Source organism: Gordonia sp. ALPHA1B1 (genome assembly GCF_005502615.1).
Classification (GTDB): domain Bacteria; phylum Actinomycetota; class Actinomycetes; order Mycobacteriales; family Mycobacteriaceae; genus Gordonia; species Gordonia hongkongensis.
Genome location: NZ_SCOC01000023.1, coordinates 1 through 57,671, shown reverse-complemented (window position 1 = coordinate 57,671; position 57,671 = coordinate 1). Strand labels below are relative to the sequence as shown.

Genomic DNA, 57,671 nt, shown 5'->3' with positions numbered 1-57,671 from the left:
TTCTCCACCTCGAGCGGGTAGACGTTCTCGCCGCCGGAGACGATCATGTCGTCGTCGCGGCCGTCGATGTGGAGGAGTCCGTGCTCGTCGAATCGGGCCATGTCTCCGGTGGACATGTAGCCGTCGATGATCTCCTTGTTGCGTCCGTCGGTGTAGCCCTCGAACGGGGCCCCGTTGCGCACGAAAAGCCTGCCGCGCATGTTGGTCCCGGAGATCCGGTTGCCCTTGTCGTCGAAGAGCGCGAGTCGGCTGGTGACCGGTGCGCGGCCCACCGTCCCCGGCGCCAGACGCAGCTCCTTTGGTTGCGCGACCGTTGCGATCGCGACCTCGGTGGAGCCGTAGAGGTTGTAGAGTACGTCACCGAACGTGTCCTGAATGGCTTCCGAAAGGGTCGGTGACAGAGCCGAACCCGCGAGCACGACGATCTTCAGCGACGACAAGTCGTACTTGCCGATGACGTCGGGGCCCAGTGCGACCATGCGGTGCAGCATGGTCGGGACCGCGACCAGCACCTCGGCCTTGTGGTCGGCGATCGCGGCGAGGGTCTTCTCGGCGTCGAACCGGCGCATCACCACGGTCTTGTTGCCCAGCGCCGTCCCCACCCCCCACAGCGCGAAACCGGTGGAGTGGAAGATCGGTGAGACGATCACCATGGCGCTGCGCTGCGGCAACGGGATCCGGTCCAGCAGAAGCGCACTGGCGAACGGCGACATCTTCGACCGCTGGGCGCCCTTGGGCAGCCCGGTCGTGCCGCTGGTGAGGATGACGAGTCCGCCCCACGCGGCGGGTTCGGGCGGAGTCGACGTATCGCCGGTGGCCGCGATGTCGTCGAGGGTCTGGACGCCGTCACCGACGGGGCGGTTGCCGTCGATCCAGGTGACGATGCGCAAGGTGTCGGCGGGGAGGGAGTCGGCGAGGTCGGTGAACTCCTCGTCGTAGAGCATCGCGACGATCTTCTCGCGCTCGGCGACCTCGGCGAACTGCGTCTTGCCGAAGCCGGTGTTCATCATGGCCAGGCGGAACCCGGCCTTGCCCGCGGCGCTCATGGTGGTCAGCAGCCCTCGGTGGTCCCGCGCGATGACGCCGATGACCGCTCCCGGCTTGATGCCCGACGCGAGCAGGTGGTTGGCGAGTGCGTTGGCGTGCGCATTGAGTTCACCGAAGGTGAGCTCGCCGTGTTCGTCGGCGACGGCTCCGGCCTCGGGGTACTCGTCGGCGCCGTGCGCCACCGCCGCCGCACACGGCCCGATGATCTTGGCACGCTTGACCGTGGTCAGCAGCTCCTTGGGTTCCGTTGGATCCACCAGACCCGACCGCCGCAGCACCTGGAACGCGCCGAACGCGTCCTGTGCCGATTCGACCACCGTGCCGACCGCACCGGTCACCGAGACCATGTCCACCCCACCTTTCGCGGCTGGGCCGCGTCGTCGCTCTCTTCGGATCCGGCTGCACTCCACGAACCGGGCCAGCAGTCGCGTCGCAGATGCAGGATATTGCCGGCCGCGCCGATCAATGCCTGTTTCAGCCAATCCGATTGTTGCGCTTCATTATTCAATCCATCTCTCGCCCGGGACGCCGATCGCGGCCCACGTGGTACCCCGTCGAACGGCGACCTCGTGGCGACAGGCTACCAAGTCTGACAACCCACGTCATCAGATCGGCGGGCCGGGCCCGCCGTGGGCGCCGGTGCATTCTTGGCGTTACCCCCTCGAAGGCCTGGACCGTAGCCACGCCGGCGAGCACCGCACGTGGGTCGAATGAGAACCGCCGACATCGAGATCCCGTAGCGGGAAAGTTCGCATGCGGCACGTGCCACTGAGAGGTCGCGCGTGAAACAGTCGTGTTACGGGCGTTAACTTCGCATTCAGGTCTTGCGTAGGTGAATTTGTTCGCATTATGGTCCTCTTATGGCTACAACAAGTGATGCGCGCCACTTCTCCAGCGTCAGCTCCGAGGCGTTCCGCGCCGCCATGGCGGACCTGCCCGCTGCGGTCTCGATAATCACCACCACGTCCGCGGCGGGTGTTCCGCACGGCGCAACCGTCTCCGCCGTCACCTCGCTCTCCCAAGACCCGCCGATGCTCCTGGTGTGTCTGGACGAGGCTTCGGACACCCTGGCCGCGCTCGGACCCGGCCGGCGATTTGTGGTCCACATCGTGTCGGACGGCCTTCAGGACACCGCCATGGCCTTCGCGACCAAAGGTGCCGCCAAGTTCGACGGCACCGATTGGACGTACTCGGCTTCGGGACAGCCGCTGATCGCCGGCGCCTCGGTGGTATTCGACTGCACCGTCGAATCCTTCTGCGTCGGAGGTGATCACACGATCGTCGTCGGCATGATTCACGCCATCGAACACTCGGCCGATCGCCCGCCGGTGGTCTATCACCGGTGGCGGATGCGCCCGACGATCCCCGCATGACCACCAGGTTCGAATCGCTTGCCCCTCCCGATTGTGACTGTCCCGCTTGTCCCCCATCCGCTCTCCTGAGGAGTCGACCGAATGACCATCAGTCCCCCGTCCACCACTGCCCCGGACAACGTCCTCGCTTTCGCGTCCCGACCGCACGGCTCGTTCATCGACGGGAACGAGCGCGTCGAGTCCGCAGAGGTGTTGTCCACCATCGATCCCTCGACCGGTCAAACGCTGACGACTGTTGCCGAGGCCGACACCGCCACGGTCGACGCAGCGGTCTCGTCGGCTCAGCGCGCCTTCGACTCGTCGTGGTCGACGATGCTGCCCGGCCTGCGCGAACGGATCCTGCATCGATTCGCCGACCTGATCGAGGCGAACGGTCCCGAGCTGTCGGCCTACGATGCGCTCGAGGGCGGTAAGCCAGTCAGCTATGTCGAGGCCGTCGATCTGCCCCTCGCCGTGGAACAGTTCCGCTATTTCGCCGGCTGGCCCACCAAACTGGCAGGTCAGACCGTGCCGGTCTCGACGCCTGGCGCTCACGTCTACACCCGGAAGCTCCCTCTCGGTGTCGTTGCAGCCATCACCCCGTGGAACTTTCCGCTCTGCCAGGCAGCGATCAAGATCGCTCCGGCACTTGCGGCGGGCAATACTGTCGTCCTCAAACCCTCCGAGCTGACCTCACTCTCGACGATTCGACTCGCCGAACTCGCGCTCGAGGCCGGACTGCCCGAGGGCGTGGTCAATGTGGTCACCGGATCGGGTCAGAGCACCGGGCAGTCATTGATCTCGCATCCCGATGTCGCCAAGATCTCGTTCACCGGCTCCGCGCGGGTCGGTCGCCATTTGGGAGCCGAGGCCGGCCGGATGCTGAAGCATGCATCTCTCGAACTCGGCGGCAAGAACCCCCACATCATCTTCGCCGACGCCGACGTCGAGAAGGCCGCTGCGGCGGCCGCCACCACCGCCTTCTTCTACAGCGGCCAGGTGTGCTTCAGCGGGTCACGACTGATGGTGGAGCGCGCCGCGCTCGATCAGGTTCTCGAGATCGTCGCGGCCCATGCCGCAGCGCTCGAGATCGGACCGGGCCTGGACCGCGCGACGACCATGGGTCCCCTCGTCTCAGGTCAGCACCGCGACAAGGTCGAGGGTTACCTCGCGTCGGTCCAGCAGACCGGCGCAACCATCGCTTTCGGGGGTAACCGGTTGTCGGACAGCGGTTTCTATCTGGAGCCGACTGCCATCGTCGGACCCGCCGACTCCGACGCTGTTGTCGCCGAGGAGATCTTCGGTCCGGTGCTGGTCATTCAGCCGTTCGACTCGATCGACGAGGTGACCACCCGCGCAAACGCCGGCGAGTACGGCCTCACGGCGGGCGTGTGGACCAACGACGTCCGCAAAGCGCACAACGTGGCCCAGAGTCTGCGAGCCGGCACCGTGTGGGTCAACACGTACGCCGACTACAACGCGGCAGCACCGTTCGGTGGGTTCAAGAGTTCCGGCATCGGTCGCGATTGCGGCCCCGAAGCTCTCGACAAGTACGTCGACACTCAGACAGTCTGGATGTCGCTGTCATGATCGTCGGCGGCGTCCTCGGGTCGGGGCAGCAGCGTTTTGTAGTGCAGCTGTTCGTAAACCAGGACTTCCACCGCGCCGACGCCGGGGATCACGCGGACGCCGTCGTCGAGAACGGCGAGCAACTCCTCACCGGAGGCCGTGACCAGTTCGGCAAGCACGTCGTACCGTCCAACGGTCAGGGCGACATAAGAGGTCCGGGGCAATTCCGTGAGAGCCTCGGCGACATCCCGCGCGCGGGCCCCGGACGCGAGACGAATACCCGCCCAGCAGGTGTGGGTGAATCCCATACGAAGCGGATTCACGATGGCCATCACGTGTACGGCACCGGATTCGGTGAGTTTCGCGTAGCGCTGCCGGATGGCGGCCTCCGAGACCTGGAGACCACGCGCCAGTTCACGAAACGACACACGTCCGTCGACGGCGAGACCGGCAACGATCTGTTGATCGAGCGAATCCAGTTCGCGCGGGCGCACTCCCGACTCCCGGGAGTCATCGCGATGGAACCTGGCCTGCTGGTAGTGGATACGTAGGAACGGCAGTACCTCGGCCGTGGCCACGCCGGCAGTAGGACGAATGGACTGTGCGACAACCCTTCTGAGTTCAACGTTGTCGACACAGATGAGCTCGACCTGGATCATGAAAGGACCGGTGGTCACAGTCACGTAATCCACCTGCGGAAGGCGGGACAGCTCATCGGCGATGCCCGATGGAGGACGTGTCCCGTCGACCGTGAGCAGCACCAGTGCCATTGCCTCGAAACCCAACCTCGTCGGATCGGTGACGGCGCCGATGGTGATGAAGCCCTCGGACAGCAGACGAGCAACGCGCTTGCGGACGGTCTTCTCCGTGACGTCGACGCGACGGGCGAGATCGGAAAAGCGCGCACGTCCGTCCGACTGCAGAGCATCGACGAGTGCGAGGTCGGTGCCGTCCACGACGTAACGCCCGTCCGATCGCTGCGGTTCGTCGTCGGGTCCGGATTCTCGCACCACCTCGATGGCCTTCTCGGCCGGCGACTTCAGGTCGACATCCACCCGTCGAGCCTACCCCCGCACGCTCACCGCGGAATCCGACGACACCGACACCCGCCAAGGGCACGCCCATCAACCACCACTCACCGCAACGCAGTTCGAATTTTCAGCATCACAACGGTTTTCACACGAAGGAGTCTCAACCATGCGCATCGGTCTTCTGCAAGAGGGCGACCTCAACGGGACAACCGTCTCGCAGCGCTATCACGACCTCATCGATGAGGTCGCTCTGGCCGACCAACTCGGCTTCTCGACCTGGGGCACCTCGGAGCAGCACTTCAGCCCGCCGAACTTCTCGGTGGCCGCCCCCGAGGTGTTGTACGCGGCCATCGCGATGCGGACCGAACGCATCAAGCTACGCACGATGGCGTCGGTCATGCTGAAGTGGAATCACCCGATCCTCGTCGCCGAGCGACTGGCGACGCTCGACATTGTGTCGCGCGGACGGGCCGAGGTGTGCACCGCGCGATCCAACAACCTCACCACCCTGGCCGCGTTCGGTGTGGACCCGAAGGACACCCGCGCCCAGTGGGAGGACTCGATGGACGTGCTCATGAAGGCGATGGTCGACGAGAAGTTGGAGCACGACGGCCCGGTCTGGAAGATCCCGTCGGTCGAGGTCGTCCCCAAGCCCGTCACCACTCCGCACCCGCCGGTCTCGGTCGCTGCCTCGAGCGTTCAGAGCCACGGAAACGCCGGGGTCCGGGGAATCGGGGTCATCACCTTCGACAACTACTTCGGCTTCGACTACCTGCAGGAATGCATCGACGACTACAACCGCGCCTTCGCTGAGACCGACCACACCGCGGTCGCCGCACCCAACAACTATCGCGGGCTGTACGTCGCCACCGCCTACTGCGCCGAAGACCGCGAGGAGGCACGGAGTGTGGCCCGTCGCGTCACCATGGACTACTTCAAGTTCATCCTCGATCTGTATGTGCCGCTCGCCAAGCAGCCCGGGTACACCTACCTCGACACCCTGGAGCAACTGATCGAGCACCAGGACGACATGGACTGGTTGTGTGAGTACAGCCCGTCGGTCATGGTGGGCACTCCCTCGGACTTCATCGAACGTATCGAGCGACTGGAGGACATGGGAGTCGACGAAGTGTTGCTACGGCTCGACGGTGTCGGACACGAGAAGATCATGAAATCCCTGGAACTCATCGGCCACGAGGTGATCCCGCAGGTCGCAGACGCACAAAGGGGGCCGGCGTGACCAGTGATCACAACCCGGGGCTGAGTCCCGAGCTGCGCTCGTTGATCGAGCAGATCAACGAGCCCGAGAATCAGGGTGTTCCGTTGGAGATGCGCGACTACGCACTGCTGTGCCTGGTCACGGTCGTGATCCCGGCTGTGCTCATCACTCTCGGAATGGTGCTGTCATGACCAAGGCGATGGGTCCCCGCGGCGGAGCCGCGGGCACGGGTTCGCCGGGCACGGGGTCGTCCGCGAGTGACAACGGCTGGCCGATGCCACGCTCGACCCGAACATGGGGTGGCGGGTCGGTCTTCACCGCGTCCGTCGCCACCGCGGTGGCCACCTGGTGCTTCATCATCGGCGGGTACGTGTCCTATTACCTCCAGGCCGGCCCGGGCACGCTGGCGATGATCGCCGGTTCGCTGATCGGGATCCTGTTCATCGCGCTGGCGTGCGTACCGGTGACGGCGAAGTACGGTTTCGACACCGTCACCTCGACCGTCCCGCAGCTCGGTGTCCGAGGCAAGTATCTCGCCGTCGCGTTGATCTACCTCGCCACCATCGGGTGGAACATCTACCTGATCGTTCTGTTGGGCCGTTCGGTGGTGGCGATCGCGGGAGCGGTCGACATCTCGATCCCGAGCTGGACGGTGGGTCTGATCGGTGTCATCGCCATCGGTCTGGTGGTCTTGATCCTCCGTAAGGGCGCCGATTCGGTGAAGGACTTCACCCGGCTCATCGCAGCAGTCGTGATCCTGCTCGCGGTCGCGGTGATCGTTCTCATCGTCAAGGACACCGGGTGGTCGAACCTGATGTCCTTGCCCGCCACTGCGCCCTACGACGACGAGAAGGCCAACTGGGCCAGCGGCCTCGAGGTTCTCATCTCGGTGAACCTGTCGTGGTGGGCCTACACCGCGGCAATCGCCCGCAACGGCGCACGTGCGCGCTCGTCGCTGTGGCCGGTCGTGTTCGCCCTCGGACTCGGAGTGGGTCTCGGTTCCCTGGCCGGCTTCTATGGCGGGCTCGTGGTCCCCGACTCCGCAGGTGACCCTACGTTGTTCGTGGTCGACCTCGGCGGAACGGCGTTCGGCATCGTGGCGCTGGGCTTCGTGGTGGTCTCCAGTTTCGGTACGACCACCGTCGGGATGTACTCCGCCACCTTGGCTTTGCGACAGCTACCGGGCATCCGGGGTCTGTCGTGGCGCATGTCGACAGTCATAGCTGCCGTACCCGCGATCGTCCTGGTCGGATTCTTCCCGAACCCGGTGTTCGACAACTTCTCGGTGTTTCTCGCCTTCCTCGCGATCGCGTTCGCGCCGATGTGCGGTATCCAGATCGTCGATTGGTACCTGCTCCGTCAGCAGCGGTACGACATCGAGGCGATCTACGACGCGACGCCGCGATCGACCTACTGGTTCTGCGGCGGCGTCAACCCGGTGGCGGCGGTCTCTTTCGCACTCGGCGTGATCACCTACCTGTATCTCCTCGACCCGGTGACCTACGTGTCACGCTCCCCGTTCGAGTACATGACCGCCTCGATACCCACTGTGCTCGTCGCCGCGGTCGCCTACTACCTGGGTACCCGCGTCTTCTATACCCGCGCCGGCCGCTTCGGCTACCGGTCCTCGCTGCACATCTGACCGTTACGTTCTTCGCCTGTTTCCGACATCTGGGAGTTCTCGATGCATGACGTATTTGTTCTGTACAACCATCCCGACGACCCAACGGCATTCGACGCCCATTACGTCGACACCCACTCGACGCTGGTGCAGCGTCTTCCCGACCTGATCGAATTCGTCTGGGGTAAGCCGTCTTCGGCAGATTCGCCGTACTACGTGGTGGCACGGATGACCTACGCGGACGAAGCTGCCGCACACGCATCCTTCGCGAGTGACGCCGGGACGGAGTCGGTGTCAGACCTGGAGAACTTCGCCGGCGCTGGTGTGACCGTGCTGCACGTCCCACGCGCCGCAGCTGACCGCACACCGGGGCAAACGCAGTGACACCCTCGGCGGCGGCAGACACCATCATCCTGGCGGGCCGCGTCCTGACGATGGTCGGCCAGGACGCGGACCCCCACTCACCGACCGCGATAGTGATCAAGGGCGGCCACATCGTCGATCTCATCGACGTCGTTGCCACGAGCGCCTGGATGGGCGAGCACACCGCCGTCCTGGACTGGCTCGATCGAGTGGTGATGCCCGGCTTCGTCGATCCGCACGCGCACAGTGAGGTGGCGTCGAAGGCGACACATCAGATGGTCGATGTCCGAGCTCCGGGCTGCCCTGACATTCCGTCTGTGCTGCACCGGCTTCGCGACGAGATCGGGGCGGCGCGTGACGGTTGGCTCGTCGGGCAGGCCAATCTCTTCTACGATCAGAAGCTCGCCGAGCGGCGCTTTCCCACTCGGGACGAACTGGATTCGGTGAGTACCGATCTCGCGGTGGCGATCCGTGCAGGCGGCCATCTGAGCATCTTGAACACCAGGGCCCTCGAGCTCGCCGGGATCACCGCCGACTACGAAGCCGTGGAGTACAGCGTCACGGGCAAGCCGTCCGTTGCGCGGGACGCCTCGGGCGCGCCCACGGGAGTCGTGACCGAGATGGACAAGCTCATCGGTTTTCCCGAGCTGAGTCACGGAGAGATCACCGAGGCCCTCGAGTCGGGAATCACCCAGTTGTTCACCAGATACGGCGTCACCACGATCGGTGAGATCTCCGACTCCGTAGACGGTCTCCGCATCTTCGACCAGGCGATCGCCGACCGCCGGATCTCGTCTCGGATGGTCGTCTATCTCTGGAGTCCTGGCACCGTGAGTCTCGAAGAGGCCTGTGCGCACCAGGACTGGATGACCCCGCGGGCGGAGCCGGACCGGTTTCGGGTGCGGGGCGTCAAGGTCTTCGCCGACGGCGGATACTCGGCCAAGCGAGCGGCACTGACGAAACCCTATGTGGATGACTGCCATTCGCACGGGGAGCTCGCACTCAGTGCGTCCGAGATAGCCGATATCGCCATGCAGACGCGCCGCGCCGGCCTGCAGCTCGCGATCCATGCCAACGGAGACCGGGCTCAGTACGCGGTGTGCGAAGCACTGGCGGGGGTCATCGACGACCTCCCACCCGGGCCCACCATCCGCATCGAGCACGCCGGCAACTTCGTCCCCGACTACGACGCACTGTCGGCAGCGTGGTCGGCGGCGGGAATCATGCCGGTACCGCAGCCGGTGTTTCTCTACAATTTCGGGGAATTCATACCTGGTTATGTCGGCGAGTACGCGCAGAACCGGCAGTTCCCGTTCCGCCGGATGCTCGACGACGGATGGAACGTGTCGGGCAGCTCGGATGTGTGGGTCGGCTCTGAAATCGGCCAGACCAACCCATTTCTGTCGATCGCGAGCGCCGTCGGCCGCTGGACGTTCCATCACGAGGTGATGTCCCCGGACCAGGCAGTGACGATCTATGAGGCCCTGCAGATGCACACCATCGGAGGCGCCAGGGTACTCGGCGTCGACGACAACCGCGGCACGATCGAAGTCGGCAAACTGGCCGATGTCATAGCCCTGGAACGCAACCCGCTCACCGCGGCCCACGAGGACCTGCGGGACCTCGTGGTGACCGACGTCATGGTCGGCGGCGCACGGGTGTACCAGCTGCCGTGACCGCACCCTATTCGAGGAGCCACCAGATGATCGATACCCCCGAGCAGCCGATCAAGCGCGTCGCGGAACTCTGGATCGGCGGTCGTCGTCGACCGTCAGCGAGCGGGGCAACGTTTCCCGTCCGGGATCCCGCCGACGGATCGCTGATCGCCGAGGTGGCCGACGCCACCCCGGACGACGGCCGATTCGCGATCGACGCCGCCGCTGCCGCCCAGAGCGAATGGTCCGCGACCGCCCCTCGAGATCGTGCCGAGATCCTCCACAGGGCATGGGAACTCATCTCCGAACGTCGCCACGAGATAGCTGCGACGATCACCGCAGAGATGGGAAAACCGCTGAGTGAGTCTCTCGGCGAGGTCGCCTACGGCGGCGAGTTCTTGCGCTGGTTCGCCGAGGAGGCAGTCCGCATCAACGGCCGATTCAGCAGGTCACCATCGGGCAACGGCAACATCTTGGTCACCAAGCAACCCGTCGGCCCCACACTCGCCATCACGCCGTGGAACTTTCCTCTCGCGATGGGCACCCGGAAGATCGCACCCGCACTCGCGGCTGGATGCACCGTCATCGTCAAACCCGCGGAAGAGACCCCGCTGACGATGCTCCTACTCGCCGAGATCATCTCCAGCGCAGGACTTCCTGATGGTGTCCTCTCGGTGTTGCCGACGACTTCACCGGCTGCGGTGACTTCGCCGATCATTGCCGATCCACGGTTGGCCAAGATCACCTTCACCGGGTCCACGACGACCGGGAAGATTCTGTTGCATGCGGCCGCGGACCGAGTGTTGCGCACCTCGATGGAGCTGGGTGGCAACGCGCCGTTCATCGTCTTCGACGATGCCGACCTCGACGCGGCCGTCGACGGGGCCATGGCGGCCAAGATGCGCAATGGCGGTGAGGCGTGCACGGCCGCCAACCGCATCTACGTCGACAACGCGGTACGCGCAGAGTTCCTTGCCGAGTTGACCTCTCGGATGCAGGGTCTCGTACTCGGTCGTGGCACGAGTGAGTCCACCCAGCTTGGGCCACTGATCAGCGAACGGCAGCGAGACGTCGTCGCCGGCCTCGTCGGCGACGCAGTGACAAAGGGGGCGCGGGTGCACACCGGCGGACGGACCGTCGAAGGAGCCGGTTACTTCTTCGAGCCAACCGTGTTGTCCGAGATTCCCTCCGACGCACGACTTCTCACCGAGGAGATCTTCGGACCAGTTGCGGCCGTCATCGGTTTCGACCGCGAGGAGGAGGTCATCGCAGCGGCAAATGCGACGGAGTACGGACTCGCCGCTTACATCTTCACCGACGGCCTGGATCGAGCCCTCCGTGTATCGGGAGCACTCGAAGCCGGGATGGTCGGGGTGAATCGCGGCATCATCTCCGACGTGGCCGCTCCGTTCGGCGGCGTCAAGGAGTCGGGCTTGGGAAGGGAGAGCGGTAGTGAGGGAATCGAGGAATACCTTGAAACGAAATACATCGCTCTGCGATGAGCCCGTGGTCGGAACGCGACCACCAGCCGTGCCGTCGGCCGCCGTGCTCACCGACTCCGACGGAGCGGTCGTGATCCTCCCAGCCGCGATCGCCACGCCGGCCGCTATCCACTTCGTGATCCGGCACTCGTCGGGCCTAGTACACGCGGTCATGCCGTCGACTCTGCTCGACTCTCTGCGGATCCCCGATCAGCCGGTGCTAACGGCGGAGAGCTCGGGTATTTCATTCACCGTGGCGGTCGACGCAGCCTCCGGCATCGGAACGGGCATTTCGGCGAGCGACCGCGCACGCACTCTCCGCGTGCTCGCCGATCCCCGGACGACGTGCGCGGACCTCGTACGGCCCGGGCACGTCCTTCCGATCAGGTGTTCTGGAGATGAGTCCGTCGAAATGCGGCTCTGGGAACGAGCACTCCGGCTCGTCACCGATTCCGGCTACCCCCCGGTGGCGGTGGCCGCTCGGTTGATCGACGACGCCGGGGAACCTCTGGACGCAGCGTCCGCAGCGTCATTCGCGTTGTGGCACGGGCTTCCGGTGGACCCGGTGCTCGGCCCCTGACGGACAGTCGATGACGTTGACCACTTGTGTCTGTCCAGCCTCGAGAAGCACCGTCCGCCACGGCCGGACGCCGACCGGCGTGCGGGGACGTGTTAACGCTACGCAAGGCTCACACCGACGCCGCGCGGACCCGTCCGAGCATGGCGCGCGCGACGGTGTCGACGTGCACGTCATCGTCCTGGAACAACAACTGGTCGGTCTTGGCCCGCCGGAAGTGGTGATGCAGCGGGTGTTCCCACGTGAACCCGATTCCGCCGTGGATTTGGATGGCCTCCTCCGCGGCGTACATGGCGGCCCGCGAGGCCAGCACGCGAGCCGACGCGGCCCGCTCGGCGAGATCCGCGTCGACGAAGCGGTCGACATCCGCGGCGTCGAGGACCGTCGCCTCGGCGAGCTCGGTGGCAACCAGCATGTCGACGAGGCGGTGTTTGAGCGCCTGGAAGGATCCGATCGTGCGACCGAACTGCTGCCGCGTCTTCGCGTAGTCCACCGTCATCTCGAGGCACTGGCGGGCGATACCCACCTGCTCGGCAGCCAGGGCGATCATCAGCAGCGACCGGACCCGGCGCAGCCGCTCCTCGAGATACGGGCCCGTCACCCGGGTCGCCTCGACACCGGTGAACTCGACAGTCGCGAACTCTCTTGTGAGATCCAGGCTTTCACGCTGGTGGCGGCCGACACCGGCAGCGCCGCCGTCCACGACGGCGAGTTCCACACCGGACGCGGTGTGCGCGACGACCACGAGCACGTCGGCCGACGCCGCGTCGAGAACGACGTCCTGCCGTCCGTTCAGGACAAGCGTTCCCTCATTTGTGACCGCCGCACCGATCGACGAGGAGACCACGGCGGGGCCGCAGACGAGTGCGGCGCGCCGCTCCCCGGACGCGATGGCCGGCAGGTGTGCCCGTCGACCCTCGTCGTCGGCGGCATGGAGCAGGGTGAGGCCGGCCATGATCACCGACGAGAGGTACGGCGAGGAAGCGAGACAGCGACCGTGGGCGGTCATCACGACCGACGCGTCCTTCACCCCGTACCCGGCCCCGCCCAGATCCTCCGGAAACGGGATCTCGGTCAGGCCGAGTTCCCGAATCGACGGCCAGACATCCTGCGCTGGAGCGTGTTCAGACCACGCATCGGTGAGGGCGGCCTGCAGATCGCGCTGCTCCACGGTGAGTTCGATGGGCATGTGTACTCCTAGCGGGGTTCGCGCGGCAGTCCGAGGCCGCGTTCGCCGATGATGTTCCGTTGGATCTCGTCCGAGCCGCCCGCGATGCGGTACCCGGGTGCGCCGAGCAGATGCTCCGACCATGCGAACGTGTCGGGCTCGCCGGTGTCGGCGACGATCCGGTCGCCGAGGAACGACGCCGCGGCGTCGCCGACGCGCTTCAGGTTCTGCGTCCACACGAGTTTGCCGATGGAGCCCTCGACACCCGGGACGGCGCCGGCCCGTTCACGTTCGCGCGTAGCGCGCCACCATGAGGGCCGCCGCCCGTTCATAGATCGCGGCGTCGCCGAGGCGCCGGCGGGCCAACGGGTCGTCGGACAGTCCGAGACGGTCGACGAGGCGGGCGAGGTCGACGCTGTTACCGCCGGCACTGACGATCCCGGCGCTGGAGTTCCGCTCGAAACCGAGTGTGGTGAGCGCGACCTTCCATCCGTCGCCCTCGGCACCGACCCGCAGGGAGTCCGGGAGTTCGACGTCGGAGAGGAAGACCTCGTTGAACGTCGACCCGCCGGACATCTGCCGGATCGGCCGCACCTCCACGCCGGGCGTGTCCATCGGGACCATGAATGCGGTCATGCCCTTGTGTTTCGGCGCAGACCGGTCGGAACGGGCGATGAGCAGACCCCACTCGGAGAACTGCGCGCCGGAACTCCACACCTTCTGGCCGTTGATCCGCCAGGTGTCCCCGCTCCGAACGGCTTTCGTCGACAAGCCGGCCAGGTCCGAACCCGCCCCGGGCTCGGAGAACAGTTGGCAGCACAGCTCGTCCGCGCGCAGGAAGGGGCGGACGAACCGCTCCCGCTGCTCGTCGGTCCCGAGTGCGTGCAGGGTCGGCGCCACCAGTTCGACTGTCACCAGGACGTTCTCGTGCCGGTCGGGGGCCTGGTATCCGCGTTCGAGGTTCACGTAGACGCGTTCGTGGCCCGCCGTGAGACCCGGTCCGCCCCAGTCCGGGCCCCAGGTGATCGCGCCGAAGCCCGCGTCCACGCGTCGGGCCTGCCACGCTCGCGCCGCGTCGATCAGCGCACGTTCCTCGTCGTGTGTCCGGTTGTGGAAGATGGCGTAGGTCGGGTCGTGCTCCTGTGCAGCCCGCGCCGGGAGTTCGGCGTCGAGCCAGGCCCGCGCCTGTTCTTCGTAGTCATCGAGCGTGATCGCGCCCGGTGCGGTCGTCGTCATTCTCGTCGTTCCTGTCCTGCTCGGTCGTGCTGTCCTGCTGGATTTCTCACCGTTCGTGCGCCGCCGAGATGGTCACGGCCTGCATCTGCGGCGGTGTGGTCGTGCGGTCGCGGGTCCAGTCGCGGAGGGCGAACTTCTGGATCTTCCCGCTGGCCGTCTTCGGCAGGGAGTCGACGACGAACACGCTCTCCGGGACCTTCTGCATCGCGATTCCTCTCGCGGAGAGGAACTCTCGAACCTCTTCGAGGGTGAGGTCGACGGCGTCCCGGGTGACCACGAACGCGCACCCCCGCTCCCCGGTTCGGGCGTCCGGCCCGGCGACGACCGCGATCTCGGCGACCGCGGGATGCTCACTCAGTTCGTTCTCCACGTCGTGGGTGCTGATCTTCTCGCCGGACCGATTGATGATGTCCTTGATCCGGCCGACGATGTGGATTCCACCGTCGGCATCGAAGTAGGCGAGATCACCGCTGCGGAAGAACCCGTCGGCGGTGAAGGCCTCGTCGTTGAGCGATGCGTCGAGGTACCCGAGGAAGGTGTCGGGCCCGCGCCACAGCACCTCACCGACGACGCCGGTCGCAGCGATACCCCCGGCGCCGTCGGACACGATGACCTCGGTCGGGGCGAGCACGCGGCCATCGGTCCCGGTACGCAGGCGGGGTTCGTCGGAGCGATTGGCGGACGTCACCGACGGCCCCTCGGTGGCGCCGTACATCCGCGTCACGGTGCCCAGCACCTCGGTGGATCTGGTCACCAGCGAGTCCGGGATGTCGGCACCCCCGCAGATGATGTAGCGCACCGACGGTGTGCGTACGCCACGCGCGACGGCCGCGTCCACGAGGCCACGTAGGAACGGGGTCGCGAAGATCATGAAGCTGGCGCGCTCCTCGAGCACCCTCGTCAGTGCGACCTCCGGGTCCCACGCGCCCTGGAGCACCACCGGCGCACCGAGGAGGAAGGGCAGGGTGAGGGCGCAGTTCACGCCCGTCACATGCGTCACCGGCGACGGGTTGAACACGACGTCGCGCTCGTTGAGTCCGAACGTGTCGATCATCGACATGTTCTCGAACACGAGGGTGTTGTGACTGTGCAACGCGCCCTTCGGATCCGCGGTGGTCCCCGATGTGTACAGCAGCAGGCATACGTCGTCGGGATCGGCGGGCGGCAGCGCGCGCACCGCCTCGATCATCTCCGGCGTCGCGGACGCGATCAGATCGGCGAGTCCGACGGTCTGGTCGTCGGCTGCTGGACCGCCGGTCGTGACGACCAGGTCCAGTTCCGGAAGTCGTTGTCGGAGAGTTGCATACATCTCGACGTGATCGAATCCTCGGTGTGTTCCGGGAACGAAGGCGACCTTGGTGCCTGCCTGGCCGAGAATGAACCCGACCTCGCGTTCCCGGTAGATCGGCACGATCGGGTTGGCGACACCACGGACCCGATGGATCGCATGGAAGACGACGACCGCCTCGGCCGAGTTGGGGAGCTGGAACGACACCACGTCGCCCGGCTGCACACCGCGGTCGTGGAGCGCCGCGGCCAAGCGCAGGGATTGCTGTTCCACATCGGCGAAGGTCAGCCGCCGGTCGCCGTCGATGACCGCGACCGTGTCGGGATACCGCGCGGCGGCCCGCTCGAGGAAGTGGTCGACCGTCTGGTCGCGCCAATGCCCCGCCGCCCGGTAGCGCACGGCGAGATCAGGACGTGGAGAGTGCTTGGGACGCATGGTGATTCCTCCGGATGCTCTTGCCGATTGCTCGTGACGCGTTCTACAGTAACCCACGTCTCACTAAATATGTACATATTAGTGCCCCCAGAGTCCATTCCCAGAAAGAGACCTCATGGCATCCCAGGATCGACGGAGCCGGCGAGCGGTCGTCGCGGCCGGCATCGGAACGGTGGTCGAGTACTACGACCTGACGGTGTACGCGTACCTCGCGGTCGTGGTCAGCCCGCTGTTCTTCCCCAGCGATGACCCGACCGCCTCGCTGTTGTCCAGCCTCGCCGTCTTCGCGTCGGCATATCTGATGCGGCCGATCGGCGGCATCTTCTTCGGACGTCTCGGCGACCGCTTCGGCCGCAAACGAGCGCTCCTGGTGTCGGTGATCCTGATGGGTGTGGGCACCACGCTCATGGCCCTGCTGCCCACTTACGCCGCGGTCGGGGTCCTCGCGCCGATCCTGCTGGTCATCGCCCGGTTGCTCCAGGGCTTCTCGGCGGGCGGTGAGCTCGGCGGCGCGCTGACCTACGTCTACGAGATCGTCGGACCGAAGCGTCGCGGTCTGGGCGGATCGATCGTTGCACTGGGCTCGAACAGTGGCTTCGCCCTGGCTGCGATCGTCGTCGCGACCACCTCGGCACTGACCTCCGAGGCCCAGATGGACAGTTGGGGCTGGCGCATCCCGTTCGTCGCCGGCCTGCCGCTGCTGGTGCTCTGCCTGTGGCTGCGAACCCGCATCGAGGACTCGCCCGAGTTCACCAAGACCGCCGAGCGGCGCGAACTGCCGAAGGCGCCGCTCCGAGAGCTGTTGCGCAGCCAACCCGCCCAGGTCCTGCAGGTCCTCGGGTTGGGTATCGCTCAGAACGCGACCGGGTACATGGTGCTCACCTACATCGGCATCCACCTCGTCCGCGAGGGTGGATGCAGTCAGACCGCGGTCACCTGGACCGCCGCCGGCGTGATCGTCTTCATCGCATCGTGTATGCCATTGGCGGGAATCCTGGTGGACCGCTTCGGAAGTCGCCCCGTCCTCATCGCCGGACTGCTCACCGCCGCCACCCTCGCCTACCCCGCGATGGCTCTGATGACCGGTCACGGCCTGGCGGTGGCCGCCATCGCCTTCGCGGTGTTCGCATTGTGCACCCCGCTGATCCAGGTCGCCACCGCGCCGCTGTTCCCGTCGCTGTTCGACACGAAGGTTCGTCTGACCGGCGTCGCGCTCGGCTTCAACCTCTCGACGGTCTTGGCCGGCGGGACCGCCGCCTACATCGCCACGTGGCTCATCGACCGCACCGGCAACTCGCTCTCCCCCGCCTACTTCCTCATCGGTTCGAGCGCGATCGGTCTGCTCACGCTGATGACGATCCGGCGGAAGCGCGGCGGACTCGGCGACGCCGGCGGCGCTGCCGACGACACCCCGGCCGTTCCCGCGCGTACCTGACCCGACCCGGCGTCATCCGGCGCCCGACAACCGAATCCGACGAAACGGACGCGGACTGCCTCTGCACGGTGTGGTCCGCGTCCGTTTCGGCATACTGTTCGAGAACTCAGTTCCTCGAACCCCGGAGGTTCACGTGGCCAGTGGTCTCGTCGCCCTGCTCGATGACATCGTGACCCTCACCCGGGCGGCCGCCGCATCTCTCGACGACATCGGCGCGGCGGCCGGCAAGGCCAGCGTCAAGGCGGCGGGAGTCGTGGTCGACGACACCGCGGTCACACCTCGCTATGTCCACGGGTTCACGCCCGACCGCGAGTTGCCGATCGTGCGCAAGATCGCCCTGGGCTCGATCCGCAACAAGTTGCTGATCATCCTGCCGGTGGCGATGATCCTCAGCCAGTTCCTTCCGCAGGCGCTTCCCTACCTGCTGATCGCCGGCGGCCTGTTCCTCTGCTTCGAGGGCGCCGAGAAGGTCTGGGAGGCGGTCGGCGGCGGCCACCACGCCGAGGAGCAGACCGCCGGCCAAGCCGGTCCGGAGTTCGAGAAGACGATGGTCAGCGGCGCGATCCGCACCGACCTGATCCTGTCCGCCGAGATCATGGTCATCTCGTTGTCCTCCGTCGAGTCCGAACCGTTCTGGACCCGTCTCGCGGTCCTCGTGGTCGTCGCCTTCCTGATCACCGCGCTCGTCTACGGCGTCGTCGCCGTCATCGTGAAGATGGACGACGTCGGGCTGGCACTGGCGCAGCGCGAGTCGCCGACGGTCCAGAAGATCGGCCGCGGTCTGGTCCGCGCCATGCCCAAGATCATGTCGACGCTGACGGTCGTCGGTATCGCGGCCATGCTCTGGGTGGGCGGCCACATCCTGATCGTCAACGTCGGCGAGGCCGGCTTCCATTGGCCCGCCGATCGGCTCCACGACGTCGAGCACTGGTTCGAAGAGCTTGTCCACGGCGGCTTCGGCGCCGTGCTGCCCTGGACGGCGGGCACCGTGCTCTCCGCCGTCGTCGGCCTCGTGGTCGGTGCCATCATCGTGGCGATCCTGCACGTCATCCCGCGGCGCAAGAAGGACACCGCCGCCGCGCACTGACCCGAGGCCCGTCGACTGGGCGTCGATTCACGTCGACCGTGCACCCCGGGATCACGCAAGCAGTCGCCAGAGGCCGATGAGCCCGACGACGACGATCACCCCGCGAAGCGCGCGGGGGGAGAGGCGCCGCCCGTACCTGGCGCCGAGGAAACCGCCGATGAGCGAGCCGACGGCGATGGCCGCCGCGGCCCACCAATCGATCCGGTCGACCGCGACCAGCGTGTACGTGACGGCGGCGACGACGTTGACCACCAGGGACAGCAGGTTCTTGGCCGCGTTCAGCCGTTGCAGGTGGTCCGGTACGACCACCCCCAGGATGCCCATCAAGAGGATGCCCTGCGCGGCGGTGAAGTAGCCGCCGTAGACACCGACGGCGAATGTCCCGATGGTCATCGCCACGACCCGCAGGGGACCGAGATGCGATGGCGTGAGGTCTCCGCCGAGGGACGTGCGAGTGCCCACCCATCTCTGGATGTAGGGCTGCGCGACGACGAGGATCAGCGCGGCGACGAGCAGAATCGGGACCACGGTCTCGAACACCGTCTCCGGCAGATGGAGCAGAAGCCAGCAGCCGGCGATCGCGCCGGTGAACGACGCCGGAATCTGCCACCGGAGGCGCGGCCACTGGCCCTCGAGTTCACGCCGGTATCCCCACGTTCCGGACACCCCGCCGGCGACGAGGCCGATCGCGTTGGACATCGTCGCGGTGACCGGCGGGACGCCGAACGCGACCAGCGTCGGGAACGTGATGAGGGTTCCGCTGCCCACGAGGGCGTTGATCGCGCCCGCCCCGACGCCGGCGACGAGTACGACGACTAGTTCCCAGATGGTCACAGTCTCCGAGGGTGCCCTCCGAGATCTACAGCGGCTGCACCGGGGTGGTTTCGACAGGGCTCAACCAGCGGAGAAGACGGCTCAACCAGCGGAGAACGGAGCTCAACCAGCGGAGAACAGGGCTCGACCAGCGGAGAATCTCGCGTCGCGAGACGACGCCCAGTCGACGGGTCGATCAGTTGATGCGGTCTCCGGTGGACGGGTCGAAGAGGTGCACCGCACTGTCGGACTGGCGCAGGCGGATACCCTCACCGCGCTTGGCCGGGGCCCGGTCGGCAGACCGCGCGACCATCACCATCGGATCGCCGTCGAGATTGCGGACCGAGTCGTCGGCGAGGTTGGCGTAGATGTAGGTCTCGCTGCCGAGTTCCTCCAGGAGGGCGACGTCAGCGTTGAGTCCGGTGCCACCGTCGGACAACGCGAGGTGCTCCGGACGGATGCCCACGACCACGGACTCCAGACCGGAACGACGCAGCGCGGCCTGCGCTTCGGCGTCGATGTCCACGGCGGCACCTGACACGGTGATCACACCGTCGACGACCGGCGCCACGAAGAGGTTCATCCCCGGCGAGCCGATGAACCCGGCGACGAATGCGTTGACCGGACGGTCGTACAGTTCCGTCGGCGTGGAGAACTGCTGCAGCACACCGTTCTTGAGGACAGCGACACGATCCCCCATCGTCATCGCCTCGACCTGGTCGTGGGTGACATAGACGGTCGTGGTGCCCAGACGCCGCTGCAGGGCCGCGATCTGGGTACGGGTCTGAACGCGGAGTTTGGCGTCGAGATTCGACAGCGGCTCGTCCATGCAGAAGACCTGCGGTTCGCGAACGATGGCCCGCCCCATGGCGACACGCTGCCGCTGGCCACCCGACAGCTTCGCCGGCTTGCGGTCGAGGAAGTCGGTCAGGTCGAGCAACCGCGCGGCCTCGGCGACCTTGCGCTTGCGCTCGTCGGCGGGCACGCCGCGCATCTTCAACGCGAAACCCATGTTCTCCCCGACGGTCTTGTTGGGGTACAGCGCGTAGTTCTGGAAGACCATCGCGATGTCGCGGTCCTTGGGCGCGACGCCGACCATGTTGTCGCCACCGATCCGGATCTGACCCGAGTCGATCTCTTCGAGCCCGGCGAGCATGCGCAGGGCGGTGGACTTGCCCGAGCCCGACGGTCCGACGAGGACCACGAACTCACCGTCGTCGATGTCCAGGTTCAGTGAGTCGACGGCGAGTTTGTCCGCGCCGGGGTAGACGCAGCAGGCCTTGTCGTAGGTGATGGAAGCCATGATGTTCTCCGGTTTCTACAAAAGTGTTGTGCGAGTGCGTGTCAGACGGAATGGATCACTTGATCGCGCCGAACGAGAGTCCACGGACGAGCTTGTTCTGGGCGATCCAGCCGCAGATGACGACCGGCAGCGCGGCGAGCACGGATGCGGCGGACAGCTGCGCCCAGTACAGGCCCTGGCCGGACATGAAACCGGTCAGGAACACCGGCATCGTCTGCGCGTTGACCGCGGTCATGTTGACGGCGAAGAAGAATTCGTTCCACGAGAAGATCACGCAGATCAGTGCTGTCGCTGCGATTCCCGGCGAGATGAGCGGGAGGATCACTTCACGCACCGAGGTCCACAGGCTAGCGCCGTCGATGCTGGCGGCCTCGAGGAGTTCACCGGGGACCTCGAGGAAGAACGACCGCATCATCCACACCGCGATCGGTAGGTTCATCGCGGTGTAGAGGATGACCAGCGTCCAGATGTTGTCGAGCATCCCGATCTCACCGACGATCACGTACAGCGGGATGATTGCGGCGACGATCGGCAGCATCTTGGTGCTGATGAAGAAGAACAGCGCATCCTTGGTCTTGCGTACGGGGCGCAGCGACAGCGCGAACGCAGCCGGCACGCCGAGCAACAGCACCAGGATCGTCGACACGATCGTCGCGAACAAGGAATTCAACAGGGGTGTGGCGATTCCCGCGTCGAAGACGTCGCGGAACTGCTGCAGCGTCGGCTCGAAGATGAAGGTCGGCGGGTTCGTCGCGGCGTCGCTCTCCTGCTTGAACGCCGTCAGCACCATCCAGAGCACCGGGAAGAAGAACCCGATGGCCAGGATCCAGGTGACGGCGGTGAGGGCTGCCTGGCGTGGTTGTCGCCGACGGCGGATCTCGGTGCCGGACTTGTCTTCTGTATTGCCGGCCGACGCATGGTCGGAGCGAATGTCGGTGGTCATCAGGCCGGCTCCTCTGTTCCGGAGAATGATTTGAAGATCAGTCGCAGGGCGAGCGTGGCGACGACGATCGTGCCGATCACCGTCACGACACCCATCGCGGCGGCCTGGCCGATGTCGAAGCCGAGGAACGCGCGCTGGTAGATGTAGTACGACAGATTCGAACTGGAGACGCCCGGACCACCGGAGGTCATCATGTACACCGCGTCGAAGGTGTTCACCAGGTAGATGGCCCCGAGCACCGCACCGAGTTCGATGAACCGGCGCAGATGCGGGAGGGTGAGTTCCCGGAAGAGCCGGAAGCTCGTGGCGCCGTCGACGCGTGCCGCTTCCTGGATGTCACGGGGCATCGATTGCAGGCCCGCGAGGATCAGCAGCATCATGAACGGCGTCCACTGCCAGACCAATTCGGCCATCACGCTCATCAGCGGGAACTCCGACAGCCAGTCGGTCTCGACACCGAACGGACTCAGCGCCCAGTTGACGAGTCCGTTGGTCGGCGAGAGCAAGCTCGTCTTCCACAGCAGCGCGGCCGCCACCGGGGTCACCAGGAACGGCGTGATGAGCAGTGTCCGAACCACGCCTCGGCCCAGGAACTTCCGGTCGAGCAGAAGGGCGAACATCAGACCGAGGAGCACCGAGATGAGCACCGTGCCCACGATCAGCAGGATTGTGTTGACCGTCACCCGCCAGAACTGACTGTCGCCGAAGACCGCGACATAGTTGTCGAGGCCGACGAACGCACGGGAATCCGGACGCACCAGGTTCCATGACTGGGTGGAGTAGTACAGCGTGAACACGAACGGGATCTGCGTGACCACGATCAAGAAGATCAGGGCCGGCAGGAGCGGGCCGCGACGCCGCCAGCCCTCGGCGCGCGTGACGTGATCACGCGAGGACGTCAGCGGTGCCTTCGGGGTCGTGTCGGGTGGTGGAGTGGAGACTGCGGTGGCCATGATCACTGCTCCCTCTGGTAGGACTTGCCGACGACCTGGGCGTACTCTTGTGCCTGGGCGAGCGCGTCGTCGACACTGATCTGACCGGCGATGGCTGCCGAGATCTGTTGACTCACCCGGGTTCCGAGGTCCTGGAACTCCGGGATCGCGAGGAACTGGACGCCGGTGTAGGGCACCGGCTCGAGGGTCGGCTTCAACTGGTTCGCTGCGCGCATCGCGCTCAGTGTCTGCTCGGCGAACGGAGCGGCGAGTTCCTTGTACGCCGGCAGTTCATACGTGGACAGTCGGCTGCCCGGTGGAACGTGACTGGGCCCCAGCGTCTCCGAGACGTACTCGATGTAGCTCTTGCTGGTCATCCACCGGATGAACTTCCACGCCTCGTCCTGGTGCTCGCTGCTGGTGGGGATGCCCAGCGACCAGGTGTAGAGCCAGCCGTTGTCTCCCTTGGCCATACTGGGCGCCGGCAGGTAGCCGACGTCCCCGGCGATCGACGAGGTGTCCGGGCTCTCGAGCACCGACACCGCCGAGGTCGCGTCGTACCACATCGCGACCTGGCCCTGCGACAACAGGTTTCCGCACTCCTGGAAGCCCGACGACGCGGCGCCGGCCTCGCCGTGGTTCCGGACGGTGTCGACGTAGAACTTCACCGCCGCGGCGACCTCCGGACTGTTGAGCTGCGCGTTCCAGTCCTCGTCGTACCAGCGGCCGCCGAAGGCGTTGATCACCGTGTTGAGCGGGGCGAGCACCTCACCCCAGCCGGGCTTGCCGCGCAGGCAGATGCCCGCGGTGCGCTCGTTGTCGAGCTTGGCTGCCGCCTCCGCGACCTGGGGCCACGTCGGCTGGGCCGGCAACGACACCCCCGCCTCGGCGAAGAGCTTCTTGTTGTACATCAGGAACGACGACTCGCCGTAGAAGGGCGCCGAGTACATCGAACCGTCGTGAGAGAGAGCCGTTTTCAGCGTCGGGATGAAGTCGTCGACGTCGTACTCGGGATCGGCATCCATGTACGGGGTCAGATTCACGAGCCAGCCGTACTCGCCCCACATCGGGGTCTCGTAGTTGCTGATCATCACGACGTCGAACTCACCGCCGCCGGTGGCCACCGATGCGGTGATCTTGGCCCGCGCCTCGTTCTCGGAGAGGGTCACGAATCGCACCGTGACGCCGGGATTCTGTTCCTCGAACTGCCTGGACAGCTTCACCGCGTCCTGCATCTGCGAGTTGGAGACCATCGCGACGGTGATCTCGCGACCACCGCCGCCGGTGAGTGAACCGGCGCCGGAGCAGCCGGTCAGCACCAGCGTCACGGTCGCGATGATCGCACCCAGCGCCCATCGCACTCGGTGTCGGGAGAACATCATTGTCCGCCTTTCTCTTGCACCACAAGCCATTCGGCGGTGGCGAGGTCGGTGACGAGAATGGTGGCGTAGCCACCGCGCAGTGCACCGAGGATGGATTCGCGACGGTGTGTGCCACCGGACACGAGGATCGATGTCGGGCAGGCCCGTACCGCGTCGAGGGACACCGAGACGGTCCGATCGACGAGACTGGAGGGCACCGCGACGCCGTGCGCGTCATAGAAGCGTCCGCCGATCTCTCCGACCGCGCCGAGTTCCAGGAGCTCGTCGAGGACGACGGCATCGATGAACGATCCCTCGAACAATGTGGTCGACGTCGACACCGACCCGACGCCGAAGAGCATCACCTGCGCACCACGTGCCGCCGCGAGCGCTTGCGACAGAATCGAATCACGGTTCACGGCGGTGACCGTCTCCGGGTCGACATACAGCGGTGCGACCAGCCGCAGCGGACGGGCATGAAGACGTTCGGAGAACCGGGACAGTGCATGGTCGACGCCGGTGTGGTACTCCACCGAGGTCATCGAGCCGTCCATCTGCACGACCCGCTGACATGACGCCGATGCGGCCATGGCGTCGGCGACAGCCACCTGCTCCGGCCCCCAGGTGAATCCGAAGGTGTCGGTCGCCTGGATGCGGCGGGTGAGCACCGAGGCCCCGGCGCGGCCGAGCGCGGCGTTGCCGGTGGTGGTGCCGTCGGCCACCTCGTCGATGATGAGCACCTCGTCGAGACCGAGGGTCTCCTCCACCGCGCGTTCGAGATCGGTGTGGATCGAGGCCGAGAGGTGCGCCGGCGCAGCCACGGACACGCGGACGAGGCCCTGCGCCCGGGCCCGCGCCACCAGCCGACCGGCGGTCGGCCGCGAGACGCCCAGGCGTGATGCGATCTCGGCCTGGGTGAGCCCCTCGAGGTGGTACATGGTCGCGGCGCGGACGAGAAGACGCAGGTCCTGGCCGGAGTCGGGGGTTCCGCGCGAGGCCGCGCGGACTGTCGAGACGGACGGCTCGCCGTCGTCGCTCGTCGACTTCCGAGGTGCCATGGTCGCGTGCCCCGTCCCTGTCGTCGCCGTCGCTCGTTGAGCCAACGACGGTGAGCATCTGCTCACTGGCGGTCAATGTGCTCAATAAGCTAGCATCCGGGTGTGACCCACGCAACAGCCGATCGCCCCATAGCGGACGTTCCCGACGCGATGCGCGCCGCCGTCCTGCATCCCGATCTCTCGGTGACCACCGAAAGTCGCAGGTCGCCGGACCCGGAGCCCGGTGACGTCACGGTGGCCGTGCGCGCGGTTGGGGTCTGCGGGTCCGACACCCACTACTTTCGTCACGGACGGATCGGCGAGTTCGTGGTCCGCGAACCGCTCGTCCTCGGTCACGAGGCGGCCGGGGTCGTCGTCGCCGTCGGGGAAGGGGTTGACCCGGGCCGGGTCGGCGAGCGGGTGTCCATCGAACCGCAGCGTCCCGACCCGACCACAGCGGAGAGCAGACGCGGTGACTACCACCTGTGCCCACACATGCGGTTCTACGCGACGCCTCCGGTGGACGGCGCCTTCGCCGAATTCGTGACCATCGGAGCCGATTTCGCGCATCCCGTACCACCCGAGGTCTCCGACGAGGCCGCCGCCTTGTTCGAGCCGCTCTCCGTGGGCATCGCCGCGATGCGCAAAGCCGAGGCGTCGGTGGGCGGCTCGGTCCTGATCGCCGGCGCGGGTCCGATCGGCCTGATGGTGGCGCAGGTCGCCCGGGCGTCCGGTCTCGCGCGCATCGTCGTCAGTGAGCCCGATGCGCAGCGACGTTCTCGCGCACTCGAATTCGGTGCCACCACGGTGATCGAGCCCGGAACCGGGAGCGAACCCGTCGACGCCTTCGTCGATGCGAGCGGTGTCGCGGGTGCGGTTCGGGATGGACTGGCCCGGGTGCGTCCCGGCGGGCGCGTCGTCCTCGTCGGGATGGGCGCCGACTCGATGGAACTGCCGGTGTCGCTCATCCAGAACCGCGAACTGGTGCTGACCGGGGTGTTCCGCTATGCCAACACCTGGCCGACGGCCCTCGCACTGGTCCGGACCGGCGCCGTCGACCTCGACGCCATGGTCACCGCCCGGTTCGGACTCGACCAGCTCGCCGACGCGCTCGACTCCGATCGCACACCCGGCACCATCAAAGCCGTGGTATACCCGTCTCTTTCGAGATACCAGCCCGGGCCCGGCGCCGACACCGCCCCGAACGAGACGGAAGGAACTCTTCGATGAACACACCCCTGAACAACGAGACGGTGTCGGACCTCGCCGGCGTGGAGGTCCCCACTTACGACCGTTCGGGCGTCACCCCCGGGATCGTGCACTTCGGTGTGGGTGCGTTCCACCGTGCACACCAGGCGATGTACCTCGACCGTCTCCTCGCGACCGACGCGTCGGCGCGCGAGTGGGGCATCTGCGGGGTCGGCGTCCGCACGGCCGACGCCGCGATGCGCGACGCCCTGGGGCCGCAGGACGGACTGTTCACGCTCACCCTCAAACACCCCGACGGTGCCGTCGAGACCTCGGTGATCGGATCGATCGTCGAATACCTCTACGCTCCTGATGATCCCGAGAAGGTCATCGAGCGGCTCAGCGACCCGGCGACACGCATCGTCTCGCTGACGGTGACCGAGGGCGGCTACAACTTCTCACCGTCGACCGGTGAGTTCGACGCCACGAGCCCGGACATCGTCGCCGACCTCGAGGCCAGTGCGCCGCCACGCACCGTCTTCGGGCTGGTGACCGAGGCACTCGCGCGGCGCCGGGACCGCGGTGTCCCGTCGTTCACGGTCATGTCGTGCGACAACATCCAGGGCAACGGGCACATGGCACGATCGACCTTCCTCGCCTATGCGCAGCTGCGCGATCCGGAACTGGCCGCGTGGATCGAATCCAACACCCGGTTCCCGAACTCGATGGTGGACCGCATCACCCCGGCCACACCGCCCGAGTTGGCCGCCGAGGTCGCCGATCGCACCGGTGTCGACGACAACTGGCCGGTGGTCGCCGAGCCCTTCACGCAGTGGGTGCTCGAGGACGAGTTCTCGATGGGACGCCCCGCACTGGAGCAGGTGGGAGTCCAGGTCGTCGACGACGTCACCCCGTACGAGCTGATGAAGTTGCGACTGCTCAACGCCGGTCACCAGGCGCTGTGCTACTTCGGATATCTGCTCGGGTACCGCTACGTCCACGACGCGTCGTCCGACCCGGACATCCGGAACCTGCTGCACCGCTACATGACCGAAGAAGGCGCAACCACCCTCCGTCCGCTTCCCGGCGTCGACGTCGAGGAGTACATCGACACCCTCCTCGAACGTTTCGCCAACCCGGCGATCGGTGACACCATCGCGCGACTGTGCCAGGACTCCTCCGACCGCATCCCGAAGTGGCTGGTCCCGGTGATCCGCGAGCGCCTCGAACAGGGCCGGCGAAGCGACCTCGCCGCTGCGGTCGTGGCGAGCTGGACCCGCTACGCCGAGGGCACCGACGAGGCGGGGGAACCGATCGACGTCGTCGACCCCCTTGCGGCCGAACTCGTTCCGCGAGCGCAACGGTCCCGCACCGACCCGCTGGCCTTCGTCGCCGACCCCGAGCTGTTCGGTACCCTCGCCCAGGATCCGCTGTTCACCACTCCGTATCTGTCGGCGCTTGAGTCGTTGCGCAGCAAGGGAACCCGCGCGACACTGATCGACCTGCTCGCATGACGACGCTGGTCGCCGGGATCGATTCGTCGACCCAGTCATGCAAGGTGGTCGTCTGTGACGCCGACACCGGGCAGGTGGTGCGCACCGGGCACGCTGCGCACCCCGCCGGTACCGAGGTACACCCGGATCACTGGTGGGACGCACTGTGCACTGCGGTCGCCGCCGCGGGCGGCTTCGACGACGTCTCCGCGGTGTCCGTGGCGGGCCAGCAGCACGGCATGGTCTGTCTGGACGGGAACGGCCGGGTGGTCCGGGAAGCATTGCTGTGGAACGACACCCGATCCGCACCGAGCGCTGCTGCTCTCGTCGACGAGTTCGGCGGATCCGAGCAGTGGGCACGCTCTGTCGGGGTGGTGCCGGTGGCTTCCATCACCGCGACCAAACTCCGCTGGCTGGCCGACCACGAACCGGCGCACGCCGACGCCACGGCTGCGATCTGCCTTCCGCACGATTGGCTGACCTGGCGACTGCGCGACAGTCACGACCTCGCCGAGCTGACGACCGACCGCAGCGACGCCTCCGGCACCGGCTATTTCAGCGCGGCGACCGGCGAGTACCGAACCGATCTGCTCGAAGCCGCGTTCCGCGGCCGTCGACCACTTCTGCCCCGGGTCCTCGGCCCCGCGGAACGGGCCGGCGGCACGCCGACCGGCGTCGTCGTGGGCGCCGGCGCGGGCGACAACGCCGCAGCCGCACTGGGACTGCACGCCGGCCCCGGGGATGCCGTTGTCTCCCTGGGCACGTCGGGCGTGGTCAGCGCCGTCGGCGACGTGGCGCCGAATGATCCGTCGGGTCTGGTGGCCGGGTTCGCGGACGCGACCGGGCGTCACCTGCCTCTGGTCTGCACCCTGAACGGCGCCCCGGTGCTGGCGTCGACCGCGTCGATGCTCGGCGTGGACCTGGCCGAGTTCGCCCGGTTGGCCATGTCGGCTGAGCCCGGCGCGGGTGGCGTCACGATGGTGCCCTACTTCGCCGGCGAGCGCTCGCCGAACCTCCCCGACGCGACCGGCACGCTGACGGGGCTGACCGCGGCCAACTTCACCCCGGCCGCGATCGCCCGCGCGGCCGTCGAGGGCCTGGTCTCGTCGCTGGTGTTCTGCCGCGAACGGATCGAGCAGCAGGGCATCGACGTCGAGCGTGTGCTGCTCACCGGGGGTGGCGCGAAGTCGGCTGCGGTGCGCCACATCGCACCGGCTCTGTTCGGCGGCGAGGTCGTCGTCCCCGCCGACGGCGAACACGTGGCGCTCGGTGCGGCGCGACAGGCCGCGTGGGCCCTGACCGGTGAACTGCCCGCGTGGGAGACATCGACCCAGACGCTCACCGGGACGCCCACGCCCGAGGTGTACGCGCACTACCGGGAGGCCTCGCTCATGGTGGAACGCGCGGCGGGGCGGTAGGACTGCGGCGGCCCGGATACGCCGAACGTCGGGCGGCCGTGCGCACTTGCCGGGACAATCGCCCGGGGTCGGTACACAACCGAGGAGTGAGCGATGGTCGATTGGGACGGTGACCGGTACGCGGACGTGAGCGCCTTGCAGCGCATGGTCGCCGAGGAGTCGATCTGCGACCTCGAACTCACCGGGACCGAACGCCTGCTGGACATCGGGTGCGGCGACGGCTTCATCACGATGCTGCTCGCCGACCGGCTGCCGTCGGGCTCGGTCGTCGGCGTCGACGCCTCGCGTCGGATGATCGAACGCGCGCTGCTCCGGGTCCCGGCGGACCTGCTGCGCATCCAGTTCCACGTCGACGACGTGCTTGCCCTGCCCTTCGACGACGACTTCGACATCGTGGTGTCGTTCAACGCGCTGCACTGGGTGCACGACCAGGGGGCGGCGCTGCAAGGAATCGCTCGCAGTCTCGTCGACGGCGGTCGGGCGGTGCTGCAGATGGTGTGCGCCACCGAAAGACCGAGTATCGAAGACGTGGCGATGGAGGTCGCGGCGCAACCGGAGCGGAAGCGCTACTTCGACGGCTTCGACGCGCCCTACGTCCACGTGGAACCGTCGCGGTTCGGGGAACTCGCCACCGACGCCGGGTTCATCGTGGACGACCTGACGGTGAAGGATCTGAACTGGCAGTTCGATTCGGTCGACGACTTCCGAGCCTGGTTCGCCGTCGGGGCGTCGGATTGGACGAGCCGCCTACCGGACAGTGCAGTCGACGACTTCGTCGACACGGTCATCGACCGCTACACCGACGTGGTCGGCGAACCCGCACTGTTCCGGTTCAGTCAGTTGCGCGCCTCGTTGTCGAAACCTGCTCGCCCCGAGAACCTCTCCTGACCTCCGGTCACCCCCGTCCCATAACTCGAGAGAACGACATAACCATTGCTCCCTGAGGTGCGAGGAGCGATAGCGCCGCCACCCCCTGCTCCCTGAGGTGCGAGGAGCGATAGCGCCGCCACCCCCTGCTCCCTGAGGTGCGAGGAGCGATAGCGCCGCCACCCCCTGCTCCCTGAGGTGCGAGGAGCGATAGCGACGAGCCACGAAGGGCCTGGTGAGGCACCTTGTGAGGCCCTTCGAGGCTCGCTTCGCTCGCACCTCAGGGAACAGAAGGGTCACCGCTCGCACCTCAGGGAACAGAAGGGTCACCGCTCGCACCTCAGGGAACAGAAGGGTCACCGCTCGCACCTCAGGGAACAGAAGAGGTCACCGCTCGCACCTCAGGGAACAGAAGAGGTCACCGCTCGCACCTCAGGGGAGCACAGTCGAGAGGGGGTTAATCACTCCGGCACGTAGTTGAAGGTGTCCGGATCGGGACCGATGCGTTCGTCGCTGTTGAGGCGGTCGATCTGGGCGACCTCGTCGTCGGACAGTTCGAAGTCGAACAGTGCGAAGTTCTCCTCGACGCGCGAGCGGGTCACCGATTTCGGGAAGACGATGTCGCCGCGCTGGATGTGCCACCGCAGGGTGACCTGGGCGGGCGAGCGGTCTTTGGACTTGGCGATCTCGGTGATCACCGGGTCGTCGGTCACCTTGCCCTGGGCGATCGGGGACCATGCCTCGGTCGCGATGCCGTGCTCGGAGTTGAACGCGCGCAACGGGTTCTGCGACAGATACGGGTGCACCTCGATTTGGTTCACCGCGGGTACGACGTCGGTCTCGTCGAAGAGACGCTGTAGATGCGCCTGCTGGAAGTTCGACACGCCGATCGCTCGCGCCTTGCCGTCGGCGTAGGCCTTCTCGAGCGCCTTCCAGGTCTGGACGTAGTCGCCCACCTCCGGCAGTGGCCAGTGGATCAGGAAGAGGTCGATCTGCTCGACGCCGAGGTCGGCGAGGGTTCCGTCGAGCGCCTTCAGGGCGTCGTCGTAGTCGTGGAAGCCGTTGTTCAGCTTGCTGGTGATGAAGATGTCGTCGCGCGGAATGCCCGAATCGCGGACCGCTTCGCCGACGCCCTTCTCGTTGCCGTACATCTCCGCGGTGTCGATGTGGCGGTATCCGACCTCGAATGCGGTCAGAGTTGCTTCACGCGTGTCCTCCGGCGGAACCTGGAAGACTCCGAAACCCAACTGCGGGATGGTGATTCCGTTGTTCAGTGTGATGTTCGGGACTGCCATGAGCACTTGTCCTCTCTCTAGGGGTCGTCTACACCTGCCCCGCACCCGCGCGGCGGGCGGTGTGGGGCCACGTTGTGGTTCAAGGCCGCCGGCCCGCCCTGGTATTCCCGGCCGGTCACGAACGGGTGCCACCGTCGCCGAGCAACCGGTCGAGGAAATCCGGCGACAACGCGGCCGGAGCGGGACGGTCACCGGCACGAACACCGCGGGCGACGTCGTCGACGAGCCGGGTGAACTCGTCGCCGCCATCCAGCGGGAACCGAACCAAGCCTGACGCTGCGCACTGCGCCAGGACAGCGAGGGTGTGCGCGCGCGCCTCCTGCGTCCGACCGGCCGCAGCGAGACACACCGCCAGTAGTCGTCGCGCCCGCAGAAACGCCCGGTGGCGGCCACTGCCGGCCAACCGGTCCACCCACTCCTGCGCCCACCGACAGGCGACGTCAGGGGCTTCGGCGGACTCGCCGGCGTCAAGCATCAACCGGATCGCGGTCTCGGCATGGAGCTGCGCGACGATCGCCGCGATGCCGCGTGTCGGCACCTCGGCGCCGGCATCGACGCGCGCAGACACCCTACGACGAGCCGGCAGGTGCCTCATCACCTGCTCGTTCTCGGCCACGGCACGCAGCCGTGGGGTGTCGAGCCGCTCGGCGATGTCCACGGCTTCGTCCAGGTAGGACGCCGCGACGGCCCGGTCACCGTGGCACAACGCCACGCGCGCCCCGACGAGGTGGCGAGCCTCGATCATGTCGACGACGCCTTCGGCGGCCCCGATGAAGAAGCTCTCGTCGAGCAGTCGTTCGGCCTCGGACACATCACCGCGCTCGTACCGGACCGCCGCGAGAAGAGCGCTGGCGAGCTGCGCACCCTGCGACTGGGTCGACGAACCCTGTTCGCGCGACAACCGCAGTCCCGTACGGAAACATGCTTCGGCACGGTCGAGGTCGAGCTGCTCGACGTAGGCGAGCCCGTCGAGGCCGTAACCGTACATGACCGCGTACGGACCGGTGTTGCGTCGGTGTGCCGGGATCGCGCGTTGTTGCCAGCGGTGAGCCTCGTCGAAGTCGAATCGCAAGGTGGCGCTGAGGGTCCCGACATTGTGGATGGCCGACACGAGGAACGGCGACAACCCGTCGAGGTCGTCGGCCAGGCGCGCCACCAGTTCGTCGAGCCCGTCGAGCCGGTCGAAGATGGCGCGCACGCACGCCTCGGCGATGTCGGCCTCACGCCGAATCCCCAGGGCAGCATCGGACCTCGCCACTCGCTCCAGTGCGACCCGCGCCCGTTCGAGGGAGGCTTCGGCGAGCGCGGCGCGGTGCAGGAGCAGGTTCGCCCACGCGAGCTGCATCTGCAGGATCGGGTTGGCCGCCACCGTCACGGGCGGCAACTTCTCCATCAACGTGATCAGGGTGGTCATTCGCGAGTGTTCGATGAGTGACCGGCCGTCGGTCTCGACGAGTTCGATGGCGCGGTCCGCGTCACCGGCGGCGAGCGCATGGTCGACCGCCTCGGTCAGCATTGCGTGCCCCGCGAACCACTCCGACGCTCTGCGGTGCAGTTGCGGAATGAGTTGCGGCTCATCGCGTTCCAGCCTGCGCCGGAGGAACTCGGCGAACAGGGAGTGGAACCGGAACCACTCCCCGGCCTGATCGACCCGGGTGAGGAACAGGTCACGGAGCTCGACCTCCTCGAGCATGGCCTGTCCGCGCGCCTCGCCGCTCAGCGTGGTCGCGAGATCGGCGCAGATCCGTTCCGGCAGCGAGACGGTGAGCAGGAAATGCAGGACCTCCGGTTCCAGCACGCCCAGGACGTTCTCGGCGAGGAAGTCACCGATGGCATGGTGGCGACCGGAGATGTCGCCGATCAGCTCGCCGGGATGCCCGGATCGGCGCAGCGACACACATGCCAGTTGCAGCGCCGCGACCCAACCGTCGGTCGATGACCACAGTTCGGCGACCTCGTCGCCCCGCAGGTCCAGACCGGCGACATCAAGGAGGAACCGCCCGGCTTCCGCCTCGTCGAAACACAGTGCTCCCATGTCGATCTCGATGATCTCGTCGTGGACGTGCAGGCGACTGACCGGGAGGCCTCGCCGGGTTCGGCTGGTCACGATCACCTGCAGGTGACGGCAACCGTGTTCGAGCAGATAGTCCATCACCCCGATGACCGTCGGGTCCGTCACCCGGTGCCAGTCGTCGACGATGAGCGCGATGCGCCGGCCGTGCGCGTGGACCTCGTTGATCAACGATGTCAACACGTACTCCTCGGCGCGATCGCCGTGCTCCTCGACCGCCGCGGCGAGGTCGCCGACGGCGTCCGGGGCCGCCCGGCGCAGTGCCTCGACGAGGTCGGCGAGAAACCGTGCGACGTCGTTGTCGGTGTCGTCGACCGTCAGCCACGCCACCGGTACGCCGTCGACGGCGAGCTCCTCGGCCCACTGGGCCGCGACCGTGGTCTTCCCGTAGCCGGTGGGTGCGTGGATGAGCGTGAGACGGCGCAGCTTCCCGTCGCGCAGTGTCTTCAGGAGTCGGGTCCTGGTGACCTGCGCTCGAGGCCGGACGGGTGGGCGGAACTTCGTCGACGGCATGGGCAGCGTCATCGTCGTCCGCCGCCGCGGCGGCGTCGTCGAGGTGGCAGGCTCCGAGGACCCGTCCGGCAGCGCCATCCCGTCGAGTGGCACCCCGAGCCGCCGCTGCGCGTTCCGCAGTTCCTCGCCCAGCTCTGCCGCCGACCCGGGGCGGTCCGCGGGTTCGCGCGCCATCGCATGTTCGATGCAGCCGGACACCTCCGCGGGGAATCCGGCCGACGTGAGATCGGGGACTCCTTCGCTCGCGACGCGGAGGAAGTGCGCGACCACTTGCTCCCCGCTGCGCCTCTCGAACGCCGCGTGGCCGGTCAGCGCACAGAACAGGGTCGCGCCCAGCCCATAGACGTCGGAGGTCACCGATGGCGTCGCACCGGCGAGGAGCTCGGGCGCGGTGAAGGCGGGAGAACCGGTGACCAGATCGGCGTCGGTCTCGAAGCCGCCGGAGATCCGGGCGATGCCGAAGTCGGTCAACTGAGGTTCGCCGTATTCGGTGAGCAGGATGTTCCCCGGCTTGATGTCGCGGTGCAGGGTGCCTGCCCGGTGGGCCGTCTCGAGCGCGCCGGCCACCTTGATGCCGAGCCGGAGCACGTCGCGCCAGTCGAGCGGACCGTCCCTGCGGATGCGCAGGTCCAACGACGCGTGGGGGTGGTATTGCATCACGATGAACGGAAACCCCTCGGGCGTGGACCCGACCTCGAGGATGTTGACGATGTTCGGGTGCCCGGAGAGTCGTCCCATCGCACGCTGCTCACGCACGAACCGCTCGAGGTTCTGCGCGTCGAGGTGGTCGGTCAGCACCTTGACCGCGACATCGCGGTCCAATGCGGGCTGGCGGCAGCGATATACGGCACCGTAGCCACCACGACCGATCTCGACCGGATCGGCGAAACCTGCTTCCACCAGTTCACCGGCGACGTCGCGGACGGCACCGCGTTGTGTGGTCAGCGGATCGTTCTCGGCCATGACGTGCCTCGATCGCAGGTCGATCGCGTGGTGCCCTGTCCAGCCTACTCACGCAGACCCCGAACACCCGGGTTTCGTTCTCGAACGGGGTACCCGCGCAGCGGACCGCCCACACCGATTGCGCCCTGCGTTTCCCAACGGTCCTCATCTGTGACAGAGTTGACGGGCGGCCATCGGTCTTGGTGGTTGCGCACACTGAAGAAAGAAGTACAGCAGTATGGCACAGGGAACCGTCAAGTGGTTCAACGGCGAAAAGGGCTTCGGCTTCATCGCTCCCGACGACCAGGGCGCAGATGTCTTCGTCCACTACTCCTCGATCCAAGGTAGCGGCTTCCGCAACCTCGAAGAGAACCAGCGCGTCGAATTCGACGTCGAGCAGGGTGCCAAGGGCCCCCAGGCTACCAACGTCAGCGCGCTCTGAGCTCCTGACTTTCGCGAAACGCCCCGGACGGCCACACGGTCGGATGGGGCGTTTCGTCATCCTGACGAAAACCACCCCCCTCGGCGTAGTCCACGTCACAATTAGGCGGGGCCGGACCCCAGGAGACGTGAGGGTGATGCAGGTGACCGATCCGGTGGTGGTGCTGACCAAAGCCCGTACGTCGTGCGAGATGCGGGCGGTACGCGAGTGGACGGCGGCGAACTATCCGGACGCGACGATCTCCCGATCGGCGGAGATCGACTTCGACGGCATGGCGCCGGAGACGTTGCTCGTGCCTGTCCGGGCGGTCTGGCTCCCGGCGGTCCGGCAGGGTGAGCGGCGGGTCACGCTGGGCGACGTCCTGGTGCTGTCCAATCCCCGGCGGCCGCTCGGAGCGGTCCAGCCGCTGATCCGGAAGAGACGTCCGGACAGTCTCCGCGTCGTTGCCGGTGCACCCGCCACGATCGAGGAACTACGCACCCGGTATGCCCATCACCAGGCGCAGGGTGAGCCGTTCGCCCAGTTCGTCCTGTTCCAGGCGTCGGTGTCGGCCGAGCGAGCCGAACGCCAGATCGTCGGTGATCGCTACAAGGTCCCCCGGCTGGTCGCCGAGCAGATCAGCAGTTCGTCGCGATTCCAGACGTCCGCGGCCAAACTCGCAGCCGAGCTGGGTCGGCCCACCGATGCGGTGGTCGCCGAGGCCACCGACAAACTCTCGACCTTCGTCGCCACCCAGAGCCGGCTCATGGACGACGTGTTCTCGGCGACCTTCAACCGACTGCACGAGCGGGCCTGGAACGTCACCGTCGACGTCGAGAACCTCAACACCCTGCGCACCCTCAACAAGTCCACCGGCCTGATCTTCCTGCCCTCCCACCGGTCCTATGTCGATCCGCTGGTCCTGGCGAAAGTGCTGCGCAACAACGACTTCCCACCCAACCTCGTGCTCGGCGGGAACAATCTCTCGTTCTGGCCGGTGGGCCCGGTGGCCCGCCGCGCCGGCATGATCTTCATCCGGCGCAAGTTCGGCGCGGACCCGGTCTACAAGTTCGCGATGCGCTCCTACCTCGCCTACATCGTCGAGAAGCGCTTCAACCTGGAGTGGTACATCGAGGGCGGTCGCAGCCGGACCGGCAAGCTCCGGAAGCCCAAACTGGGACTGCTCACCTACGTCGTCGACGCGGTGGGGCAGCTCGACGAGGCCGACGTGACGATCGTGCCGACCTCGATCGTGTACGACCAGCTCCAGGAGATCGGCGCGATGGCGGCCGAGGACGCCGGTGGCACGAAGAAGCCCGAGGGCGTCGGGTGGTTGTTGCGCTATGCGAAGGCGCAGCGCGCGTACCTGGGCGAGGCCCGGGTGCGATTCGGGACCCCCATCTCGCTGCGGACCGCTCTCGCCGACGCCGGCGAGGGCCGCGCGCGACTGGAGAAGGTCGCGTTCCGGGTGATGGACGAGATCAATTCCGCCACCCCGATCTCGGCGACCTCGCTGGCCGGTTTCGCCCTCCTCGGCGCGCACGACAGGGCGTACACGCTCGCGGAGATCGAGGCCATCCTGGCTCCCCTGCTCGACTACATCCGCCGGCGCGAGCTACCCGGCCCGGACCCGGCCCTGTGCCGCGGGGTCGGGCTGACCCAGACCCTCCGGGTCCTCGCCGGCAACGGCGTGGTGAGCTGCTTCGACGGCGGTTCCGAACCGGTGTGGTCCATCGTGCCGGACAATCACGCGGTCGCGGCCTACTACCGCAACGGGGCGCTCCATCACTTCGTCGACCGCGCGATCGTCGAGGTCGCCATGATCGCCGTGGCCGACGGTGACGTCCGGGCCGACGACATCCCGCCGGACGAACACCCCGTCGGATACGACGAGACGGCCGACGGTCCGCTCGCCGACGAGGGGCTGCTCGCGGCGTCGCAACGGGAGGCCCTGCGAATCCGCGATCTGCTCAAGTTCGAGTTCTTCTTCCCGGCCAAGACCGAGTTCCTGCACCGACTCGGTCTCGAACTCGATCTGCTGGCCCCGGGCTGGCGTGCCGTGACGCCGACGCAGGAGTGGACCTACGAGGTACTGCACGGCCACACCGGCGGACTCCTCGCCCGACGCACCCTGCAGCCGTTCTTCGACGCCCAACTGGTCTTCGCGACCAAACTCGTGGAACTCGGCACCGCATCGCGCGACAAGGAGGACCTGATCGTCGAATGCCTCGGTCTGGGACGCCAGCTGTCCCTGCAAGGTGTTGTGCGCAGCAAGGATTCGGTTTCCAAGGACCTCTACGACGGCTGTTATCAGCTCGCCGACAACCGCCACCTGATCCACGGCGAGGAGGTCGCGGACCTCGCGACCGCCCGCCGGGACTGGCTCGACGAGGTCGAATCGATGCGCGAGCGGCTGGCCCGGATCGCGTCGATCGAGGATCTCCAGCGTGCCGTGGGCGGAGCCGACACCATGGACACGGTCTGGTCGGAGGGGACACCGTGAGTGCCTTCACCGACCGGATGCGGGCCATCCGGTCGGCACCCACCGGTAAGAAGGTCGCCGCGCTGTTCGACTACGACGGCACCCTGATCGAGGGCTTCTCCGCCGCCGCCATCATGCGAGCACGCTTGCGCAGCATGGAATTCGGTTTCGGCGAACTCGCCGACTTCCTGCTCATCGGATTGCGCGGCGTCGTGTCCGAACAGGACTACGCAGAAGTGCTCGACGCCACGCGTCCCACGTTCGCCGGCAAGACCTACGCCGAGCTGATCGAGTTCGGCGAACACCTCTTCAAATACGAGACGGCGGCCAAGCTGCGGCCGCAGATGTGGCAGATCCTGCGCGCGCATCGGGAGATGGGACACACCATCGTCATCGCGTCGTCGGCGACCCGATTCCAGATCGAACCCATCGCGCGGGAGATCGAGGCCGACTTCGCACTCGCCACCGATGTCGAGGTCGTCGACGGGGTGGTCACCGGCAACATCCGGGGACGCCCGCTCTGGGGTCCGGGAAAAGCCGCTGCGGTACGCACCCTCGCCCGTGAGCACGGCATCGACCTCGACGCCTCCTTCGCCTACAGCGACGGCAACGAGGACATCCCGTACCTGGAGTCGGTGGGCAACCCGGCGGCGGTCTCCCCGCGCCGAATACTGCGGGCGGAGGCCGAATCCCGCGGCTGGCCGATCATCGACCTGAAGAACCCCACGTACAACCGGCTCGGGATGCTGGCCCGAACCGGCGCCTTCTACGGTTCGTTTCTCGCCTCCGCCGCGGTGGGCGTCACCACCGGGCTCGTTCGACGCGATCCCGCCGCACTCGTCGAGGCCCTGCCGACCGGTACCGACGTCGGGCTGTCACTCGCCGGGATCCACGTGCAGGTCCTCGACGGAGGCGAGTACCTCACGTCGGCGCGGCCGTGCGTGTTCCTGTTCAACCACCAGTCGAAACTCGACCTGCCGGTGATGATCAACCTCGTGCGGTCCGAGGCCACGGGGGTGGCCAAGAAGGAGGTGCAACGGGTTCCGGTGGTCGGGCCGATCCTGCAGCAGGCCGGGTTGGTGTTCATCGATCGCGCCGACCCGGGCCGCGCGATCGAACAGCTGGCGCCGGCCGTCACAGCTCTGCGGGACGAGGGAATGTCGCTCGTGGTCGCGCCCGAGGGCACCCGGTCGCCCACACCACGTGTGGGCAGGTTCAAGAAGGGTCCGTTCCACATCGCGATGCAGGCGGGTGTCCCCGTCGTACCGGTGGTCCTGCGTAACACCGGCGAGTTGATGTGGCGCGGTGCGCAACTCATCCGACCGGGGACCGTCGAGGTGATGGTGCTGCCGCCGGTGGACACCAGCGACTGGTCGCCCGACGAGATCGGCGACCGCGCCGAGGAGGTCCGGCAGATGTACATCAGCGCCCTGGCCGACTGGCCGCTGGACTTCTTCGCCGACGACGACGCCCGGCCACCCGTCGAGGTACCGGAAGAGAGGCAAGTGTGAGCGAGGAACCGGACCTGACCGACGGGGTGGACCGACCGCTCGACTGGGCCAGCGAGCCCCACATGAGCTCGGTGGACACCATCATGTGGCGAGGCGACACCGATCGCCGGATGCGCGGGACCATCTGCATGCTCGAGGTGTACGACTGCGCCCCGGACTGGGACCGGCTCGTGGCTGCCCACGAATGGGGAAGCCGAATGGCCCCGCGATTCCGGCAGCGCGTCGTCGACTCCCCGTTCGGCATGGGAACGCCCAGCTGGGCAGTCGACCCGGACTTCGACCTGCACTACCATCTGCGCCGAATCCGTCTGGGCGGCAACGGCAGCATGCGTGAGCTGCTCGTCACGTGCGAGCAGCTCGCGATGACCGCGCTCGATGCCGCACGGCCGCCGTGGGAGGGCACGCTGATCGAAGGGCTGCCGGACGGCAAGGCCGCATACTTCCTCAAAGCCCACCATGCGCTCACCGACGGCCTGGGCGCGATCATCGGACTCGCCCAGCTGCATTCGCCCACACGCGAACACAATCCGGGCAAACCCCAGCCGCCGAGTCCCGACCCGGTGAACATCACGCCCGTCGACCTGCTCCGCCGGCAGGTGGGCGAGGAGATCCGGCGGATCCCGCATCGTGTCGACACGACCTTCCGCGGCGTCCGCGCCCTGGCACATCCCCGCCAGGCACTGAGTTCCGTTCTCCGCTATGGTCGCTCGGTTCCACGCGTGGCGGGACTGGTCAGTCCCCCGGGTTCCCCGTTGCTCGCGCACCGGAGCCTGTCGTGGCGTTTCAGTGCGTTCGAGGTCCCGTTCACCGACCTCAAGGCGACCGCGACGGCGACTCGTGCGTCGATCAACGACGTCTACCTCGCCGGGCTCATCGGCGGCTTCCGCCTCTATCACGAGAAGATGGGCACCCCGATCGAGACGATGCCGGTCGCGATCCCGATCTCGGTGCGGCGTCCGGAGGATCCGGCGGGTGGCAACCGAATCGCGGTGGGACGGCTCGCCGGACCGGTCGGGATCGCCGACCCCTTCGAGCGGGTCCTCACCATCCGCGAACAGGTCCGCGTCGCCCGGCACGAACCGGCCGTCGACATCTTCAACACGCTGGGCTCGGTGATGGCCTGGTTGCCCGGATCGGTGCTCATGCAGTTCAGCGGCACGACCAGCCAGAACGATCTGCAGGCCAGCAACGTGCCGGGCATCCCGTGGGACACCTACGTGGCCGGCGCCAAGGTCGAGCGGATGTTCCCGTTCGGCCCGCTGCCCGGTTGCGCGACGATGGCGACGATGATCACCCACAACGGAACGGCCTGTCTCGGAATCAATTCCGACGGCGCCGCGGTCACCGACCTCGAGTTGTTCGCCGACTGCCTCGTCGCCGGTTTCGGTGAGGTGCTGGCTCTCGCCGCCGATGACGACGTCGTACCGGGGGTGCTGCGACGGGTGGTGTGAGGGAACTCGTGGCCCACGTTCTGTGCATTCGAACCAGTCCGAATGGTCAGAACCGAGTAGAATCGGCTCATGAGAACCCTGAGCAGCACAGAAGCCAAGGCGCGCCTCAACGCCGTGCTGGCTGAAATCGAGAGAACCGGGGAAGAGATCACTATCACCACGCATGGCCGACCCGTCGCAGTACTCAGGCCCGTGGCACCACCTCCGCGTCGATTCGGGCAGTTCCCGGCCATGGTTGTTCCCGACGACTTCGACGCACCGCTGTCCGCCGACGACCTCGAGCGCTGGGAGTCGGGTTCGTGACCGATGTCCTGCTGGACACCAACGCGGTCCTGTGGCTGGTCAGCGAACCGGACCGGCTGTCACCCACCACCTTGGACATCCTCGCGAATCCCGGCAACGCTCTCTACGTGTCGGCTGCGTCGGCCTGGGAAATCGCCATCAAGACGCGGCTGGGCAGACTCGACGGAGCGCCGCTCCTCGCCGCGTGGGAAGAAACCCTCTCGTCCATGTCAGCGACCGACCTCGCCATCGATTCCAGCGACGCGGTGACAGCAGGACAGCTCGCCTGGGAACATCGCGATCCCTTCGATCGCATGATCGTCGCTCAGGCCACCCGCCGAGGTCTGACCATCGCGACGAGCGATCAGGTCATCCAGACCGGCACGCTGACACCTGTCATCGACACTCGCCGGTGAGTCCTCGGTGTCAGTCCCCTCCCCTAGAGTGGAACTCATGGACTTTGATGCGTTCACCACTCTGTGGGAACGCCATCCCGCGTGGCGGCTCCTGCGCGCCCACCACTCCCCGCTCATCCTGACGTTTCTCGGGACATTCTTCGTCGAGGGCAACCGTGGTGCGAGTTCAGCTGGAGAACTGGCCACCGCTCTGGATGATCTGCTCTACGACCTGAACACCTCGCTACCCACCAACGACGGTTCGGTTCGATTTCCCAAAGAACCCCGCGCCTACCTCGAGGATTGGGCCGGCACCGAGGCTGGGTTCCTACGACGCTTCTACCCCTCCGGCGACGACGAGATCTATTACGAGGTGACGCCGGCTTTCGAGAAGGCGTACGCCTGGATCGTCTCTCTACAGGGCAGAGCGTTCGTCGGTACCGAGTCGCGACTGCACACCGTCGTCGAGCTTCTTCGGCAGATCGTGCACGGCACCGAGGTAGACCCCGAGGTTCGACTGGCAGAGCTGCGGCGGCGTCGCGCCGAGATCGATGCAGAAATCGCCGCCGCCGAGTGCGGCGAACTGGCGTATCTGGATCAGACCGGGGTTCGAGACCGCTATCAGCAGGTGGCGTCGACCGCACGTGAACTGCTCGCCGACTTCCGAGAGGTAGAAGAACAACTTCCGCCTTCTTGATCGCTCGGCCCGCGAGAAGATCGCGTCCTGGACCGGGCCCAAGGGCGAACTCCTCGCCGACCTGGTGGGCAGCCGATCCGAGATCGCCTCGTCCGATCAGGGTCGTAGCTTCGGGTCGTTCTACGAATTCTTGCTGTCCGATTCGCGCCAGACGGAACTGGCAGACTTGCTTGCGAAGGTGTCGTCGCTGGAGATGATCGACGTCGACGAGCGCATCCGCAGCATCCATCACGACTGGTCCGAGGCTGCCGACCGAACCCAGCGCATGGTCCGACAGATCTCTGAACAGCTACGCCGATTCCTCGACGATCAGGTCTGGCTGGAGAATCGCCGCGTACTCGACCTGGTCCGGTCCGTAGAGGCTAGCGCCCTCGAGATTCGTGGCAGGACACCAGATTTCGGGCTCACTGTGGATCAGACCGGTATCGAGATCGCGCTGCCGTTCGACAGGCCACTCTATCAACAACCCGCCTCTGCGACCGTCGAGAGTCGGGTCGAGGACGCGACCGAGAACCTGGACGCAGACCTGTTGTTCGCCCAGACGTTCGTCGACCAAGCCCGCCTGGCAGCCAACATCCGCAGCATCCTCCCGGAGAGATCGTCGGCACTGCTATCCGATGTGGTCACCATGTATCCGATAGAACAGGGTGCGGCCGAGATCGTCGGTTACCTCGCCCTCGACGATGACGATGTCAGCGTCGACATCGACGACACCGACGAGACCCTGCTCGAGTACGCCGACCCGAGTGACCCGAGCACGGTCAAACGTGCCCGGCTGCCGAGTGTCACTGTGAGGCGACGATGACCGACGACCACGCAATTTCGAGTGCCATAATCCGATTGATGCGGGGCGTGGTGTACCGCGAATCGGACGAGGACATCTGGGCCACACTCGAACGCTCGGGAGCCGGCGTACGCGATCACTTCACCACGATCGGCGTCGATGTCATCGTCGACGAGTCCGAGGGCTACGCCTATCTGCGCTCGCACCCGGAAGAGGAAGGCGAAGAGCCACTTCCGCGGTTGGTCCGCAGGCGGGCGCTGACCTACAACGTGAGCCTGCTGCTCGTGCTGCTACGCAAACGCCTGCTGGAGTTCGAGATCACCGGCGGTGAAGGACGACTCGTCCTGTCAACGGATCAGATCGTGGAGATGCTACAACTCTTCCAAGCCGAATCGACGAATGAGGCGCGCCTGGTCGAACAGGCCGATAACACCATCAAGAAGGCCGTCGAACTGGGCTTCCTGCGCCAGTTACGTGGGCAGACCGACCAGTGGGAGGTGCGTCGCATCATCAAGGCGTACGTGGATGCGCAAACACTGTCGGATTTCGCGGGCAAACTGCGCCAATACGCAGGAACCGCGGGCCCCGATGACTGACGGTCTGTTCTCAGCGGTCGAACTCGGGGGTGCCGGAGGCGCCGGGTTCCGATTGCAGCACGTCGAGGTGTTGAACTGGGGCCACCTTCGACCGACAGGTGTGGCGGCTCACCCCCGACACAGACACCGCACTACTCACCGGCGACATCGGGTCGGGCAAGTCGACGCTGGTGGATGCGGTGACCACACTGCTGATGCCCGCACACAAGATCGCTTACAACAGGGCCGCGGGAGCTGAGGCCAAGGAACGCACGCTTCGCTCCTACGTCGAAGGCCACTACAAGTCCGAACGACAGGAAGCAACCGGCCGCTCTCGCTCCAAAGGCCCTCGGCAGGAGCGCAATACATACTCGGTCATCCTGGGCGTCTTCAGCAATCGGGGATATGACGAGACGGTCACCCTGGCGCAGGTTTTCCAGCAGCGCGACACCGCCGGACAGCCCTACCGGTTCTACGTCACCGCAACCAAACAACTCGCCATCACGACGGACTTCGCCGATTTCGGTTCAGATTTGCGCGACCTTCGTAAACGCCTACGGTCCGGCGGGGCCGAGGTGGTCGACGAGTTCCCGAAGTACTCCACTTCGCTGCGCCGATTGCTAGGCATCCGATCAGAGCAGGCGTTGGAGCTACTACATCAGACCGTGTCGATGAAGTCCGTGGGCAATCTGAACGATTTCGTGCGCAACCACATGCTCGAGCCGAGCGACGCCGGCGAACGTGTCCGCGACATCATCGACCATTTCGACAATCTCACGAAGTCGTACGACGCGGTCAAACGCGCCCGCGAGCGCCCACTACTCGTCGAGGCGAAGAGATCGCTCGATGCTGCGAGCGCCGACGCCATCGGCCGAGAAAAAGAAGCGGCCCGACGTCAGGAGACCATCCGGACCGAGCTCGACGATCTGCAGAAACGCACCAGCAACCTGCCACCCGACCAGGTCCAGATACGCGAACAGCTGGCCACCGACACCGGCCTGACACCTGCCGACCTGCCCTACGCGGGTGAACTGATCGACGTCGTCGAAGAACACAGCGAGTGGCGTGGCGCTGCCGAACGTGTCTTGCGTGGCTTCGCACTGTCGCTACTGGTACCGCAGCAGCACTACGATGCCGTGACGAACTGGGTCAACTCCCGCCGACTCACGTTCCACAATCACGGCGGCCGGACTGTCGGTGCCCGACTCGTGTACGAACGAGTGCCGATCCGTCGAGTTCCCCTGCAGAGAAATGACTCTGATCTACCGATTCTCGCTGACTGCCTCGAGATCAAGAGCGGGCCGTTCGAGGGCTATCTGCGCGACGAACTCCTCCGGCGCGCCGAACATCAGCGGGCCGCCACCATCGAGGAGTTCCGCGCTGCCAAGCGCGCCGTCACCCGCGAAGGTCAGGTGCGGTCCGGTGGCCGTCACGAGAAGGACGACCGACACCGGGTCGACGACCCACGCCGATGGGTGCTCGGATGGGCCAATGAGCGCAAGATCGCGGTCCTACGAGAGGATCTCGACGAGTCCGACCGCGAGCGCGTGGCTGCTTCGGCGGAGGTGGTGGCGCTGTCGGAGGAACGCGACGCCACCCAGAATCGCAGCGAGTCCCTGGCGCGGCTGGAAGGATTCCATTCCTGGGCCGAGCTCGACATCGAGGAAGCACAACGACGCGTCGCCACCCACGAGGCCGAGCGCGCCCGGCTCGAATCGGGGTCCTCACGCCTTCGCGAGATCACCACGGCGCTGGAGCAGAACGCCGCGCTCGCGGATTCCACGGCTGCCGCGATCGACGACCTCACCGGCAAGCTCGCAACCACCGCCGCCGCGAGTCATCGGGCCGAGCAGGACAAGAAGAGCGACGACGAGTTCGTCGCGGACCACCCGGAGGCTGAACTCGACGCCGCACGAGCATGCTACGACGCTCTGGAACGTCGGCTGGACGGCGGTGTTCCGGCAAGGGCAGCAGACTGCACCACAGCTCAAACGACACTGACCGCGACGCTTCATCAACGGATCGAGCGCCTCACCCGCGAGCTCGGCGGCTTCGGACAGCGCCTGGCGCAGCACATGACCGAGGTTCTCCGCCGGTGGCCGGACCTGCGATCGGACATGGATGCCGACGTCGATGCCAGGGCGGATTTCGTCGCCCTCCGCGAACGGGTCGCGACCGACGATCTGCCGCGCTTCGAGTTCGAGTTCAAAGAACAGCTGAACAAGAACGCCATTCAAGAACTCGCCGGCTTCAACAACTGGCTCAACCGGCAGGCCGCATCCATCGACGAACGCGTGCGACGGATCAACGAAGCGCTGGGCGCCGTGCCCTACAACCCCGGTCGGTATATCCGGTTGGAGCGCGAGTCAACCACGAATCAGGATGTGGCACAGTTCCGCTCCGACCTGCGGAACCTGACGAGCGACAGTCTCGCAGTAGACGGCGATCAGTATTCGGAGCAGCGTTTCCTCGACGTCAAACGCATCATCGAGCGCTTCCGCGGACGGGACAATCACGCCGACCTCGACAAGAATTGGACGCGGCGTGTCACCGATGTGCGCAACTGGTTCGTGTTCTCCGCATCCGAACGCGATGGCGAGACGGACGTGGAGTGGGAACACTACAGCGATTCCGACGGCAAGTCAGGTGGGCAAAAAGAAAAGCTCGCCTATACGATCCTGGCCGCGTCCCTTGCCTACCAGTTCGGACTCGAGTGGGGTGTGAAGAAGTCGCGCGACTTCCGGTTCGCCGTCATCGATGAGGCATTCGGGCGCGGCTCTGACCTGTCGACCCGTTATGCGCTGGACCTGTTCGCCAAATTGGGTCTGCAGCTCCTGATCGTCACCCCTTTGCAGAAGGTGCACGTCATCGAGCCCTACGTGAAGGCGATCGGATTCGTCGACAATCCGACGGGCACTTTTTCACGCCTGCAGACGATGACGATTGAGGAATACCGGTCACGCCGTGACGGGCGTCTGCGGTGACCGATCGTTGGACCACCCCGGCCGACATCGCCGTCAAAGCCAGACGCCGCTGGGACGACGGGACGCTGCTCCGGACGTTTGCGAACCGAGAACCATTCGAGCCCATCGAGATTCCGCTGCGCGGGCCCACCGCGTCGCAGATAGGAGCAGATCTCGGCGCCGCTCGCGACTGGGTCACGGCGTTGGACGGCGGACGTCGTGGCGACACCAGGTACTCCCTCGTCTGGCAAACAATCGGCGGCCGGCACGTCGGGCGTAACACGCTTCCACGACGGGCGATCATCTCCACCTATGAGCAGGCGTGGGCACTTCTGAACGTGAAGGCAGCGGTACAGCAGTTCGAGAGGTTGCTCGAGCTCGCCGCCGACGATCCCGCGGTCCACGCGTGGCTGTTCCAGAACCCGTTTCGCGCAATAGATCTGGCATCGGAGTTTCCTCGACTGATCGACGCGCACCGATGGCTCGACACGCATCGGGACTCCCGACGCTTCCTGCGTGAGATCAGCGCACCTGGGGTCGACACCAAGTTCACCGAAAGGCACCGGGGAGTCTTGGCGTCGATACTCGGAGTGTCGTCGACGGCGTCCGGTTTCGTGACCGGGCTGGGTTTGCAGACGAAACCAGAGTTCGTGAGACTACGACCGTCACCGTCGCTGGGACTTCTCGAGCACGTTTCGGAGGTGAGCCTCCGAGCTGACGAGCTCACCCGGATCGACTTGCGTCCCTCGCGCGTCCTGGTCATCGAGAACGAGATCACCTATCTCAGCGTCGATGTTCCAGCCCACGGAGCCGTGTTCTGGGGCAAGGGATTCGAGGTCGACAGAATCGGGCGCCTTCCCTGGCTGACCGACGTGCCTGTTCGGTACTGGGGTGACCTCGACACACACGGCTTCGCGATTCTCGACCGGCTACGTGCCTGGCTTCCGCAGACCGAATCGATCTTGATGGATCGCGAAACATTGTTCGCGCATCGCGATCGATGGGTTACCGAGCCGAGCCCCACCACAGCCGCACTCCGCCACCTCTCACCCGCAGAACACGACCTGTACGCCGACCTCGCGGACGACTCGCTCGGTGAGCGGGTTCGGCTCGAGCAAGAACGCATCGACTGGGCGTGGGCTCTGGAGCACCTCGAAAGGTAGACGTGTGCCGACGATCAGATCTGCCACTGCACCGGCTGGGAGATGATGTCGCGGAGCCGTCGGCGGTAGTACCGGGCGGACTCCTGGTTGAAGACGTCCATCGCGGCCGCGGTGGCCTCGACATCGCGAGCGCGCATGGCGTCGAGGATGTCCTGCTGGAGTTCGAAGGCCGCGAGCCGCGTCGCGATGGGATGCTCGACGGGTTCGGCGTCGCGAACGAGCAGCCACAGCGTCTCCATGACCACCCGCAGTGCGGGATTGCCCGCCGCCTCGTACACCCCGCGCTGGAATGCGGCGTTGTTCTCCTGGAAGTTGGCGTGGTCCTCGGGATGGTCGCGCATCCGGTCCAGTGCCCGCTGCATCGACTCGATCTGCTCGTCGGTGACGTTCTGTGCCGCGGCCCGCGCGACCATCGGTTCGAGCATCAACCGGACGTCGATGACATCACTGATGTTCGCGCCGTTGATCTGGAGGAACAGCTTCATGATGTTGCCGAGCGAATCGAGTTCGGGCCGTTTGGCTATGGGCCCGCCGCCGATTCCCGCCTTGATCGTCACGAGGTCTCGGCTCTCGAGGAGCCGCAGTGCCTCACGCACCGTCGTGCGTGCCACGCCGAACTCGCTGACCATCTCCTTCTCGGTCGGCAGGCGCTGACCCTCGACGATGCCACCGCCGAGGATCTGATCGGCCACCATGTTGGCCACCCGCGCGGACATCTTCTGCCCGCGCGGCTGCCGGGTGGCGGGCTCGTCGGCGACGGTCATGCGGCTCCCGTGTCTCGGCTGATCGGTCGGTGCCGACACCTTACCCGCCCGCACCTGCTCTCTAGTTCGGATCGGGGCGGCAACGGTCGCCCCCGAACGATCGGTGCGGTGGCGAGACGACCCGTCGTCGTAACTGTGTACATATTTTGCTCGCTCGATTACCGTGAGTCCCGTTCCGTTCGTTCGCGCCGGGGCCCCGACCGCCCGCCCGCGCAGTCCACGACAGATAGGCACCCATGCAGACCACCTCCCCGGCCTCCGGGAACCTCTCCGTCACCGTGCACCAGCCCGGTATCGCACTCGTCGAGCTCTCGCGGGGCAAGGTCAACGCCATCGACGGGCAGATGTACGAGGACATCGCGGCGACGTTCGACGCGCTGTCCGACGACCAGGACGTGCGCGTGATCGTGCTGACCGGTCAGGGCCGCATCTTCAGCGCGGGCAACGACATCAACGAGTTCCGGACGATGTCCACCGTCAGCGGCGACATCGCGATGCGGCGGGCCCGGCGGGCGCTGTTCAGCGTGCGCGAGTGTCACCTCCCCGTGGTGTCCGCGGTGAACGGCCCGGCCCTGGGAAGCGGGTTCGGACTCGTCGCGCTCTCCGACCTCGTGGTCGCGTCCGAACGCGCCACCTTCGGACTGCCCGAGATGAACGTCGGGGTCCTCGGCGGTGGTCGCTTCACCGCCCGCATGTTGCCCCAGCAGGCGATGCGCCGCATGTTCCTCACCGCCGAACCGGTCGACGCGTCGACCCTGGAGCGGTGGGGAGCACCGATCGAGGTCGTCGCCCACGACGATCTCCTGGAGATCGCGACAGCCCGCGCGCGCTCGATCGCGGAGAAGAGCAGGCACGCCATCGTGCTCGCCAAACAATCTCTGAACGGCTGCGAAGATCTCGACATCCGTCGCGGTTACGAGCTCGAGCAGTCCTTCACCGTGCGATTGTCCGAACACCCCGACTCCAAGACCGCGGTGGAGGCCCAGGTCGCCGACCTCGCACGCAAGTGACGACGTCGGGTCCGCGCCATCGGGACGCGGACCCGACGCACCGCGTCAGTCCGTCGCGATGGTCAGCAGGAGATCCCCGCCGTCGACCTCGGTCGATCCCGACACCGTGACACGCTGCACGATCCCGGTGACCGGCGCGGAGATCGAGGCCTCCATCTTCATCGCCTCGATCGTGCCGATCGGTTCACCCCGGCGGAGTTCGTCGCCCTCCTTCACCGACAGCGTCACCACACCGGCGAAGGGTGCGGCGAGTTGCCCCGGGAGGGCGGGGTCGGCCTTCTCCGCGGTGCGTGTCGTCGACTCGACCGAGCGGTCGCGCACCCGAACCGGCCGCAGTTGCCCGTTGAGGATGCAGAGCACGTTGCGCATCCCGGACTCGTCCGGGTCGGAGATCGCCTCGAGCCCGATGAGCAGTTCGACGCCCTTCTCCAGCTCCACGCGATGTTCCTCGTCCTGGCGCAGGCCGTAGAAGAACTGGTTGGTGGACAGCCGAGACGTGTCGCCATAGGTCTCGCGGTGCTCGCGGAACTCACGATTCGGTCCGGGGAACAGCAACCGGTTGAGCGCATCACGACGCTCCGCCGACGTACCGGCGAGCGCCGCGAGGTCGCTCTCGGTCAGGGCGGTCACCGGGCGAGGGTCGGTGCGGCCCTCGAGGGCGCGCGTGCGGAGCGGCTCCGGCCACCCGCCCGCGGGCTCGCCCAGATCGCCCCGCAGGAAATCCACCACCGAGTCCGGGATGTCGTAGGCCGTCGGATCGTCCGCGAACTCGGCGGCGCTCGCGCCGGCGCCGACGAGTGCCAGCGCGAGATCGCCGACGACCTTCGACGACGGTGTCACCTTGATCAGTCGCCCGAGCACGGTGTCGGCGCCCGCGTAGGCCGCCTCGATGTCCTCGAACCGGTCCGCCAGCCCCAATGCCAGGGCCTGCTGCCGCAGGTTGGACAGCTGGCCGCCGGGGATCTCGTGGGCATAGACCCGGCCGGTGGGTGCCGGCAAGCCCGTGTCGAACGGCGAGTACGCCGCCCGGACCGCCTCCCAATATGGCTCGAGAGCGCAGCAGGCCGCGAGGTCGATCCCGGTGTCGCGGTCGGTGTTCGCCGTCGCGGCGACGATCGCCGACAACGGTGGCTGACTCGTCGTGCCGGCCAGCGGTGCGCTCGCCCCGTCCACCGCGTCCACCCCGGCCTCCCAGGCGGCGAGGTAGGTGGCCAGCTGCCCGCCGGCGGTGTCGTGGCTGTGCAGATGGACGGGCAGGTCGAACCGCGACCGCAAGGCGCGCACCAGGGTCGACGCCGCGGCCGGGCGCAACAGGCCCGCCATGTCCTTGATCGCCAGGACGTGTGCGCCCGCGTCGACGATCCGTTCGGCCAGCTTCAGGTAGTAGTCCAGGGTGTACAGGGTCTCGCCGGGATCAGAGAGGTCGCCGGTGTAGGACATGGCCACCTCCGCCACCGCGGTCCCCGTCTCCCGCACCGCGTCGATGGCCGGCCGCATCGCGTCGATGTTGTTCAACGCGTCGAAGATCCGGAAGACGTCGACACCCGTGGCCGCCGCCTCGCGGACGAATGCGTCGTTCACCTCCACCGGGTACGGCGTGTACCCGACGGTGTTCTTGCCGCGCAACAGCATCTGCAGGCAGACGTTGGGCATCGCCGTGCGCAGGGCCGCCAGGCGTTCCCAGGGATCCTCCTTGAGGAATCGCAGCGCGACGTCGTAGGTCGCCCCACCCCACGCCTCGACCGACCACAGCTGTGGGGTCATCCGCGCGACGTGTGGTGCGACGGTCACCAGGTCGCGGCTGCGCACGCGGGTGGCGAGCAGCGACTGATGCGCGTCGCGGAAGGTGGTGTCGGTCAGCGCGAGTGCCGTCGACGCGCGGAGCTCGGCGGCGAAACCGTCCGGCCCCAGCTCCCGGAGTCGATCGCGGGACCCCGGCGGCGGTGGGGACGTGAGGTCGATCGCCGGCAGTTTGTCGACCGGGTACACCGCGGACGGTCGCTCGCCGTGCGGTCGGTTCACGGTGACGTCGGCGAGATACCGCAGGATCCGGGTACCGCGGTCGGCGGAGGCGTGCTGCTCGAGCAGGTCCGGTCGGGATTCGATGAACGAGGTGGTGACCCGCCACGCGCCGAAGTCGTCGTCGGCGAGAACCGCCTGCAGGAACGGGATGTTGGTGGCGACGCCCCGGACCCGGAACTCGGCGATCGCACGACGTGCGCGCGCCCGCGCGGTCTCCAGGTCCCGGCCGCGACAGGTCAGCTTCACGAGCATCGAGTCGAAGTGGGAGCCGATCTCGGACCCCAGTCCGACGCTCCCGTCCAGACGGACACCCGAGCCACCGGGCGTGCGGTAGGCGGTGATCCGCCCGGTGTCGGGCCGGAAGCCGTCGGTCACGTCCTCGGTCGTGATGCGGCATTGCACTGCCGCGCCGCGGATCTCGATCGAATCCTGGGTCAGTCCCAGCTCCCGCAGCGTCGCACCGGATGCGATCTGCATCTGGGTGGCGACGAGATCGACGTCGGTGATCTCCTCGGTGATCGTGTGTTCCACCTGGATGCGCGGGTTCATCTCGATGAACACGTGCCGACCGTCGGAACCGAGCAGGAACTCGACGGTCCCGGCGCAGGTGTACCCGATGTGCCTGGCGAAAGCCACTGCATCCGAACAGATCCGATCACGGACAGCCGGGTCGAGCGCGGGTGCGGGGGCCACCTCGACGACCTTCTGGTGGCGGCGCTGGAGCGAACAGTCGCGTTCGTAGAGATGGATGACCTCGCCGGTGGCGTCCCCGAGGATCTGCACCTCGATGTGCCGGGCGTCGACCACCGCCCGCTCCAGGAAGACCGTGCCGTCGCCGAAGGCCGTCGTGGCCTCGCGCGAGGCCGCCTCGATCGCCCCGCGCAGCCGCGACGGCTCATCGACGCGACGCATGCCGCGCCCGCCACCACCGGCGACCGCCTTGACGAACAAGGGGAAACCGACCGCATCAGCCGCGGCCACGAGCTCGTCGACATCACTCGACGGGGTCGACGAGGTCAGCACCGGGAGACCGGCCTCGGCGGCGGCCGCCACGGCCCGGGACTTGTCGCCGGCGAGTTCGAGCACCTCGGCGGACGGGCCGATGAAGGTGATCTGCCGGGTCGCACACGCCCGGGCCAGCTCAGCGTTCTCGGAGAGGAAGCCGTACCCGGGGTACACCGCATCGGCTCCGGACGTCGCCGCGACGCGGACCATCTCGTCGACCGAGAGGTACGCGCGGACCGGATGCCCGCGTTCGCCGATCTCGTAGGCTTCGAACGCCTTGGCTCGATGAACGGAGTTGCGGTCCTCGTGGGGGTAGACGGCCACCGTGCTCGCGCCAAGCTCGACCGCGGCACGAAAAGCCCGTACCGCGATCTCGCCTCTGTTCACGACCAGCACCTTCTCGAACATGGGTTTCCTTTCGTCACCGGATGCGCCGGAAGTAGCCACGCGAGAAGCGGGCGGCGCGGGAAGGATGTGACCCACATCTCTGGGCCTGACGTCAGGTTACTCTATTCGAAGTAAAGTTACTTAGCGCCGCAACTGGCGGAGTCTTTACCCTCAAACTGCTGAGAAATATCTCTGTACATGTTTCCATCTGTCGCAGGTTTCTATAGTGTGACTTGACATACAGCCTGTCACCTCGATGAGGAGGAACACATGAGTGACGAGCAGTCCGCGGGGGCGGTCGACATCGATCGCTGGATCACCGACTGGGAGTTCAGCAGCCGATACCCGGTGTACACACGCGCCAACGCCGGCGAAGTGCTGCCCGACCCGTCGAGTCCGCTGAACGTCACGATGGTCTGGAACAAGGGCCTCAACATCGGCTGGCGCCAGGGCTACGTCGACAACCTCGGCACTCACCTTGCCGAGGAGATCGACGAGGTGATGCCCGAGATCATCGGCAACTTCGGCGGCTACCACTACACGAACTTCTCGATGACCGAGCTCAACGGCGCCCGGCTCCCGGGGCTGACCGTGCCGGTGTGGAACAGCCTGTGGGTGGGCGACCATCCCGACATCCCCGAGTACGTACCCAAGCCGGGCGACGAGAACGCCGAACTGACGGCTGGTCTCGCCGAGAAGACCGCCTGGGCTCTCACGACCGATGAGTTCCCCGAAGCCGAGGAGGCCAAGCGGCGCGCCGACCGGGCACGCGACCAGCGTCCCGATCTCGCCGCGATGAGCGATGCCGAACTCGTCGGCCACGCTCGCTCGCTGCTCCCCGACCTCATCTACTGCTACGCCTATCACCCGGTCACCACGACGCTGTCGACGATGGGTCCGGCCGTGGCCGGTCAACTCCTCGAAACCATCGGCGAGGCAGACAACCTCGGCGATCTGCTCAGCGGACTGGGCGGCGTGGACTCGGCCGCCCCGTCGTATGCGATGTGGAAGCTCGGGCGCCTCGTCGCCGGTTCGTCCGAACTGACCGGGATCTTCGACGACGGACTCGCCTCCGCCCTCGACGCGATCACCGCGAGTGACTCCGCCGACGCCGCGAGGTTCCGAGAGGAGTTCGACGACTTCCTCTACCGCTACGGCTCGCGCGCACCGAACGAATGGGACATCCGATCCGACAGCTGGGAGACCAAACCCGTGCTGGCACTGATGGCCATCAACGGGATGCGCAACAGCCCGCCGGAGGCCGATCCCGAAGCGATCCTGCGCCGCAATCAGGACAAGCGTCTCGCCCTCACCGAGGAGCTCGCCGCCAAGATGCCCGACGCGGAGTCGGCCACGGCGTTCCGCAACGCCGCGAAGTCGATCACCAAGTTCATGCCGTGGCGGGAGCGCACGAAGACCGCGTGCGTGAAGATCATGGGTGAGATGCGGGCCGCCCTCTACGAACTCGGACACCGGATGGTCGGACGCGGGATCATGGACGACCATCACGACATCACGATGCTCGTCGACGACGAGCTCGATCGCTTTGTCGCCGAACCCGAGTCGTTCGCGGACACCATCAAGGAGCGACGCGAGCAGTATCTCGCCCTGTTCGATCTGCAACCGCCGTTCTTCCTGTTCGAACCGCTCCCCCTCTCGCAGTGGCCCCGGCGCACCGGGCAGCGGGTGGACCCCGCGGTGCCCGGTGACGTCCTCTCCGGAGTCGGCGGCGCCCCGGGCGTCGCCCGGGGACGTGCGCGAATCCTGCACGACCCGTACGAGGCCGAGCAGCTGGAGGAAGGCGACATCCTCGTCGCACCGCAGACCGATCCCGCCTGGACGCCGTTGTTCGTCTTCGCGGGCGGTGTCGTCGTGAATGTCGGCGCGACGATCACCCACTCGTCCATCGTGTGTCGTGAGCTCGGAATCCCATGCGCCGTATCGGTTCAGGACGCGACGGCCCGCATCCCGGACGGCGCGATGATCGAGGTCGACGGCAACACCGGGCCGGTGACGATCCTCTGATGGCGATGACTGACGGCGCCCGCGGCACGACGATCGGGCTCGCCCTCCCCCAGCTCGGCGAGCACGTTGATGCCGCGGCCGTCCGCGACTTCGCGGTGGCCGCCGAGGAACTCGGATTCACCGGACTGTGGGCGCAGGAACACCTCTTCTACTCCGAGCAGAACGCGTCGGTCTACGGTGGCCGGCACACCACGGCGGTGCACCCCGCCTACCGTTCGGTGCTCGGGGCCACCGAGCTCATGGCATTCGTCGCGTCGTGCACCCGGCGGGCGCTGATCGGGAGCAGCATCCTGGTCGCCGGGTACCACCGTCCGGTCGAGCTCGCACAGCGTCTGGCCACTCTCGACGTGCTCTCCGGCGGACGTCTCGTCGCCGGGCTGGGCGTCGGCTGGTCCGACGAAGAACATCGACTCATGGACGTCGACCCCCGGACGCGCGGGCGCCGGATGGACGAACTCGTCCGCGCCGTCCAGGCGTGCTGGGGACCGGATCCCGTCGAGTTCGACGGGGAGTTCTTCACCATTCCGACCTCCACCGTGCGGCCGAAACCGGTCCAGACACCGCATCCGCCGCTGCTGTCCGGGCTGCGGTCGGAACGCGGTCTCGCCCGCACCGCCGCACTGTTCGACATCTGGAATCCCAGCAGCGGCACAGCCGAGGCCCTGCAAGCCCAGCTCGACGGGATGGCCGCGCAGCGTCCCGCCGGACGGGCCCCGGTCCGGCTGTTCCTGCGGTCCTACCTCCAGCGCCCCACCGACCCGGTGGGATCCGGCGGACAGGGCATCGACGGTGTGGCCGCCGATATCGCCACCGCGAAGGCGGTCGGTGCGGAACACTTCATCATCGAATGCAATTTCTCCGACGACGTCCGGTCGCCGGAGGACTGGGCCACCATGCCCGAGCGGCTGGCGCCGCTGATCCAACTCGTGCGCGACGACAGCTCCGCGGTGCCCGACTCGTCGGGCGCCGCCCGGCCCCAGAAGGAGAACGCATCATGAAAGCTGCTGTCTGGGAGGGCAGTACACCGACACTCACCGTCGAGGAGATCCCGCGCCCGACGCCCCGTCGTGGCGAGATCCTGCTCAAGGTCACCGCGTGCGGGGTCTGTCACACCGACCTGCACGTACTGAAGTCGGAGGTGAACTTCCCCGCTCCCGCGGTCCTCGGCCACGAGGTCTCCGGCGTGGTCGAGGAACTCGGCGACGGCGTCGACACCCTCGCGGTGGGCGATCGGGTCGTGTGCAGCTTCATCATGCCGTGCGGCGAGTGTCGCCACTGCGCGCGCGGACTGGACGACCTGTGCGAGAAGTTCTTCGCCCACAACCGGCTCAAGGGCACGCTCTACGACGGCGAGACCCGGTTGGCCCGCGCCGACGGCACCCCGCTGGCGATGTACTCGATGGGCGGACTCGCCGAGTACTGCGTCGTCCCCGCGTCGGACGCCTTCGTCGTCCCCGACGGGGTCGGACTAGGTGAGGTCTCCATCCTCGGCTGCAGTTCGTTCACCGCGCTCGGCGCCGTGACCAACGCCGAGCTGCGGCTGGCCGACCGCATCGCCGTCGTGGCGGCCGGCGGCGTGGGATCGTCGATAGTCCAGTTCGCGGCGGCGGCCGGAGTCGCCCAGATCATCGCGATCGACGTCAACGACGACAAGCTCAAGGCGGTGGCCGAGCTCGGTGCGACCCACACCGTGAACTCGCGCGACACCGACGTCGTCGCCGAGGTACGGGCACTGACCGACGGCCACGGCGTCGACGTCGCCTTCGAGGCCCTCGGGCATCCGAGCACATTCGCGACCGCGCTGGACATCCTCGACGACGGGGGCCGCGCCGTGGTCGTCGGGATCGCGCCGGCCGGCACGCCCGGTGAGCTCGATCTGGCCCGTCTCGTGCGCCGCAGCCTGCAGATCCGCGGTTCCTATGGCGCGAAGGCACGACGTGACATGCCGGCGCTGCTGCGCATGGTCGCCGGCGGGATCGTGGAGCCGGAACGTGTGATCACCCGCCGCTACCGCCTCGACGAGGTCGACGAGGCCTACCAGGCCCTCGCCCGCGGCGAGATCGTCGGCCGGGCGATCATCGAGATGGACTCCGAATGACCGAGACCGTGTCCGGCACCGTCGCCATCGTGACCGGTGCCGGCTCGGGCATCGGCCGTGCGGTGACCGAGCTCTTGGTCGGTCGCGGGAGTTCGGTTGTCGCGGTCGACAACTCGCCTGCGGTTCTCGACGAGCTCGCGGACCGGCCGCGGGTCGTCCCGCTCGTGGGGGATGTGACGTCGGCCGAGGACAACCGGCGCGCGGTCGAGACGGCGGAACAGCGCTTCGGCCGGCTCGACGCGTTGATCCTCAATGCCGGGGTGCCCGCTTCCGGGTCCATCGAAACCCTGGACCTCGACGTCTTCGACCGATCCCTCGATGTCAACCTCCGGTCGGTGGTTCTCGGTGTGCGCGAGGCGATCCCCGCCTTCCGGCGATCCGGGGGCGGTGCGGTGGTGGTGACGGCGTCGGCGACGGCCCTGGGCGGCGAACCCAACCGCTGGCCGTACGCCGCGGCGAAGGCCGGCGCGGTCAACCTCGCCCGGTCACTGGCCCTTGACCTCGCCGTCGACGGCATCCGGGTCAACTCAGTCTGCCCCGGCCCCATCGAGACCGGAATGACACGACGCATCGCGGTCAACACCCCCGAACGCTACGAGTCCCTGCGTCGGATGGTCCCCCTGCAACGCTGGGGCACGGCCGATGAGGTCGCCGAGGTGATCGCGTTCCTCGCCTCGCCGCTGGCCTCGTTCGTCATCACCGGTGCCATCCTCAGCGTCGACGGTGGGACCGCGTCCTACTGAGTTACGCCCCTCTGCAACCTGGCGACAGCCCGTCTGCCACCGCTCCTCGCACCTCAGTATCTGCGGCCTGGCGGCCGTCGTGGGGGTCGAAGAGTTCGTGCTGGTCACCGGCGCGTGGGGGGTTGATAGTGGAGGGGTGGGATGCGGTGACCT

The 57,671-nt window shown here is 66.9% G+C and carries 42 protein-coding genes and 3 pseudogenes (1 of these 45 running past the window's edge); 30 read left to right on the top strand and 15 right to left on the bottom strand.

Annotated features, from left to right (window positions below; translation table 11 throughout):
- Window positions 1–1,394: the 5' portion of an acyl-CoA synthetase gene (locus tag FFS52_RS15860; RefSeq protein WP_068970420.1), read on the bottom strand. The gene continues 253 nt to the left of window position 1, outside the view; only the first 1,394 of its 1,647 coding nucleotides appear in the window; the start codon lies at window positions 1,392–1,394; its stop codon lies beyond the left edge, outside the window.
- Window positions 1,395–1,907: 513 nt separating this feature from the next.
- On the opposite strand from FFS52_RS15860, the gene FFS52_RS15855 reads away from it, so the two are divergent.
- A complete protein-coding gene (locus FFS52_RS15855; protein WP_083229324.1) occupies window positions 1,908–2,420 on the top strand; it encodes a flavin reductase family protein in 513 nt (170 codons plus the stop codon).
- Window positions 2,421–2,501: 81 nt separating this feature from the next.
- Entirely contained in the window at window positions 2,502–3,989 is a 1,488-nt protein-coding gene (locus tag FFS52_RS15850; protein WP_068970410.1) for an aldehyde dehydrogenase family protein, read from the top strand.
- Here the strand turns inward: FFS52_RS15850 and FFS52_RS15845 are convergent.
- Window positions 3,962–5,023 carry an AsnC family transcriptional regulator gene (locus tag FFS52_RS15845; RefSeq protein WP_223258856.1) on the bottom strand — a complete coding sequence of 354 codons (1,062 nt, stop codon included), beginning with the start codon at window positions 5,021–5,023 and terminating at the stop codon, window positions 3,962–3,964. The genes FFS52_RS15850 and FFS52_RS15845 overlap by 28 nt on opposite strands.
- Window positions 5,024–5,165: 142 nt before the next feature.
- Between FFS52_RS15845 and FFS52_RS15840 the strand changes: the two genes are divergently transcribed.
- Genes FFS52_RS15840 through FFS52_RS15815 form a run of 7 tightly spaced genes read left to right on the top strand, consistent with a single transcriptional unit; the run spans window position 5,166 to window position 11,918 of the window.
- Entirely contained in the window at window positions 5,166–6,239 is a 1,074-nt protein-coding gene (locus tag FFS52_RS15840) for an LLM class flavin-dependent oxidoreductase (RefSeq protein WP_137810254.1), read from the top strand.
- Window positions 6,236–6,409 (top strand): hypothetical protein, encoded by a 174-nt coding sequence (locus tag FFS52_RS23710; protein WP_171011654.1) that lies wholly within the window; start codon window positions 6,236–6,238, stop codon window positions 6,407–6,409. Before FFS52_RS15840 ends, FFS52_RS23710 begins: the two co-directional genes overlap by 4 nt.
- Window positions 6,406–7,860, top strand: coding sequence for a cytosine permease (locus FFS52_RS15835; protein ID WP_068970408.1), 1,455 nt, complete (start codon window positions 6,406–6,408; stop codon window positions 7,858–7,860). Before FFS52_RS23710 ends, FFS52_RS15835 begins: the two co-directional genes overlap by 4 nt.
- A 42-nt stretch (window positions 7,861–7,902) precedes the next feature.
- The gene (locus FFS52_RS15830) at window positions 7,903–8,223 is read left to right on the top strand and encodes an EthD family reductase (RefSeq protein ID WP_068970407.1); all 321 of its coding nucleotides are present in this window, start codon (window positions 7,903–7,905) and stop codon (window positions 8,221–8,223) included.
- The gene (locus tag FFS52_RS15825; RefSeq protein ID WP_223258855.1) at window positions 8,220–9,878 is read left to right on the top strand and encodes an amidohydrolase family protein; all 1,659 of its coding nucleotides are present in this window, start codon (window positions 8,220–8,222) and stop codon (window positions 9,876–9,878) included. The genes FFS52_RS15830 and FFS52_RS15825 overlap by 4 nt, the downstream gene beginning before the upstream one ends.
- Window positions 9,879–9,904: 26 nt before the next feature.
- Window positions 9,905–11,359, top strand: coding sequence for an NAD-dependent succinate-semialdehyde dehydrogenase (locus FFS52_RS15820; RefSeq protein WP_068970406.1), 1,455 nt, complete (start codon window positions 9,905–9,907; stop codon window positions 11,357–11,359).
- Window positions 11,310–11,918 (top strand): 3,4-dihydroxy-2-butanone-4-phosphate synthase, encoded by a 609-nt coding sequence (locus tag FFS52_RS15815; RefSeq protein WP_083229323.1) that lies wholly within the window; start codon window positions 11,310–11,312, stop codon window positions 11,916–11,918. Before FFS52_RS15820 ends, FFS52_RS15815 begins: the two co-directional genes overlap by 50 nt.
- Window positions 11,919–12,027: 109 nt before the next feature.
- Here the strand turns inward: FFS52_RS15815 and FFS52_RS15810 are convergent, their stop codons facing one another.
- The 3 genes and pseudogenes from FFS52_RS15810 to FFS52_RS15800 all read right to left on the bottom strand — a co-directional run bounded on the left by FFS52_RS15810 (window position 12,028) and on the right by FFS52_RS15800 (window position 16,042).
- Window positions 12,028–13,104, bottom strand: a complete 1,077-nt coding sequence (locus FFS52_RS15810) for an acyl-CoA dehydrogenase family protein (RefSeq protein ID WP_068970404.1) — start codon at window positions 13,102–13,104, stop codon at window positions 12,028–12,030.
- An 8-nt stretch (window positions 13,105–13,112) separates the two neighbouring features.
- Window positions 13,113–14,319 (bottom strand): annotated as a pseudogene (locus FFS52_RS15805) (acyl-CoA dehydrogenase family protein).
- A gap of 46 nt (window positions 14,320–14,365) precedes the next feature.
- On the bottom strand, window positions 14,366–16,042 hold the full coding sequence (locus FFS52_RS15800) for an AMP-binding protein (RefSeq protein WP_068970402.1): 1,677 nt from the start codon (window positions 16,040–16,042) through the stop codon (window positions 14,366–14,368).
- A gap of 115 nt (window positions 16,043–16,157) precedes the next feature.
- Here FFS52_RS15800 and FFS52_RS15795 point away from each other — a divergent pair, with 115 nt between their 5' ends.
- Together FFS52_RS15795 and FFS52_RS15790 are read left to right on the top strand one after the other, a co-directional pair.
- Window positions 16,158–17,477, top strand: coding sequence for an MFS transporter (locus tag FFS52_RS15795; RefSeq protein ID WP_249356272.1), 1,320 nt, complete (start codon window positions 16,158–16,160; stop codon window positions 17,475–17,477).
- Window positions 17,478–17,610: 133 nt separating this feature from the next.
- On the top strand, window positions 17,611–18,564 hold the full coding sequence (locus FFS52_RS15790) for a DUF808 domain-containing protein (RefSeq protein ID WP_137810253.1): 954 nt from the start codon (window positions 17,611–17,613) through the stop codon (window positions 18,562–18,564).
- Between the two features lie 51 nt (window positions 18,565–18,615).
- Here the strand turns inward: FFS52_RS15790 and FFS52_RS15785 are convergent, their stop codons facing one another.
- The 6 genes from FFS52_RS15785 to FFS52_RS15760 all read right to left on the bottom strand — a co-directional run bounded on the left by FFS52_RS15785 (window position 18,616) and on the right by FFS52_RS15760 (window position 24,974).
- A complete protein-coding gene (locus tag FFS52_RS15785) occupies window positions 18,616–19,398 on the bottom strand; it encodes a sulfite exporter TauE/SafE family protein (RefSeq protein ID WP_137810252.1) in 783 nt (260 codons plus the stop codon).
- Window positions 19,399–19,573: 175 nt separating this feature from the next.
- Window positions 19,574–20,680 carry a sn-glycerol-3-phosphate ABC transporter ATP-binding protein UgpC gene (ugpC, locus tag FFS52_RS15780; RefSeq protein WP_058252812.1) on the bottom strand — a complete coding sequence of 369 codons (1,107 nt, stop codon included), beginning with the start codon at window positions 20,678–20,680 and terminating at the stop codon, window positions 19,574–19,576.
- A 55-nt stretch (window positions 20,681–20,735) separates the two neighbouring features.
- Window positions 20,736–21,623 carry a carbohydrate ABC transporter permease gene (locus FFS52_RS15775; protein WP_249356277.1) on the bottom strand — a complete coding sequence of 296 codons (888 nt, stop codon included), beginning with the start codon at window positions 21,621–21,623 and terminating at the stop codon, window positions 20,736–20,738.
- On the bottom strand, window positions 21,623–22,576 hold the full coding sequence (locus FFS52_RS15770) for a sugar ABC transporter permease (protein ID WP_137810251.1): 954 nt from the start codon (window positions 22,574–22,576) through the stop codon (window positions 21,623–21,625). Before FFS52_RS15770 ends, FFS52_RS15775 begins: the two co-directional genes overlap by 1 nt.
- Window positions 22,577–22,578: 2 nt before the next feature.
- Complete coding sequence (locus FFS52_RS15765; protein ID WP_137810250.1) at window positions 22,579–23,937, bottom strand: sugar ABC transporter substrate-binding protein; 1,359 nt, start codon at window positions 23,935–23,937, stop codon at window positions 22,579–22,581.
- Window positions 23,934–24,974, bottom strand: coding sequence for a sugar-binding domain-containing protein (locus FFS52_RS15760; RefSeq protein ID WP_137810249.1), 1,041 nt, complete (start codon window positions 24,972–24,974; stop codon window positions 23,934–23,936). Before FFS52_RS15760 ends, FFS52_RS15765 begins: the two co-directional genes overlap by 4 nt.
- A gap of 150 nt (window positions 24,975–25,124) precedes the next feature.
- Here FFS52_RS15760 and FFS52_RS15755 point away from each other — a divergent pair, with 150 nt between their 5' ends.
- From FFS52_RS15755 to FFS52_RS15740, 4 genes are all read left to right on the top strand, one after another.
- On the top strand, window positions 25,125–26,183 hold the full coding sequence (locus FFS52_RS15755; protein ID WP_137810260.1) for an NAD(P)-dependent alcohol dehydrogenase: 1,059 nt from the start codon (window positions 25,125–25,127) through the stop codon (window positions 26,181–26,183).
- Window positions 26,180–27,655: a mannitol dehydrogenase family protein gene (locus FFS52_RS15750; RefSeq protein ID WP_137810248.1), complete on the top strand. Its 1,476-nt coding sequence runs from the start codon at window positions 26,180–26,182 to the stop codon at window positions 27,653–27,655. Before FFS52_RS15755 ends, FFS52_RS15750 begins: the two co-directional genes overlap by 4 nt.
- Window positions 27,652–29,052 carry a xylulokinase gene (gene xylB, locus FFS52_RS15745; protein WP_065629463.1) on the top strand — a complete coding sequence of 467 codons (1,401 nt, stop codon included), beginning with the start codon at window positions 27,652–27,654 and terminating at the stop codon, window positions 29,050–29,052. The genes FFS52_RS15750 and xylB overlap by 4 nt, the downstream gene beginning before the upstream one ends.
- A gap of 93 nt (window positions 29,053–29,145) precedes the next feature.
- Window positions 29,146–29,940 carry a class I SAM-dependent methyltransferase gene (locus tag FFS52_RS15740; protein WP_065629464.1) on the top strand — a complete coding sequence of 265 codons (795 nt, stop codon included), beginning with the start codon at window positions 29,146–29,148 and terminating at the stop codon, window positions 29,938–29,940.
- 440 nt (window positions 29,941–30,380) lie between these two features.
- Here FFS52_RS15740 and FFS52_RS15730 read toward each other — a convergent pair whose 3' ends face one another.
- Both FFS52_RS15730 and FFS52_RS15725 read right to left on the bottom strand, forming a co-directional pair.
- Window positions 30,381–31,214, bottom strand: coding sequence for an aldo/keto reductase (locus FFS52_RS15730; protein ID WP_068972157.1), 834 nt, complete (start codon window positions 31,212–31,214; stop codon window positions 30,381–30,383).
- Between the two features lie 115 nt (window positions 31,215–31,329).
- Window positions 31,330–34,761: a serine/threonine-protein kinase gene (locus tag FFS52_RS15725; protein ID WP_137810246.1), complete on the bottom strand. Its 3,432-nt coding sequence runs from the start codon at window positions 34,759–34,761 to the stop codon at window positions 31,330–31,332.
- A gap of 217 nt (window positions 34,762–34,978) precedes the next feature.
- Here FFS52_RS15725 and FFS52_RS15720 point away from each other — a divergent pair, with 217 nt between their 5' ends.
- The 10 genes and pseudogenes from FFS52_RS15720 (at window position 34,979) to FFS52_RS15675 (ending at window position 47,464) form a co-directional block, all read left to right on the top strand.
- Window positions 34,979–35,182, top strand: a complete 204-nt coding sequence (locus FFS52_RS15720) for a cold-shock protein (RefSeq protein WP_058252822.1) — start codon at window positions 34,979–34,981, stop codon at window positions 35,180–35,182.
- A gap of 136 nt (window positions 35,183–35,318) precedes the next feature.
- A complete protein-coding gene (locus FFS52_RS15715; protein ID WP_137810259.1) occupies window positions 35,319–37,664 on the top strand; it encodes a glycerol-3-phosphate 1-O-acyltransferase in 2,346 nt (781 codons plus the stop codon).
- Window positions 37,661–39,154: an HAD-IB family hydrolase gene (locus FFS52_RS15710; RefSeq protein WP_058252824.1), complete on the top strand. Its 1,494-nt coding sequence runs from the start codon at window positions 37,661–37,663 to the stop codon at window positions 39,152–39,154. The genes FFS52_RS15715 and FFS52_RS15710 overlap by 4 nt, the downstream gene beginning before the upstream one ends.
- Complete coding sequence (locus tag FFS52_RS15705; protein ID WP_137810245.1) at window positions 39,151–40,605, top strand: wax ester/triacylglycerol synthase domain-containing protein; 1,455 nt, start codon at window positions 39,151–39,153, stop codon at window positions 40,603–40,605. Before FFS52_RS15710 ends, FFS52_RS15705 begins: the two co-directional genes overlap by 4 nt.
- Before the next feature lie 69 nt (window positions 40,606–40,674).
- A complete protein-coding gene (locus tag FFS52_RS15700; RefSeq protein ID WP_065629468.1) occupies window positions 40,675–40,908 on the top strand; it encodes a type II toxin-antitoxin system Phd/YefM family antitoxin in 234 nt (77 codons plus the stop codon).
- The gene (locus FFS52_RS15695; protein WP_065629469.1) at window positions 40,905–41,303 is read left to right on the top strand and encodes a type II toxin-antitoxin system VapC family toxin; all 399 of its coding nucleotides are present in this window, start codon (window positions 40,905–40,907) and stop codon (window positions 41,301–41,303) included. The genes FFS52_RS15700 and FFS52_RS15695 overlap by 4 nt, the downstream gene beginning before the upstream one ends.
- Window positions 41,304–41,340: 37 nt before the next feature.
- Window positions 41,341–42,784, top strand: a pseudogene (locus tag FFS52_RS15690) (DUF3375 domain-containing protein).
- Window positions 42,781–43,359 (top strand): DUF4194 domain-containing protein, encoded by a 579-nt coding sequence (locus FFS52_RS15685; RefSeq protein WP_065629471.1) that lies wholly within the window; start codon window positions 42,781–42,783, stop codon window positions 43,357–43,359. Before FFS52_RS15690 ends, FFS52_RS15685 begins: the two are co-directional and overlap by 4 nt.
- Window positions 43,352–46,322, top strand: a pseudogene (locus tag FFS52_RS15680) (ATP-binding protein). Before FFS52_RS15685 ends, FFS52_RS15680 begins: the two are co-directional and overlap by 8 nt.
- Window positions 46,319–47,464, top strand: a complete 1,146-nt coding sequence (locus tag FFS52_RS15675; protein WP_137810244.1) for a Wadjet anti-phage system protein JetD domain-containing protein — start codon at window positions 46,319–46,321, stop codon at window positions 47,462–47,464. Before FFS52_RS15680 ends, FFS52_RS15675 begins: the two are co-directional and overlap by 4 nt.
- A 14-nt stretch (window positions 47,465–47,478) precedes the next feature.
- On the opposite strand, the gene FFS52_RS15670 is transcribed toward FFS52_RS15675, so the two are convergent.
- On the bottom strand, window positions 47,479–48,228 hold the full coding sequence (locus tag FFS52_RS15670) for an FCD domain-containing protein (protein WP_137810243.1): 750 nt from the start codon (window positions 48,226–48,228) through the stop codon (window positions 47,479–47,481).
- Between the two features lie 236 nt (window positions 48,229–48,464).
- Here FFS52_RS15670 and FFS52_RS15665 point away from each other — a divergent pair, with 236 nt between their 5' ends.
- The gene (locus FFS52_RS15665) at window positions 48,465–49,238 is read left to right on the top strand and encodes an enoyl-CoA hydratase-related protein (RefSeq protein WP_058252827.1); all 774 of its coding nucleotides are present in this window, start codon (window positions 48,465–48,467) and stop codon (window positions 49,236–49,238) included.
- A 45-nt stretch (window positions 49,239–49,283) separates the two neighbouring features.
- Here FFS52_RS15665 and FFS52_RS15660 read toward each other — a convergent pair whose 3' ends face one another.
- Entirely contained in the window at window positions 49,284–52,673 is a 3,390-nt protein-coding gene (locus tag FFS52_RS15660) for a pyruvate carboxylase (RefSeq protein ID WP_137810242.1), read from the bottom strand.
- Between the two features lie 249 nt (window positions 52,674–52,922).
- Here FFS52_RS15660 and FFS52_RS15655 point away from each other — a divergent pair, with 249 nt between their 5' ends.
- The 4 genes from FFS52_RS15655 to FFS52_RS15640 are packed head-to-tail and all read left to right on the top strand — an operon-like array spanning window position 52,923 to window position 57,518.
- Window positions 52,923–54,677 carry a PEP-utilizing enzyme gene (locus FFS52_RS15655; protein ID WP_137810241.1) on the top strand — a complete coding sequence of 585 codons (1,755 nt, stop codon included), beginning with the start codon at window positions 52,923–52,925 and terminating at the stop codon, window positions 54,675–54,677.
- On the top strand, window positions 54,677–55,675 hold the full coding sequence (locus tag FFS52_RS15650) for a TIGR03619 family F420-dependent LLM class oxidoreductase (RefSeq protein ID WP_238994968.1): 999 nt from the start codon (window positions 54,677–54,679) through the stop codon (window positions 55,673–55,675). Before FFS52_RS15655 ends, FFS52_RS15650 begins: the two co-directional genes overlap by 1 nt.
- Window positions 55,672–56,775: a zinc-binding dehydrogenase gene (locus FFS52_RS15645; protein ID WP_068972148.1), complete on the top strand. Its 1,104-nt coding sequence runs from the start codon at window positions 55,672–55,674 to the stop codon at window positions 56,773–56,775. The genes FFS52_RS15650 and FFS52_RS15645 overlap by 4 nt, the downstream gene beginning before the upstream one ends.
- Window positions 56,772–57,518, top strand: a complete 747-nt coding sequence (locus FFS52_RS15640; protein ID WP_171011653.1) for an SDR family NAD(P)-dependent oxidoreductase — start codon at window positions 56,772–56,774, stop codon at window positions 57,516–57,518. The genes FFS52_RS15645 and FFS52_RS15640 overlap by 4 nt, the downstream gene beginning before the upstream one ends.
- The last annotated feature ends 153 nt before the right edge of the window (window positions 57,519–57,671 follow it).

Excerpts from the sequence above, each read along its gene's own strand:
- FFS52_RS15855 (WP_083229324.1), top strand. The coding sequence starts at position 1,908 with ATGGCTACAACAAGTGATGCGCGCCACTTCTCCAGCGTCAGCTCCGAG.
- FFS52_RS15850 (WP_068970410.1), top strand. The coding sequence starts at position 2,502 with ATGACCATCAGTCCCCCGTCCACCACTGCCCCGGACAACGTCCTCGCT.
- FFS52_RS15840 (WP_137810254.1), top strand. The coding sequence starts at position 5,166 with ATGCGCATCGGTCTTCTGCAAGAGGGCGACCTCAACGGGACAACCGTC.
- FFS52_RS15835 (WP_068970408.1), top strand. The coding sequence starts at position 6,406 with ATGACCAAGGCGATGGGTCCCCGCGGCGGAGCCGCGGGCACGGGTTCG.
- FFS52_RS15830 (WP_068970407.1), top strand. The coding sequence starts at position 7,903 with ATGCATGACGTATTTGTTCTGTACAACCATCCCGACGACCCAACGGCA.
- FFS52_RS15820 (WP_068970406.1), top strand. The coding sequence starts at position 9,905 with ATGATCGATACCCCCGAGCAGCCGATCAAGCGCGTCGCGGAACTCTGG.
- FFS52_RS15810 (WP_068970404.1), bottom strand. The coding sequence starts at position 13,104 with ATGCCCATCGAACTCACCGTGGAGCAGCGCGATCTGCAGGCCGCCCTC.
- FFS52_RS15800 (WP_068970402.1), bottom strand. The coding sequence starts at position 16,042 with ATGCGTCCCAAGCACTCTCCACGTCCTGATCTCGCCGTGCGCTACCGG.
- FFS52_RS15795 (WP_249356272.1), top strand. The coding sequence starts at position 16,158 with ATGGCATCCCAGGATCGACGGAGCCGGCGAGCGGTCGTCGCGGCCGGC.
- ugpC (WP_058252812.1), bottom strand. The coding sequence starts at position 20,680 with ATGGCTTCCATCACCTACGACAAGGCCTGCTGCGTCTACCCCGGCGCG.
- FFS52_RS15775 (WP_249356277.1), bottom strand. The coding sequence starts at position 21,623 with ATGACCACCGACATTCGCTCCGACCATGCGTCGGCCGGCAATACAGAA.
- FFS52_RS15770 (WP_137810251.1), bottom strand. The coding sequence starts at position 22,576 with ATGGCCACCGCAGTCTCCACTCCACCACCCGACACGACCCCGAAGGCA.
- FFS52_RS15765 (WP_137810250.1), bottom strand. The coding sequence starts at position 23,937 with ATGATGTTCTCCCGACACCGAGTGCGATGGGCGCTGGGTGCGATCATC.
- FFS52_RS15760 (WP_137810249.1), bottom strand. The coding sequence starts at position 24,974 with ATGGCACCTCGGAAGTCGACGAGCGACGACGGCGAGCCGTCCGTCTCG.
- FFS52_RS15755 (WP_137810260.1), top strand. The coding sequence starts at position 25,125 with ATGCGCGCCGCCGTCCTGCATCCCGATCTCTCGGTGACCACCGAAAGT.
- FFS52_RS15750 (WP_137810248.1), top strand. The coding sequence starts at position 26,180 with ATGAACACACCCCTGAACAACGAGACGGTGTCGGACCTCGCCGGCGTG.
- xylB (WP_065629463.1), top strand. The coding sequence starts at position 27,652 with ATGACGACGCTGGTCGCCGGGATCGATTCGTCGACCCAGTCATGCAAG.
- FFS52_RS15740 (WP_065629464.1), top strand. The coding sequence starts at position 29,146 with ATGGTCGATTGGGACGGTGACCGGTACGCGGACGTGAGCGCCTTGCAG.
- FFS52_RS15730 (WP_068972157.1), bottom strand. The coding sequence starts at position 31,214 with ATGGCAGTCCCGAACATCACACTGAACAACGGAATCACCATCCCGCAG.
- FFS52_RS15725 (WP_137810246.1), bottom strand. The coding sequence starts at position 34,761 with ATGGCCGAGAACGATCCGCTGACCACACAACGCGGTGCCGTCCGCGAC.
- FFS52_RS15720 (WP_058252822.1), top strand. The coding sequence starts at position 34,979 with ATGGCACAGGGAACCGTCAAGTGGTTCAACGGCGAAAAGGGCTTCGGC.
- FFS52_RS15715 (WP_137810259.1), top strand. The coding sequence starts at position 35,319 with ATGCAGGTGACCGATCCGGTGGTGGTGCTGACCAAAGCCCGTACGTCG.
- FFS52_RS15700 (WP_065629468.1), top strand. The coding sequence starts at position 40,675 with ATGAGAACCCTGAGCAGCACAGAAGCCAAGGCGCGCCTCAACGCCGTG.
- FFS52_RS15685 (WP_065629471.1), top strand. The coding sequence starts at position 42,781 with ATGACCGACGACCACGCAATTTCGAGTGCCATAATCCGATTGATGCGG.
- FFS52_RS15670 (WP_137810243.1), bottom strand. The coding sequence starts at position 48,228 with ATGACCGTCGCCGACGAGCCCGCCACCCGGCAGCCGCGCGGGCAGAAG.
- FFS52_RS15665 (WP_058252827.1), top strand. The coding sequence starts at position 48,465 with ATGCAGACCACCTCCCCGGCCTCCGGGAACCTCTCCGTCACCGTGCAC.
- FFS52_RS15660 (WP_137810242.1), bottom strand. The coding sequence starts at position 52,673 with ATGTTCGAGAAGGTGCTGGTCGTGAACAGAGGCGAGATCGCGGTACGG.
- FFS52_RS15655 (WP_137810241.1), top strand. The coding sequence starts at position 52,923 with ATGAGTGACGAGCAGTCCGCGGGGGCGGTCGACATCGATCGCTGGATC.
- FFS52_RS15650 (WP_238994968.1), top strand. The coding sequence starts at position 54,677 with ATGGCGATGACTGACGGCGCCCGCGGCACGACGATCGGGCTCGCCCTC.
- FFS52_RS15645 (WP_068972148.1), top strand. The coding sequence starts at position 55,672 with ATGAAAGCTGCTGTCTGGGAGGGCAGTACACCGACACTCACCGTCGAG.
- FFS52_RS15640 (WP_171011653.1), top strand. The coding sequence starts at position 56,772 with ATGACCGAGACCGTGTCCGGCACCGTCGCCATCGTGACCGGTGCCGGC.